Origin of the sequence: Brassicibacter mesophilus (genome assembly GCF_050433385.1) — a bacterium.
GTDB classification, from domain to species: domain Bacteria; phylum Bacillota; class Clostridia; order Tissierellales; family Proteiniboraceae; genus Brassicibacter; species Brassicibacter mesophilus.
Map to the genome: position 1 here is coordinate 1 of NZ_JBNPXI010000013.1, position 57671 is coordinate 57671.

The following is a 57671-nucleotide window of genomic DNA, read 5'->3' on the forward strand; positions in this document are numbered from 1 at the left end:
ATTTTTTTGTATAACTTCTGTCGCGCACCCGCATAGCAGGTGGTTTATTGTTTCGCACGCTTCGCGAGCTCAACAGGCTAAAGCCCATAATAAAAAAACCTTTCGTCCAAAAACAAGGACGAAAGGCTTATCTTCCGCGGTACCACCCTAATTAGCTAATAAATAGCTCACTCAAAACCAGTACAGAGTATATTCTCGATACTGTCCATTTAATAACGGTTTGGCTCCGTCTAAGCCTACTTTCAAAAGATTTCGGTTAGAAACTCATAGATGTTCTTCAAAATAGGCTTTGTATCGGACTCTCACCATCGCCGACTCTCTTGAACAATTACCTAAATCTACTCTTCTAATCACAGTTTTTAATATAAAAAGTTGTAAAATATATTTTTATATATTATACATCGATTGAATAGATCAGTCAACATTTTTATAAATATTTTTTTATTATTATGCAAATTATATTTTATTTGCACAAAGTATGCTTTATTATTTTATAACAAATTAATTAGCAGTAAAATATAATGCGCACTAATACCTGCCACAATTCCTCCAATTACATGACTCCCTATAGCCTTTGAAATTAGTTTTCTATGTCCTAATGAATCTAACATGGCTACATGTGTACTTAAAAAACCGCTCCAGCACATTCCCATAGCCGTAAATACTGCAATCTCATTTCCGCCTATAAGTCCTGTTTGTAAAAATTTAGGTATTAAGCTGAGAGCAGCGCCAACAGCACCTAATGCTGTTATTGGAAATGCAATAGCTTGAGGATTTTGGAATCCAAATAACGGTTTTAGAATAGGAGAAAACCATTGACCAATTTTAGGAAGAAGCTCTACTCCTTCAAATGCCAATCCTTGATATCCAATACTTGGGTCTGCTGGACCAAATGTCAAAAGCATAATTATTGTGCATATTACAAGAACACCAGGGATTATACTAAGACCAATGTCTACTCCCAGCTTTCCACCTTCTAAAAAAGCTGTTAAAAATCTTTCAAAAAAACTACCTTCACTATGCTCTACTAAAGTACTAGCTAGTTCTTGATCTGATTTACTAGAATGACTTTGAATTATTTGTTCTCCAAGTACTTTTTTTGTTCGATAAGCCATAATTCTTACACTAACTATACTTCCTATAAGCGCTCCAATATTTCCTACAACTGCTTCTCGAAAATATCCTAACCCTATCATAAATGTGGTAACTATAAGTCCCATACCAAAAGCAGTGCCCAAATTACATAAACAAGGCACCTCATGTTTTTTAAAATAGCTTATATAGTTTTCATCTTTAGCTAGTGAAATTATTGCTGGATTATCAGATAAATAAGTAGTTATGATACCTAAAAAAGCAACTCCAGGCATGTTATAAAGAGGTTTCATTAGTGGAGAAAATATCTTGTTAAGTAGATTAACAACACCAAACTCCATAGCTAGTTTTCCAAAAGCCCCAGCCAATACTGCGATTGCCATAATATACAATACTGTATCTACTAATAACTTATATGCTGTCTCCATAATTGAAGAAAACATATTTCTGATACCCATCATTGACCCTAGATATCCAAAAAATAAGGATATGAGACCAATAAAGATTATAGTATCAAGGTATGGAATCGTTTTCTTGTTTTTTCTTAAAAGCAGATTTTGCATTTTAACACCCCTTCGAAGGTAGTATTCCAGTCATACATATTATACTAGATTGTAAACAGCATAAGCAACTGAAAAACAAGCTATAAAAAATTAAGATAATTTAATTAATTTTTGTCATTTTTTTAACATTCTCTTTTTTCTAAATTTTTAGGCACTTTCATTAATTATTTCAAAATCTACCTATATAATGTTTCATAATATTTTTTCAAATGACAAAGACTACTAATAAATAGATTTTGCGAGGTGTTATTATATGGATATAAAAAACAAGAAGAAAAATTTAACTAAAGACGAGTTATTAGTAGATTACATTAAAGATCAATTAGAAGAAAAAATGCAAGCTTCTTCAATGGATATTAATGTGAGCTGCAGAGATGGCTCAGTACAGCTTTCTGGCTTTGTTGATGTGCTATCAGAAAAGCAATATGCTGAAAAAGTAGCTAGAAGTGTAGATAGTGTTAGAAAAGTGGAAAATAGTATTACTATAGGTGTCGATAGTAATATTACAGATAAGCATATGGAAAAAGAAATTATCGATAAGTTAAGTGAATCAAAAGATGCTAATAGGATTGTAGGTGTAGGTGTCCAGGTTAATGACGGAGTTGCAAATCTAGTTGGCGAAGTCGATACACTAAAAGATGCGCATATAGCAATGAATCTCTCTGCTCAAACTAGAGGCATAAAAGATGTAGTAAATAACACTAAAGTAGTCACAGCAGATGCAATTGACGACATAACTATTAACAATTCAATACAGCAACAACTCAATGAAAGTGAGCGTATTCGTGCTAAAGACATTGTAACAGATGTTAAGAATGGGATTGTAACTTTAATGGGATATGCTAATAATAGATATGAATCAGAACTAGCAAAAGAAATATCTATGAGTACATTAGGTGTAAAAAAGGTAAGAAACATGATAAGTCTTCGAAAGAATAATGAAAGTAAACAATGAAAAAGAAACTTACTATAAAGCCCATCAAATAATATTGATGGGCTAAAATATTAAAGAACTTTTGCTAAAAAGCTCTTTGTTCTAGGATTTTGAGGATTGATGAAAATCTCTTCTGGCGTTCCTTCTTCGACTATTTTTCCTTCATCCATAAATAAAACCCTGTCTCCTACTTCTTTTGCAAAACCCATTTCATGAGTTACAACTATCATTGTCATTCCTTCTTTTGCCAAGTCTTTCATTACTTCTAAAACTTCACCTACCATTTCTGGGTCTAAAGCTGATGTTGGTTCATCAAAAAGCATTACATCAGGTGACATAGCTAATGCTCTTGCTATAGCTATTCTTTGCTTCTGACCTCCAGACAACTGATTCGGATAAGTTTTTGCTTTATCTTCTAAACCTATCCTTCTTAAAAGTTTGTATGCTATCTTTTCTGCTTCATCTTTTGAAAGTCCTTTAAGCTTAATAGGTGCTAAAGTAATGTTGTCAAGAACTGTCATATGGGGAAATAGGTTAAACTGTTGGAAAACCATGCCCATTTTTTGTCTTAGCTTATCTATATTATTTTCTTTACTTGTTATTGAAGTTCCTTCAAAGATTATTTTCCCACTAGTAGGCTGTTCTAATAAATTTAGACATCTCAAAAAGGTACTTTTCCCCGATCCACTAGGTCCAATTACAACTACAACTTCACCCTTGCTTATATGTGAGTTAACTCCTTTAAGTACATGCAGCTCTCCAAATTTTTTATTTAAATCATATACTTCTATCACTAGCCTTCATCCTCCCTTCAGCATATCCAACTACCTTTGATAAAGTAAATGTAAGAATGAAATACAATACTGCAGCCACAATTAATGGCTCAAATGGTTTAAATGTATTTCCTCGCACTGTATCAGCATTATACATAAGCTCAGGTACACCAATAACTGATACGATTGAAGATTCTTTAATTACAGTAATAAATTCATTCCCAAGTACTGGTAATATATTTTTGAATGCCTGTGGTATTACTATATATCTCATAGCCATCGAGTGACTCATTCCTAATGACCTAGCAGCTTCCATTTGCCCATGATCTACAGCTATTATACCGGCTCTTATTATCTCAGCTACATACGCTGCACTGTTCAATGACAGTGCAATAATCCCTGCAGGAACATCTGGTAGATTAAAAGGTAATCCAAAGTAAATTATATATAACTGAACTAACAATGGTGTTCCCCTCATGAACTCAATATATGCTGTGGCAATAGCCTTTAATATAATACTTATTATGTTTCGGTTCTTTGATATTTTCATAAGAGCTAAAATTACTCCTAATGCAACGCCAAAAAAAACAGAAAAAAATGCAATCATTACTGTATTCCTTGCTCCGATTAAAAAAAACATATAATATCTACTCAAAAAAGTAAAATCCAATAACATAACCTCCTAGCTGTAAATAATTGCATAAGATAGTGGAAGTTATTCCACTATCTTATCATTTATTCTTGCTCATTTTCAACCATTTCATTAGCTTCTATAACAAATTTTTCAATTAAATTATCTTTTTGTAATCTTTCAATTGTTTTATTGATCACATTAAGCAGTTCTTCATTTCCTTTGTTTACTGCAACAGCAGAGCCACCCTCTTCGTCTGTAAATCTGATGTCTGTTAAAAATAACTCTTTATTGCTTTCTACATAAGCCTTACCTACTGCATCTTCTACAACAACAGCGTCAACCTTGCTATTCTTAAGCTGAAGCATAAGGTCAGATACTTTTCCTAAAGCTTTTATTTGTGGGGACTCTATCTGGTTTTTTGCTATATCTTCTTGTATAGCTCCTTTTTGAACTCCGATAGTTTTACCTTCTAGATCACTCACAGTTATATATTTATCCTTATCTTCAACTCTAACAGCTGCAGCATGTTCAGCTCTATAATATATATCTGAAAAATCAACTTCCTTCATTCTTTCGGCATCTGGTGTCATTCCTGCAATAACAAAATCAACTTTATCAGTCTTTAGTGCAGCTAATAGGCCTCTAAACTCCATGTCTTTAATTTCAAGCTCTACTCCTAAATCCTCAGCAATTTCTTTAGCTACAGATATATCAAATCCAACGATCTCATCTTTTCCATTTACTTCTTTATGGAATTCATATGGTGGATAATCAGCACTTGTTCCAAGAATAATTTTCCCTGATTTTTTTATTTTTTCTAGTTTTGTCTCAGCAGCATTTTCTTCTGAGCTATTTGAACATCCAGTAAATGCAATAGACATTGTAAGTACTAATATTATTGCAACAACACTAATAAATCTTTTTTTCATCATAATTAATATCCCCCTTCAAGGTTGTCTTTTGTCAACTTAAATAATGATACATCTTTTTGCATATTTTTTCAATACTTTTTTAAAAAATTTTTTTGGATTATATTAGTAATTATGTGATCTGCCTTACATTTACTGAATAAATATTATGCCCATAATTTTCTGATAACTATGCAATTTATGAGTAATTAATGCCTTTATCTTAATACTTCAGTTATTTTATCTAATAGAAGTATGCATATTTATGTTTTTGTGTATAATTATACGGTATAATCATATGTTTTTTTGATACACATTTTACTGAAGTACATATTTCAACTTTATATGTATTATAAAAGAGGCTATATCATAGCATGTTGTATGATATAGCCTCTTAAAAAGCACTTACTTAAATATATCGTTTATCAGTTCATCTGCTTTCTTTTTTCTTTCTTCTGTCTCATATTCGTCAATTAGAATACTATCTTCATTAATTATTAAAACAGTTCCTTCATAAGCGTCTTTTGGTAGCTTAGATTTCTCAATATTTATCATATCATTGTTCTCTAACTCAACTACAGCAAAATCTCCTTCAAACCTATCTATTATTCCTCTCATATTTTCACCTCTATTATTTTACACATCTGCTATCTGGCCTATATCCAGCTTTTTCAGCATCTTCTTTAGAATTGAAAATTATTTGATTCTCGGCCTTTGGTAGGCTATTACATGATTTTACATGATATACCTTTGTATTCTTATTTCCAATAATTATTTCTTTATCCTCTTCATTGTTCTGTTCATCTAATTGAACATTATCAGGAACGACTACACCTTGATTATTAATATTTTGCCCATCAGTTGATATTACTATAGTGCCTGATTCGCTTGTCTTCATTATTGATATATTTCTTTCTTCTAATCTATTTATTGTCTCTTGGTGTGGGTGCCCATAATCATTTTCTGCTGCTACAGATATGACTGCAAGTTTAGGGTCTACACAATCTAGAAATTCTTCTGTTGAAGATGTCCTCCCACCATGATGACCTACTTTCAATACATCTGCTGATAGATCAAGTCCTTTGCCAATCATTTCTTTTTCGGATACGCCTTCTGCATCTCCAGTAAAGATAAAAGATCTATCCTTATACACTAGTTTACACACTATTGAATATTCATTTGTCTCAGAATACTTCTCTGAATTTGGAGCCAAGATAGTAAACTTAAGGTCATTGCTATCTATTATATCTAATCCACCCTTTGCCATTGTAGCTTTTAAACCTTTGGCTTTAAGCTCAGTTATAAATGATTCAAATATTTTAGTAGTAGCAGACTTGTTTGGCATATATACATTGTCAATTTGAAAGCTCTTTACAACTTCAGGTAACCCTCCAATATGATCCTCATGAGGATGAGTAGCTAGCAGATAATTGATTCTACTTACATTATGTTTCTCCAAATACTCGATTATTAATTCACTATCATCACGATTGCCACCATCTATCAAAGCTATTTCTCCACTTGGAAGCTGTATTAAAATACTATCCGCCTGCCCTACATCTATAAAGTGTACTATTAACTCTCCATCGTTATTTATATTATTATCTTGAGTACTACCTTGCGTAACCGTTCCTGCTGAACATCCAGCTATCAATGAGATACTAATAATTAATATAATCAGCAATGTTATGCTATGTCCATTTTTGCGTATCATAAATATACACTCCTTACGTTCAAATATTATGTTCTATAGAATATATATCTATATAATTTATACCCTATGCCAATAATGATAAATTATTTTCTCTAGCTTTCTTAGCATTCTCCCATTTTTCGTCATCTATAGGTTTGTCAAAGCTTCTGAAATCAGCCAATTTAAACCCATGCTTTTCACCCAATTTCTTAGTATAGAGAATACTGTCAATAGATATACCCGAAGCACCTACACTAGTATGCTCATAATGTTCTTCTAATGCTAACATAATTGTCTCAGACATGCATGCATATGCTAGTCCTTTATCAAACCCTAGATTAATCCCAAGTTCAGGTCTACCAGGTACTTCTACGATTCCACCGTCAATTACTAATACATCCGGTCTAAGTAACTCTACATCCTCACTTACATTTCTTGGTCTTGACATGTCACAAACTATCGCACCAGGCTTTAACCCATTAGCGTCAATAAACTTTCCAACACTGCTCGTAGCACTTATTACTACATCAGCATGAACTAGCATTTCATCAATATCTGTTGTAGCCTGTATTGGCCCATTATTTTTATCAAGCTCTATTGCAAAATCCACAAACTCTTCAAGTGAAGCATCAAAATGAGGAAGGTCATAAGATTCTGATAATAAATACCCTATGCTACCAGGTTCAAATATAACATTATTCTTTAATAAAATAGCTAAATGCTTGTATATATTCGCAGCTACCTTATGTAATCTTCTAATACTAGACTCTTTATTATTTGGGTTACCTATAAGTATTAGTCTAGACACTTTTTCTGATAAAAGTACAGAAGCACCAAATCCTATAGAACCTGTAGCTCCTACAATAGCAGCTGTCGATTGCTGTGGCTTTTCACCTAGCTTTATTAATGCTTGTGTAACAGCATCTACAGCGGAAACAACGGTATAGCTATTTCCTGTGGTGAGGGGAATTCCCTCGTCTTTTAGATGTAGTCCTCCACCAGACACAACTGAAGTATATGCGCCTAATCCAACTATTTTTGCGCCCCTATCCTTTGCAATTTTCAAGGCTTTTTTTAGCTGAATTATTGCTTCTTCTCTTGGCATTCTAACAAGTTCATCTGCAGTACGAGGTACAACTATAAACTCTCCGTAAGTCTTGTTTCCGCACTCAGAAGTTACAATGGTGTCTGATACTACAAACGGTTCAACCATTTCACTCCACTTTTCAGTAAGTTCTTTAAGTTGTTCCACTGAGAAGCAGGATAAACTTTGATCATAGTCAGAATAATTCTTTAAATCCAATGGATGAATCAGAAAAGCAAATCTACTATCACTATTCTCTATGCAAGCAGTATCTTGAGCTTTTTCTTTTGTAGTAATATCATGATTATTATCAATAGGTACATCTATTAAATACGATAGTAGCTTAGCAGTATTTCCTTTACTTAATACCTTTAGCATATTGTCAATACTTTCTAAAGCTATATTACATTCATTCTCAGATATATTTAAAGCCGGTTCAATCCTAATAACTGTGTTGCCATTGAGTGTAGGTGCAACTCGTACTTTTTCCACATTTAGAAGATAGCTTGATATGATTGGAGTCAGTAATTCTTGCTCTGCCATAACACCCAACAAGCTCCCTGGAAATGTATTTTTGTTTATCCCAAAGTCTATGCCGAGCATTAATCCTCTTCCTCTAACTTCTCTTATAACATTTGGATACGATTCTTTAAGATTTAAAAGTCCACTCTTTAGTATATCTCCACATTTATTAATGTTGTCTAGTATTTTTGAGTCTCTAGTTAGTATGTCTAGAATCTTGATTCCTACACGGCAGGCCAGTGTATTTCCTGCAAAGGTTGAAGAATGTTTTTGAGCAAATTCTTCATTATATACATCTTCAGTACATATACACGCACCTATTGGAATAATACCTCCACCTAATGCTTTAGCCAATAATAGCACGTCAGGAACCATTTCTTCTTCTTCAAAAGCAAATAATCTTCCTGTTCTTCCTAGTCCAGTCTGTATTTCATCTAATACAAGCTTTACTCCATACTCTTCACATATTTGTTTTATTTCTTTTAAATACCCTTTAGGTGGTGCTACTATTCCACCTTCTCCTTGAATAGGCTCAATTATTAATGCTGCATAATAAGTTGGATTTTCTTTAAGCTCTTTCAGTAGTGATTCTGTATCGCCATATGGTATGTAATTAAATCCAGTTGCAGGTGCACCAAAAATAGACTGATAATAGCTTTTCCCTGTTGCTGATAAGGCTCCAAGGGTTTTACCATGAAAGCTATTATATGCTGACAGTATTCCCATTCTTTTTGTGGATGATCGGCATAGCTTAATTGCTGCTTCAACAGTTTCAGCTCCACTATTTGTAAAAGTCACATACCTTAATTCTTCAGGAGTGACTTTAATCAGTTTCTCAGCTAATTCACCTGCTGCATCAAGTGTAGATGGTTGTATAAAGCTAGGCTCCCCATCCTTTTGAACATCTAAAATTGCTTCCCATATCTCATCTGGGTTATATCCTAAAGGCAAAGCTCCATATGCTGCTATTAAATCTAAATATTTATCTCCGTCAACATCATAAAGAAAACTGCCTTTCCCTTTTACAAAGCTTTTATCCATTCTAATACTTTCTAACATATTGCCAAGGTATGGATTAACATACTGCTTAAATGTATTCATAAAACACCCTCCTTTATTACTATTTTAAGGATAGCCAAAAATAGTAGTTTATTATAAGTACAAGTTAAATATTTTATTAATTCTATGACTAATGTCAAAAACACAAAAGCCCTAGATTGGCTAGGGCTGATTGTATAGTCAATTAATTCATATTTATTTACTTAACTCTTATTTTATTTTTAAGTTTAGTATTATAATACTGAATTGCTAAGCTAAAGCAATAATCATACAAAATGAAAATTATCTCCATAATTATAAAAACAACCCATATCGGAAGCTTAATAGTTATGCTATCAAAAAACATTTTGCTAGTCAATAAGTATACAATGTACATTGCCAAATTATAGGCTAAAAGTTTCATTATCCATTCAAAAAATATTTTATTACTTTTTTCAATTAGGCTTTTTAGAATAGCATAATATCCAAAGAAAGCTATGTATGGTAATACAATAAGCTTATTTGGTACAATAATAAAACTCAATATGGAAGATGATAAGTAAACAAGTAAGGCATGTTTACTTCCATGCTCTATCACGACCACAGACACAAAAAATGAGCTTAGCGCAAGAAAAAACAATCTATTAGTTGGTACTATAGATGATAGATACAAAGACGCAACTGAAAATAATGTCACTATTCCACCTAATGCAATTTTCTTTGATTTTTTGTTTACTTTATCCATCTTAATTTCCTCCTGCTAACAACAACTAATTAAATCTCCTCCCATGCATTCACAGCAGCAATCACTACATATTAAGCACTGACAGACTTCACAGAACGATGTATCGTTTCTATATCCTCTATTAGCTCCAACATCCCTATATGCTCTATTTCTAAATGACAGATTATTTAAAGCTGAACGATATTCTGCATTAGCTGGATTTAGATTAACAGCCACTTGTATATATTGATATGCTTGGTCATACCAGCCTTTTCTTAGAAATATTATTCCTTTTAAGAAATTCCACTCAGCGTTCCTATTTGAAATTGATTCAAGCATTTGATCAGCTTGACTGATGTTGCCACGTTCAATCATACTTCTGATTTGCATAAATACATTTGAGCTATTATCATTATATTGCTGATTAGCCTGATTATTACTGCTTTGACCTCTATAATTATTATTTCCTTTATTTTTCGTCAAATAGTCATATGCCTCGTTGATTTCCTTAAGCTTTTCTTCAGCTAAATCTGAAAGAGGATTATTAGCATATTGGTCTGGATGATATTTCTTTACCAGATTCTTATAAGCAACTCTAATTTCTTCTTCATTTGCACCTTCTCTGATCCCTAAGACCTCATATGGATTTCTCAAGTTTCTTTACCTCCTTTTCATAAAGTATCTGTTCCATTTTAAACCTAGTTCCCATATAAATAATATTATCTAGTATTCCTTTATTGTGTTTTATATCAAGCAATTCGTAACTTTTTGCCATATTATCGAGTGTATAAGTAAGTGAAAATTCTATAGGTTCTTTTATTCTTTGCTTAAAATCTTCTATTCTTTCATTATCATTATAATCATATTGCAATAATATGGGATTATAGTTGTTCTTCTTGATATCTTGTTCTATATCATTAAATGCATCTAAAATATATATCCATCTGCCTAAATTATATCCTAGCCATCTCAATACTCTATCAGTTGTTTCATCAATAATAAATGGTGCAGAAGCAACCTCCTCCATAAGCTTTGCAAACATATCTGCGCTTTCATCTATTTTATTACATTTTGCTTTTTCAAGCTCTGTAAGTTTTTGGAGGTATGCCTTTATAGTATCATACTTCTTAGGATACAATCGTTTTGCTTTTTTGATCGGAGACAGAAACGCTGTAGTTGATAATATTGACAGTAGTGACTTTTCATCTCGCCAATCATCTATTAACTTAAAATAAATAAGTATAATACTGATATTCGATGTATATAGCAGTCCATTGTTTTTATCCATAATCATCTTTTTCTTAAATGGATTAGCTATACAGCCCTCTCTTTTAAATGTATCTCTATTACTATCTAAAGAAGATAAAAGTACTGTTAGAAAAGTAAGATCATAGTTTAAGCCAAATCTAACAGCTTGGTTAAATTCTTTTCCTAATGTTTTACAAAGTCCACAATAATATGATTTAAAAACATCATATTCTCTGACCTTTAACTCATTCTTATATGGTATTACATATCCAAACAAATAATTCACTCATTTCCAGTAGTATTATGAAAAAGTACATATATTAATTTTAAATTAAAAAACTAAATATAGCAACAAACTATTGTATCTTAATAAAATCTTAATAAATTAAGCCTATATGAAATACTCTTTTCACATAGGCTTAATCATTTATTCTTATAAATACGAATTACCATCAAGTGGTATTAATACTTGTAGAGGTGGTCTTCCTCCTGCCAATCCCACTGCATAGACTGTATAGAACCTGTTCCCTTTTAATGTTACATTTGGAACATATAAAACTCTTCTGTTAGTACCTGCAGGGAATACTTCAAGCGTGTATGTTCCTGGATCTACAGGTATATATCTAGTTACCTCCTTGAACCCTACATTTCTAAATAACGTTGTACCATCAGATAATCTTACATCTACTTTTGGTGCATTCGGTGATAAATGACCGAATCTAATATACACCTTGCCGGATGGTATAGGCATACGCGGATCTAGAATCGGTAAAAGACTAATTTCGTTTAGCTTGCCTACTGCTGCCAAAGTATAGATACTTCCTGGAGGAACATTTACCTCTGTATCAATAACTGCATTAGTTCTGTTACCTGCTGGAAATACTTTTATACTATACCTTCCAGGATAAAATGGCAAATAATTTGTGAATTCTTTGTATTTTAAGTCTGTAGCTACTGGTCTGTTATTCACTAGAACATCTACTGCAGGTGCATCTGGACTGGCATGAAAAACACGAACATATGATACCTGCTGTTGTGGGTCAGGAATATATGGATAGTAGCTGTAAGGGTTATAAGAAGTCCAATAGTAGCTCATTAAATCAACACCTTTCATTTAATAAATACTTCGACCTACTACATTATATGCAGTAGGTCTGAAAGGGTTAATTGTTTTTTGTTAATTAGTAGTTTTTTCTGTATCTGGCTTGATTTCTGGTCTTATAACCTTCCATACGCCATGTTCCTTAGTTAATTTCCAAGAATCCTGCTCTTTTGCGGCATTTAACTCTGTTTCTCCGTTCTTAATTTTATATTCATAAGATAATATAACTTCAGCATTATTTTCATCTATAGTTTTGTATTCTTTTATTTCATACTTCATAAGTTTGCTATTAAGTTTCTCTATCTCTGACTTAAAAACCTCGTAGTCATTACTTCTGTTCTTAATAGGAGTTAATAAAAACATCTTAGAATAAATTTTATTTCTCTCAGCATTCATAAAATCTTTCAACACTTCATCTGGAGTCCTACCTAACACATCTCTCTCCTTGTCAGCTCTTTCACTAGGAGGGACAATGCTCTTTTCTTCCTCTGAAGGGAAGAATGCTAAAGGATCATACACGTTACCTGGGTTCCATACTAAATATTCATTTACACCTAACTCTTTTCCAGCTCTTATCTGATCTCTCATTTCCTTTACGCCATATTTTATATGTCCTTTAACCCAAGTTGCATTGAAGCCTTGTATCCATGGCCTAATTACAGGTGGATTTTCTAGTGCTGCATTTCTTTCGATTGCTTCTTTAAGTGCACCACTTAGCACTCCATAAGGATGTGCATCAGGTACAGCATAACCATACCAGTTTGCGCCATAATGGCTAGGGTAAACCATTGGACACATATACTCTATACTTTTAGCCATCTTTCTCCATGTTTGTCCAATATCTTCTGGCTTATCATCCCATGACTTAGTTATTACTCCAAAAACATCTGCTGCAATATTTACTTTATATGATTCAAGCTCTTTTTTAACAAATTCTAAGTACTGCTCTACAGCCTGGTCTTTATTTCTACCATCTCTTCCTGGAAATTCTGTTATTGGATTGTATGACTTAGCACTATCAGGAAATCTGATGTAGTCAAACTGTATCTCCTTAAATCCAAGCAATGCAGCTTCTTTTGCTATTGCTAAATTATAATTCCACACGTACTCATCAAATGGATTAACCCACGCTACACCTTTATAATCCTTCCAAACCCCACCTGATTTTAATTGAATAGAGTGGTCAGGACTATGATTTGCAAAGTTTCTATCCTTAAAAGTAACTATTCTCGCTATTGGATATATATCATATTCTTCTAGCATTTGTAACAATGCATTGATATCCTTTATCCTAACTGCTCTGTTAGCATTTGCTTTATCAACTATCTCAATATCACTTTTATACGTCATCAATCCATCATCATCTTTTACATCTATAACAAGTGAATTAATCTCTGTTCCTATAGCAGTACCTAATATCTTTTCAAATCTATTTGCCTCATTTGCCTTAGCTTGAAGCTCGTTTATCTTTGCTTTGTCGCTTGCTCCAAGAGCTTTTACATACTGTGCATATAAATCAACTTTTGCTTTATCAACAGGAAATCCTGCAATATTTCCGGTTACATAAAGACCTTTTGCTTCTACTTTCTCGACTTCTCTTTGATTATCTAGTGGTAATAGTGGCACATAAAATTCTCCAAGTTCTGCTTTCCTCTTTTCCTCCAAAGCATTGTGCTCTTCAATTTTCTTTTGCATTTCAGCCTTTTTTTCTTCTTCAGTCATTTCCTTTTCTTCTAGATCATTATTACTTGTCCCATTATTGTCTGCACTTACAGTATTGTCATCTGTTGATGAAGGTGCTGTTGTTGAAATCTGACAGCCTGTTAAAACCATTGAAAGTGATAATACCATGATAATAGCTAGTAAAAAAACTTGAGATTTTTTCATATATTACTATGACCTCCATTTATAATATTTGGCAATACAACCTTTATTCTGTTTTCTGCATAAAATATCTTTCCTTATCTTTATTCTACAGTTTTTTTCGACATTATATATTACAAATTAATTACATTTAAGTTTAGTTTCCTATATCTTTCATACCTTTATTAGCTAAAGCATCTGCTAGTTCATTATACTCAACTCCAGAGTGTCCTTTAACTTTTATAAACTTAATATTTCTAAATCTCTCAACTAAATCTAATAGTTCAACCCACAATTCTTTGTTTTCTACAGGCTCTTTCTTCGAATTTTTCCATCCATTGCTTCTCCACTTTTTATACCATTCTTGATTAATACAATTGCACAAATAAGCTGAATCTGTATGAACATCTATTGGAATATCATTTCTCTTAAGCATCTTTAATGCTTCAATGCAAGCCTTTAGCTCCATTCTATTATTTGTAGTATTTATTTCCCCACCATATATTTCTTTTTTGTTGTCTTTATACATTAGGACAGCACCATATCCACCTATATTCTCACTATTTTGATTCCCTGAACAAGCTCCATCTGTATATATTATTATTTTTTCCATTAACATACTCCATTCTAATATATATTTTTTAGATACAACGCGTTGTACCTAAAGATCAAGCTCGTTTAATGCATCTCTTAGTCTTTTAGTTTCTTCTTTTGATAATGTTATACCTTTTCCCATCTTTTCTTTATTTGGAGACCAGTCTCTTATATCTAGCTTAGCTTCTCTACCATTCCAACTAATCATATTAAGCTCTTTTGTCCAGCCCTTATTTGATTCTGAAAGAACTACTATTTCTTTTACTACATCAAACTTAATCTCAGCCATTAAAGTCCCTCCCATTAACTATTATTATTCTAGTTATTATGCTATACTATTTACTTACTATACACTATTATACTATAATATGGTACTATAAAGTAGATTAAATAATTGTTATAGTTCATCAATATGAATTTTTGATATAAAAAAATTCATATTTAAATATAATTTTTATAGTATAATAACATAGCTAAGTTGAAAGGATGGTCGTATGAAAACCAATAAAAAGATAAATACTAAAAAAGCTATACTCATAATCCCTATAGTAATTGCTTTAATTATTACTTCATTCGGAATGTATAGTATATTTCCAGACACTAAAAATTACAATGATAATAACAGTAGCGGAGAGCAGATAAATATAGAAAACATGGTTGACGACGAGACTGCTCTAAAAATAATTGATATGCATAAAAATATAAATAAATATGATGGAAAATCAGAAACGCTAAAGCTACAGTTTTTTCAATTTGAGGATGGCTACTCGGTAGGTATAGATTATGAATTTGAAAATGGCGAAAGACTTCTATTTGATATCCCAGCAGACTTTACTAATACCAGTATTCCTGAAGGAATATCAGATTTTGATTGGGTGGAAGTTACTGGAGAAATAAAAGCAACAGAGGAAATTCATGAAGGGCATATGCATAATATACCAGTTATCCTAGTAAAATCTATAAATAAAGTTAAATAGATAGAGTGGTGCCAAATTAGCATAAAAGCTATTTGACACCTTTTTTATTTACCATATCCATCTACAATTTGAATTAGCCTTTTTTGAGCCTTTTCAGATAGTCCTAATCTTTTTATTTCACTTGTAAGCTGAGTCATTGATCCATAACCTTTGATATATCCATTGATATGTGCTGTAGCCGTTGAATTTATAAAGTCATTTGCCTTGGGATATATGTCTTTTAATTCAGTCGCCAATTCTCTTGCTAATTGTAAGTAGTATTTTTGATGATATGTTTCAGCTAAATGAAAATTGGTTAAAGGCAATATTTCAGTATATAATTTTTTCCCTATTTTCTTTTCATGTTCATTTTTAGATTTAATTGCCAAACCTTTTTGAATATCATTTTGGTAGAATATTACTGACATATACTGTCTGCCCCATGGTTCATTTGCTGGGGTATGACTGTTCCAAAAAATATTCAGCAATTCGCCGTATGTGATCTCACTTGGATCATATTCTATTTGAACTGTTTCACTATGGTCGCCTAAATCATGATAATTTGGATTTTTCTTGGTTCCGCCTGCGTATCCAACGCGGGTCTTATACACCCCTTTAGTTAGCCCGAACCGGGCATCAGGTCCCCAAAATCAACCAAGTGCAAATGTAGCTTCTTCTAGTCTTTTAGGTATATTTAAATCTATAGCTGGATATATGTTTTCCATGTGTATGCTACTCATAAACTTCTATCCTTTCTTAAGAAAAATTATGACTATCAATAATATACCCATTAAAATAATTTTATAGCATAAATAATAATTATATTCATTTTTAGCCATAATTATATTTATGATAAGTTTTTTCTATATATATTTTTTTTGTATTTAAAATTCCAATTTGACTTAAGATTTTGTAAATAATATAATAAATTTATAATTTATTCAGAAAATTTAAAATGTAATTATCAATGAGAGCGGGCTGCGTATTGGAGATGTAATCTCCTCATAGATATTTTCAATATTCCACTTATTGATCTTATATAGAGTTATTTCCGCTTTCATTGACTAATAAAATCTTAATAACCCCATAAACAGAAATGCGATTTATTAAAGTCGCATTTCTGTTTATAAGATTTTTTTTAATTTCTCTCCCATGGCTGATTCAATATATGGCTTCTCTATATTCCAAAACTCGATAAACTTCTTATATTGATCTATTGCTTCTTCATTAATTTTATCAGTCTTAATAGCTCTAATAAGTATGTTTTTAGGTGTATGCTCCATATCAATAAACTCAAGCATTTGTGTTGAATACCCAAGTATTTCAAGTACATTTGCTCTCAAACTATCAGTAATTAAAGCTGATAGTCTCTCCTTTATTATTCCATGCTTCTCCATAGGCTCCATAACAGCATTATGTATTTTATTAAATAGCTCATGCTGGCAACATGGCACTGATAATATAACCTTGGCATCCCAGTTTACTGCTTTAGCTAAAGCGGCATCCGTTGCTGTATCACAAGCATGTAAAGTAACCATCATATCCACTCTATCAAATTCTTCAAAATTTCTAATATCACCATGAACAAATTTTAATCCATCATATCTTAAGTCGGATGCTACTTCGTTACAAAACTTAATTACGTCTTCTTTTAAATCAAGTCCCACAATGTTTACTTTCATCTTCTCAATATTTACTAGATAATAATAAAGAGCAAATGTTAAATATGATTTTCCACATCCAAAATCAATAATGTTTAATGTATCTTCAGCCTTAATCTTAGGCACTGTATCAGAAACCATCTCCAAGAACCTATTTATCTGCCTAAATTTATCATATTTTTTTGAAAATACTTTGCCGCTTTCATTCATGACTCCTAATCTTATTAAGAAATCACATGGCCTATTCTCTTCAATAATATAGATTTTCTTTCTATTATGGCTTAAATCAACACTACTTCTAGTAGGTTTTTTCTTAAGAATAGTTACCTTTCCCTTTTTGCTTATTAATATTTGATAATCAGCTTCTGTGGTAAATAATACACACTGCTTGAAATAGCTGTTTAAAAGCTCAGTGGTTTCGTCTATTCCTTCTTCAAAACTTAAGTTTTTATGCAAAACTTTATTACTATATTCATAAGTAAACTGAATATGTTTCTGATTTTTAATTAATACAGGTTTAAGTGTTACTTTTGTATATTCTATTGCGTTTTTTGATCTAAGATTACTTATTACTCCATAAATTAGTTTTTCACCTATAACTGTATCTTCTAAAAGCTCTTTTAAATTATCCATCGAATCTCTCCTTATCAAAAGCAAATGTCAAATTATTACTAATTAATTGTATCAAAGTTTCTTTTTTGTTTAATTCAGGATTCTCAAGTACTAGCTCTAGTAAATAGTTAAGTATTTTTCCAATTTCTTTACCTGGTTTATAGCCTAAACGTATAATGTCATTTCCGTCTATCTCCAAGTCTCTGACTGATAAAGGTTGTTTTTCTGCTATTACTCTTTCACATTCTTCTCTAAGATTTATTATATTATTAAAATCATGCGGAGGTTTAGAACCTTTAATATCAGCTATTTGAAGTTTAAATAAATTATCTAAATTGCTTGTTCCTATCTTTCTTATAAACTTTCTAATATTATTATTTCTCAGGAAATCATATCTAGACATGTGTTCTTTAACAAGTATTTTAACACCTTCTATTGTTCTATTATCAAATCTAAGCCTTTTTAAAATTATCTCAGCGATTTCCATACTTATAATATGATGTCTATAGAAATGTCCTATGCCATTTTCATCTATTGAAAAGCACTCAGGCTTACCGATATCATGAAATAAAGCCGCGAGGCGTAAAACTAAGTTGCTTTCAGTATTATCCATTACAGCCATAATATGTTTAAAAACATCTTTACTATGATTAGGATTTTTTTGATTTAACCCGATACATGCTTTTAATTCTGGAAGTATTATATCAATAATATCTAGTTTTTCCAGCAACTTTATACCATATGACGGAGTATCAGCTAAAATGATTTTAATAAACTCATCTCTAATCCGCTCTTGACTTATATTTTGTATCATAGCTCTACATTGTTTCATGGAATTAAATGTATCTTCATGTATTTCGAAACCCAGCTGTGATGCAAATCTTACCCCCCTTAGTATTCTTAAAGAGTCCTCTTCGAATCTCATTTTAGGATTTCCAACACTCACAACTAGCTTGTTTTCCAAATCGTTAATACCATTAAACGGATCAATTAACCCGTTGCTTGAATTATGAGCCATAGCATTTATGGTAAAATCCCTGCGACTTAAATCTTCTATTAAATCATCCGTAAACTCTACTTTATCAGGTCTTCTATTATCTGAATATCCTTTTTCTATTCTATATGTTGTCACTTCAAAATTTTGACCGTTTATTGCTATAGTAACTGTTCCGTGTTCTAAGCCTGTAAGTATTGTTTTGAAGCTTTCAAATATTTCAAGTAATTCTTCTGGTTGCGCACTAGTACAAATATCCCAATCATAGGGTTTTTTACCTAGTATTACATCACGTACACATCCTCCAACAATATATCCCGAATGACCATAAAACTCAAGTCTGTCTAAAATCTGTTGTACTTCAGCAGGGTAGGTTATGAGCATACATATTCCTCCTATAGAAACAAACTACTTACAATTTTACATTTCTATTTCAATTTAATCTAATTTTATAATATATATCTTTTTTGTCAATTTAGAAAATAATGCATTAGCTTAAAGTATTAATATATCAATTTTCTTTATTCTAAAAAAGGATTAGCCTATACAGACTAATCCTTCTTCTTTGTTATAATTCTTCAATTTCAAGCTTCCCAAAGTAAGTTCTTCCGGTATCTAATTTACTAAATCCAAGCATACCGTATTTAAATGTTTCATCATCATATTCAAGTACTTTATTTCCATCTATAGAGAAATCTATATGACTTCCTTTAACTTTTATCTCAAATACATAATCCCTATTGAGCTCCCATAAATAAGGTACTTTTAATACTTCATTAAATCCAAAATTATTTATGAATAGTGATACTTCATTATTGCCACTAAATCCTACATGATATCCTCTCATAGCTCCCTGTGCTCTAAATGCTATATTGTGACTAAAACCATTTTGAGGGTTTACTATTGCTTTCACATTTACATCCTTTGAAAAATAATTCCCGGTATATGCTTCACAGCTATCTATACAAATACAATGCATCCTATCATCTTCTATATTCCATGCCCCATGATTGTGGGAAAATGGAGTTACACACATAAATTCCTCTGATTGCTTAGAAAAATCAATCGTATATTTTGACTTCCCATTTATTCTAAACTCATCGATGAAAAGTCTTCCTAATGCTCTATCTTGTAAACTTGCAAAGCTTTCTAGTTTAATTCCAACCTCGTCAATCATCGCCCCATCAGTATATGGCACAGTAAATTGAATGTGATTCCATTGACCAATTTTTAATATTTGATATGGTAGTACGATATCTTCTTTTGTGTAAGTATTTCTAATATAAGGTGCTATAGAAAGCTGTCCACCCTGCCACTGATCTAAATATACTTTCATGCTAACAGTCTGACCAGAATATACTTTTGGCGCAAAGGTTGGTTTGTATCTTTCATCGTCAAAATCAAACCGCCTATAGAATGGCTTATAATAAATCTTTGTTGACTGTCCATATGTTATACGGTCAAATAATATTTCTAAGGAGCCTTTTCCTTTATATGAAATTTCTTCACTGTGTTGCATCCTAAACTTATTTGTATCAGATAGTCTGAAATTATGAGTTGAACCTGGTAGTTCAAAGTCAAAATAGAGTTCCCCCTCTACAAAAGAATCTACTAAATTCTTTGGAGGCTCCTCTTTTGCTAACCTATAGCCAAGTAAAGCAAGTTCTTTAACATATGAAGGAATATCTAGAATATTAAGATATCCAGAAATACTAGATGTAATAATTAAGTCATTGATTGGTTGTCTATAATGATCTTTAATTCCTTTTAATCCTTGTGCGACACCAACAATAGTTCCTACATTTCCAGCATTGCAGTCAGTATCCCATCCGCACATTGTTGCTATTTCAACGGTACGAGACAAATCACCATGGCCGTATAGTAATGCTAATATACACACTCCTGCATTAGGAATTATATGACATACTCCAGGATATTTATCATATCCCCAGTTTTCTTCAAGATATTTCTGGCAAGCTCTAAAATCTTCAGGATACTCTTTAAAGAAATCAATTACTGCTCTTACAACCTTTGAATATGTGCAATCTAGAGGTATCATAGATAAACCTGCCTCAACTATCTCAATCACATCATCTGTAGAAAAAGCTTTAGAAATACACGCAGTCATAAACCTAGCACCATAGATTCCATTTTTATCATGAGAAACACTTGCAGCTTTCTCTCCATATTCAGCAGCTTTTTCAACATTATTTGGCCATACTAACCCCCATGTGTCTATAAATATTTGCCCTCCTATCTGTTCAGCTAATATAATACCATTTTGGATAGCTGACCCGGACTTTGGAGCATGCATTCCATTCTTCAAATTTAAGTATGCAGTATGCTCTGTACTTATACCATAGCCGCCCCACCAGAACATCCCTATACCTTCTCTAGCATAATTTAACCATGCTCTTCCTACATCTTCAGCTTCTAGTTCTCTATCTCTCGCATCATCATATAATGCTCTTAGAAAAAATACCGGCCCATTTACATCATCATCTGCCGCAAAATTTTTATAATTTTTAACATATCCTGTTATATCGCCATAAGTAGCTTTTATTTTCTCATAAGTCCATACTGTTGGTTCAACTGGAGCACCTAAGCGAATACCTATATTCATTCCTAAAAACCCTGCATATACTTTTTCTAAATAATCATTTTGTATTACTTTCATAAAGTCCTCCTATAGAATCATTGTATTCAATAGTCTTTCTCTGCTTTTCCACTGAATCATATCATTCTCTATTATTGCTTCTGCTACTTCAGCAAACCTATCAGCATTTTCTAACAGGTTCATCTTATTGACGTTCTCTAGAGTGTTAATGCTTTCATTACAGATAACCTTGTATCCACACATTGCACCAAGTATGGCCCCTATCATCACTCCAATTGAATCTGTGTCTCTTCCTGAATTGATTCCATCAATAATTGCATCATGAAAATTTCCATCATGCAATATAATATAGGCTAAAGCCATTGGTAATTCTTCAATACTAAATAATCTACTTGGAGTATAGTGATTAGATGGAATGCCTACCTTCTCAATTTTGCGATTAATGTCATCTCCCATTGGTGAATATTTAAGCAATATATTGTGAAATTCACTAACTACCATATCTTTATTTTCTCTTTCTCCCTTTAATTTTAATGCTACACTACAAATATCTTCTATCGCTCTTTTAGTTCCATCTTTGGCATACTCTAATGCAGTTTCAATTATTTCTTCTACTTTAACCCCAGGCTCAAATGCTTTAGCAATACAAGCAGACAATACTCCTGCAGCTTCTAATCCATAACTACATTGATGACCTGAAGCAAAAGCTATGGCTTCATCATACGCAGCTTTAGGATTACATGCATTCACTACCCCAACTGGTGCGATATACATAGCAGCACCACAGTTGACCATATTTCCAATTCCACCCTCTCTAGGTTCACAATTCGCTAGTGTATGACGAACAAAAGGATATTTATCAGGGTAAAAAAGTCGTTCTATTATTAAAGCTTCTTTACCGAATTCAGGTATGTACCTCGATCTAAAAGCAATCTCTTTTAAAAATTCATCTGCAAAATCATAAGCATCTATATGTCTTCTTTTTAGGGAATATACATTCATTAATGCTATAGTCATCAATGTATCATCAGTTACAATCCCATATCCTCTCATTCTATGAAGCCTTTTTTCTGCAGGCCAATCTGCTTTATACCATTTAGTATCAATAGACTCTACTCTGTCATATTTTTCTTTTATTTCGTTGTAGCTTAGCTTTTCTATTGGAGCTCCCAGAGCATCTCCATAAGCTGTCCCAAAAACAACACCTCTTACTCGCTCCTGAAATGATATCATTTGTTTTCCCCCTACATTATTTTAATGTTTCGTTGGCATACTTAGAAATCTCTTTACCTCCAGCCTTATACCATTCTTCAACAAACTTATCAAATTCATCTAATTGCCGTTTTCCTGTAATGATATCAGCAGAATATTCTTTGTAAAGATTTTCCATAGCATCCCACTTAGCGGTATATTCTTCCGGTATTAAAAAATTTATATCTTCTGTATAGTACTGATTTGCTAACTTTAACGACTCCGCAGCAGGATATCCTAATAAAGGAGTAGCTAATTCAATGTCAATATTAAAGTTAGTCGGCTCCCAAAATCTTGCATACCATTCTTGTGATTTTTCAGTTAAAACTGCCTTATTTTCCTTTACTTCATAATGTTCATTTTCAAATCCTAAACGATCTAACTTCTGTCCTTTTGGACTAGCTAAGAATTCTAGAACCTTGAAAGCTTCTTCTTTATGCTCTGAAAGTGCTGATATTGCAATACCTCTTGTTTCTTTGCTAACATCAACTGGAAGATATCCTTGTCCTTTTCCTTTTGCAGGTGGCAGTGCAATCAAGCCTGATTCTTCTCCATTTGCTTTCTTCATCTTCCCATCATATATATCTATTACTTTACCAGCTGTACCTATGATAACGCCAACCTGATTATCGTAAAATGCCTGTTCTTTTGTGTCCCATTTCTTAGTAAGATATTCTGAATCTAAAATACCTTCTTCGTATAATTTATTGTAAAAAGCTAGTTTTTCTTTTTCACCATTTGATACACGATTGTAAATATACTTACCATTTTCATCTTTTACCCAAGTTGAAGTATTTCCAAATGCTTGGTCAAATATTTGGTCTAGTTCTGATATATTTCCTGCTACTGTAACGCCATAAGTTGGATTTCCATTCCCACTAAAATCTTTTTCTTTAAGTTCTTTGAACAAGTTAAAATAGTTATCTATAGATGGATTTTCAAGTAATGCATTTGAAGTCTCTAATTTTGAAAACCAATCACCTCTTACTACTGGTATCTTTGAATTTATTGGCTTTATCCATAGAAGATATGGATAGTTTTCTAATCTCTTTATATTGTGAGTCTCAAGACTTTCCTTAATATATTTTGATTTTTCTATATATGGGGTTAAATCTTCTAATAATCCCTGTTGGGATACTTGCTGATCGCCACCTTGAAAATAAATAATGTCAGGCACAGTTCCACCTAGAAGCATTAGGTTAAGTTTTTCAGCATAATTACCTGCTGGCATTTCTATTAGCTCGATATCAACATTAATCCCTTCTTCTGCTAGTCCTTGCTCTATTGCTTCAAAATACTTTATTACTATTGGATCTGAAGGAATTTCATCTTTCATAACTAAACTTAATTTCACTTTCTCATTTGATACCTTGTCATTTTCTTTTGCATCAGCTCCTTCATTAGTGTTTGTTTCGTTTGACTTAGCTCCACAAGCAGATAAAGAAAATACTAATACTACAATTAATAATATTGATAATATTTTTTTCATGTAAATCCTCCTTTTTATATTAATCTTTAACTCCTCCATCCATAGTTCCTTTAGTGTAGTACTTTAATATTAATGGATAAAGTAATAAAACTGGTATCATAGCAATAATAATGGTACCTGATTGTAAAGCATCATAGCTTAGTCGTGCAGTCTGATCATAAGATAATAAACTGTTTGCACCAAGCATTGTTGCTGTATCGTCTAGCACAACAAACTGCCTTAAAATTACTTGGAGAGGCCATTTAGCCGACTCAGTCAAATATATAGACGCTCTAAAATATTCATTCCAGTGGAAAACAGCATAAAATAGCCCAATAGTCGCCATAGCCGGCTTTGCTAATGGAAGTAATATCTTAAAAAGTATTGTCATATGTCCAGCACCATCAACTTTTGCAGCTTCGATTATTGTTTGCGGTATTTCTTCAAAGAATCTCATCATAATAATGAGATAATACACATTTACTGCTTTATATAAGATTACTGACCAATAACTATTAATTAAATTCAATTTCTTTATTACTAAATATTCTGGAATCAACCCTGGTTCAAAAACCATTACAGTTATCAGAATTGCCATAAAGAATTTCTTGCCTACAAGATTTGGTCTAGTCAACGTATATGCAGCCATAGCTGTCAAAATAAGATTTATCGTTGTACCAACAATAGTAACAAATAGAGAATTAAATATACTTCTCACAATCTTAGGATTTGAAAAAAGCACCTTATAATTTATAAGTGAGAAGCCTTTAGGTATAATAGTTAATCCACTAACCTCTGAAACTCTGCTTGGTTCAGATAATGATAATGCAAGAATATTTAATATAGGGATCACCATTGTCAAAGTAATAATAAATAGCACAATACAGATAGTTAGATGGAATATTTTTTCCTTATTCATGTTATTACCACCTTTACCATAAACCTTTTCCAGATATTTTTTTTGTTAGAAAATGAGTAGAGAAAATCAATACAATCCCTATTGCACCTTTAAATAAACTTGCTGCAGTAGCATAGGCGTATTGTCCATTCACTAAACCTATTCTGTAAACATATGTATCAAGTATATCTACAACACTAATAACTGAATCATTCATAAAGTTATATACTTGGTCAAATCCAGCATTCATGAAAAAGCCTAGATTTAAAATAAAAACAGTCACAATAGTATTTTTAAGCTCGGGCAATGTAATATAAAACACTTGCTGTAATCTTGAAGCCCCATCAATGTGAGCTGCTTCATATAAAGATAGATTAATTCTCATAATTGCTGCAAGATATATAATTGAGTCCCATCCAGCACTTCTCCACATTTCCGAAAATACAAATATCCACCTTATATGGCTTTTACTAGTCATAAAATCAATCGAAGGCACTCCGAAAAGATTAATCGCTCGATTAACAAAGCCCCCACTAGGCGATAGTAAGCTTATCCAGATTCCCGCAATAACTACCCATGATAAAAAGTGAGGTAGATAAATTACTGATTGAACATATTTCCTAAATTTAGTGCTTCTTATTTCATTAACAAGTAGTGATAATATAATAGGAATCGGAAAGAAAAATATCATTTTCATAGTACTAATTATAATCGTATTTTTTAAAACATTAACAAAGGCTGGAGAGCTGAATAATACTCTGAAGTGCTTTAATCCAACCCAAACATTATCTCCAACTATCTTGTAATCTTGAAAAGCCAGTACCATTCCTGCTATAGGCCAAAGATGAAAGATAATAAAGTATATTAAAGCAGGTAATAGTATTAGATATAGTCCTTTATCCTCTTTAATCTTCTGACTTAATTTCCTTTTCTTTGTACTTACTTGATTTCTTTTTGAATTTACTTTTAGTTCAACCACCTAACCCCCTCCCACTATCTCAAAATTTTATCTAACTCCCGCCTAGTAATCATACCTCCTTGGGCACCAACTTTTGTTATTGATATTCCTGCCGCAACATTGGCAAATTTTATAGATTCTTCTAGCGATTTTCCCTCTGCCAATGCTACTGCAATAGCTCCATTAAAAGTATCGCCTGCCCCAGTAGTATCTACTACATTAACATCAATACTTGGTATGTGGATAATATCAGTTCCATCACAAAATCTTACGCCTCTTTTCCCTTCTGTTACAATAAGCTTATTAGAAAATTCTCTCATAAGCTCCTCGGTACTCTTTTGTGAGTCAAATATAATAGCGCATTCATGTTCATTTGGTATGATATATGTTGATTTTTCCAATACTTCTACCGACAATTTTGATGCAGGAGCTGGATTTAAGATAATAGTTTTATTGTTTTGGTGTAAGAAATCGATTGCCCATTCTACAGTATATATCGGGATCTCAAGCTGAATTAATATTATATCAGCTTGTAATAAAATTTCTTGATATGATTTCAAATATTCTATAGAAGTGTTTTCATTTGCACCTGGCACAACTACAATACTGTTATCGTTTTCAGCCAAATGAATAATAGCTACTCCACTCTCTTTTTCAATATTTTTTTGTATATATTCAGTTCTAACATTTTGCTTATCTAAAATATCTAACATATATTTGCCATGTTGGTCATTGCCCAATGTACCAAACATAATAGTTTCTGCCCCAAGTTTTGATGCAGCAACTGCTTGATTTGCACCTTTGCCGCCCGGGGATATAGAAAAAGAATCTCCAATAATAGTTTCACCTTTATTTGGTCTTCTTTTCGATTGAACAACTAAATCAATATTTATGCTTCCAATAACAGCTATTTTTGCCATGTTTACACCACCTATGGTATCTGTATTTTCATCAAAGGAGCATGTTGTTGAGCTCCATAAACATCACGGTCTCCTACAGTCCCTGACGATATATCTCTGTCAAAAGTAATCTTAAATCCCAGCGCTTGATCAAAAAAAACAATGTGAGATATGTGTTCTTCAGAGATTCTGTAAATATCCGAAATTTTACGTTTATTTATCTGGCCTGATTTCTTAACTCTAATATAATTTTCTTCATTATCAAATAACACATCTAGCGTTATTTCAAAAGGCCCAGAATTTTTGCTCCTTAGGATTTTTGCTAAATCAAATAATTCTGCCATAACTACCTCCATAGATATTCAATTTTAAATGGTTTTAATCCGTCTTCAACTTCCATTAAATGGTATATAGAAAATTCATATACTGCTCCAAACTCTATATCACTAGGTGCAAAAGGAAAGGCTAGATTACCTGCTGTAGACTTTCTTCCCTCATATCCATAGTGTAAAAAAGTAGAACGTATTGATGAACAGATAGTACTAGCCAATTCTTGTGTTTTAGCTATTACTTCAAATACTACTCCAATCTCATGTCCTTCAAAATGTTCAGTTTCTTTTAAGCCCATCACTGCATTCTTACCATAATTATAAAAGTTTATTTTATAATCATTAGTAGATATTTCCGAATAGTATTCTCTAACCTGTTCTTCTACTAAAGTTTCTATCTCTTCTATCCTTTGAATCAATAAAGGATCTCTAATTCCAGCTATAACAAAAGTACGATATGCTACTTTTCTTGCTCCTTCAAGTTTTATGTAATAAGTATCATTTTTTCTATATCTACTATTGCTCACTTCTACTATTCCTTCTTCTACTTGAGTGAATTTGCATTTTTCTAGGTCTAAAACCATTCCTGGTCCCTCAAGTAAAAAAGGATGATTTTTTTCATAAAACGTGTGCGCTGCTACACTTGTTGTAAAACATTTTCTTATTGGATTTAAGGATTTAACTATAAAAGAATCTCTTTTGATAATGCCTAACATACAATCTTTGGTAGTCCCTGGTTCTGCACATAAGGCACCGCATTCTAAAATTTTGCCTAAATGATAAGATAATCCTTCATCAAAACCATAGTAAATACCCATTGCTGCGAAAGGAGAAGGATCATAAGCTCTACCACAAATAATAATATCAGCTTTATTTTTAAGTGCTTCTATTATGGGTTCATGACCCATCTGCGCTACTACATCGCCAGTGTCTTCCAAAACTTGTGGCTCTAATGATTTCACACTATTTCCTAAAGGAATAGTTTTCCCAAGTAACATAGCTTTTTTTATATCTTGCTTATCAATATCAGCCCATATAATAGCAATTTTAGCTTCCAACTTATGTTCATTTAAAATCTCTTCTACTATAGTCCTTGTCCACTCCACATGAGGCTTGGCTCCAGAGCCACCAGCCGATCCAATAATAACTGGAATGCGTAGATTAAGTCCATGGGTGATCATCAACTCTAAATCCTTCTTCACTGCCATCTTACTCACTATACTTACACCAGCACCTAATTTGTGTGGCCCAGCATCAGTAGAGCCAGCATCAACTATTATTGCGTCTGGATTTTCTCTTATACCTTTCAAAAACGATTCCTTCGGAAATCCATAACCAAGCATACCACAGGGTGCCAAAATTCTTACTGTATCTTTCAAATTACTCATCTCCTTAATCAGTTTGGATATGCTGATCAATTTCATTAGTATCTATAAACTTTTTAACCATTCTTAGATGGTATACAACACTGTGCTTAGCCCTAGTTACATTTCTTTCCTTAATAGCTTGAATTATCTCTATGTGTTCTTTAATTACTTCCTCTTGTCTTTTTACACTCTTGAAATTGTTTTCAGCTATTTCATGAATGAGATCATAATAAAGACTTATGAAATTTATAAGAAGTATATTTCTCGACAGTTCAGCTAATCTTAGATGAAAATTCTGATCTGCTAGTCCAATTTTCTCGTCTGCTAAGCTTATATTACTAAGCATTCTCTCTATTTCTAGTATTTCTTCATCTCTAGCCCTCTCTATAGCTAGCTCAACAACCTTTTGCTCCAAAGACTCTCTCATTTCAATTAAATCCCTATACGAAGCTTTTTTAAACATTGTAATAATAGGTTCGTCTATTGCGTTCTTTTCAGGTAACTCTCGAATATAGGTCCCATCTTTAGGTTTCCTACTTATATACCCCTGCACTTGAAGTATTGTAAGTGCTTCTCGAAGTATACCTCTGCTTACTCCTAACTGTTCCGCAAAATCTGTTTCAGTAGGTAGTTTATCCCCTGGTTTAAGTTTTCCTGCCTCAATCATACTTATTATTTCGTGTACAACCTTATCAGAAAGTCTTTCAGCTTTTAATGTTTTAAATTTCATACTATTACCCCATTATTTATAATCTATTTATGTATTGTATAATAATATAATTGTTTAATTGTTAAACAATTATATTATTATACTACCACGTATATAATTGTAATGCAATAACTATTTTTGCTTCATGTAAAAAGACTAATCATCGTCAGATTAGTCTTTTATTAATTCTTTACTAATACATATTTCATTATTATTTTAGTACTAACTTATCTATTGATTTACCAGGTGGGACAATTGGATACACACCTTCATCTTTATTTATCAGGCATTCTATAAAAATAGGCCTATCAGCATTTACAGCATGATGTAATACATCCTTTAGTATATCGATATTACTTACTCTATACCCCTCTATATTGTAAGCATCGACTAGTTTTAAGTATTCTACTTCATTTCCTATATCAGTTTCAGAATACCTCTCTTTATTAAAAAGCTTTTGCCATTGCCTAACCATCCCTAATGTGTTATTATTGAATAGCATTATAATAATGGGAAGTTTAAACCTTGATACCGTTACTAATTCATTACAATTCATTCTAAAGCTACCGTCTCCAGTTACAAGTAGAACTTTTTTTAATGGATTAGCAAGCTTTGAGCCTATAGCTGCACCTAATCCGAATCCCATTGTACCAAGTCCCCCAGAAGATGAAAAGGTTCTTGGAATTTCAAATTTCCAGTATTGGGCTGTCCACATTTGATGTTGACCAACATCAGTTGTAACAATAGTATCACTACCTAATATTGAATTTGCAGCTTCTAAGATGTTGCGAGGAGTAAAGCTTTCATTCTTATCATTTTCTATAACCTTCCATTCTAAGATCTCTTCAATCCAGTCTTTTCTTTCTTTTTGCTCAATATACTGTTCAAGCTCGTCCAATATACTTTTAACATCACCAATTAAAGAAATCTTAGTTCCTATATTTTTACCAATTTCAGTTTCATCTATATCAATATGAATGATATTTGCTTTAGGAGCAAAATTGTCAGCCTTACCAATAACTCTATCACTGAACCTTGCCCCTATGGCAATAATTAAATCACTTTTATTTACTGCAAGATTAGCTTCTTTAGATCCATGCATTCCTACTAACCCTAATGATAATCGGCTTTTTCTTGATAAGCACCCAAGCCCCATCAATGTATTTACTACTGGTATATCGCCTTTTAATACAATATTGTACAGCTTATCAGAAGCATTAGATGTAATAACTCCTCCACCTGCATATATTATTGGTCTCTTTGAATTATTTATTGCTTCCGAAACTACGCTCAGAAGATTTCCATCAATTTTACATCTGTTTGTTTGATCATTATTTATATTCATTTTTTGGTATTCAGTTTCTTCTAAAAAAATATTCTTAGGTATATCTATAAGTACTGGACCTGGACGACCACTTTTTGCAACATCAAAAGCTTCTCGAATAATGTCAGCCAGATTACTTGCTTCTTTAACTAAATAGTTATGCTTAGTAATAGAAAACGTCATACCAGTTATATCAATTTCTTGAAATGAGTCCTTACCTAATAAATTTGTAGGCACCTGCCCTGTAATCACGACTAAAGGAACCGAATCCATATATGCATTAGCTATACCAGTAACTGTATTAGTTGCACCTGGTCCCGAAGTAGCAAAACATACCCCAACTTTTCCAGTTGTCCTGGCATATCCATCTGCGGCATGAACAGCACCTTGTTCATGAGCTGTTCTTATATGTTTAAAATCGTTTTGCTGTTCAAGAAGTGCATCATATAATGGAATAACAGCTCCACCTGGATATCCAAAAATTGTATCGATATTTTGTTCTTTCAAACATTCTAAAACTACTTGGGCACCTCTTATTTTCAAAGTATCACCCCACTTTTTTATATTCTTATTTTATTTACTAATACATACAGCCCCACTAGACGCAGAAGAAACTAGTTTTGAATATTTTCGAAGATAGCCATTATGAGACTTATTTAATAATTTCATATTATCTTTTCTTTTCTCAAGTTCAACTTTATCAACTAGTAAATCTAGTTTACTAGTTAGTATATCTATGCTAATAATGTCTCCATTCTTTATGAAAGCAATAGGGCCTCCTTCTATTGCTTCTGGAGAAACATGTCCGATTGCTGCTCCCCTGGTTCCGCCTGAAAATCTCCCATCTGTTATCAATGCAACATCTTTATCTAGTCCCATTCCCGCAAGTGCAGATGTAGGTGTAAGCATTTCTCTCATACCAGGCCCACCTTTTGGACCTTCATATCTTATTACAATTATTTCACCTTTCTGAATCCTGCCTGATAATATTGACTCGACAGCATCTTCTTCACTATCAAATACTCTGGCAGTCCCTGTGTTTATTAACATTTTTTCTGCTACAGCAGATCTTTTCACTACCGCTCCTTTTGGTGCTAAGCTACCAAACAATACTGCTATTCCCCCAGTTTTGCTATAAGGTTCATATATCGAAGCAATAACTTCATCCCCTTTTTTTTCATATCTCTTAATTAGCTCTCCAATTTTAATACTAGATACAGTTCTTTCCTCCATGTGAATTAAGTTCTTCTTACTTAATTCATTCATAACTGCTAATACACCTCCAGCTTCATGTAAATCCTCTATATGATAAGGTCCTGCAGGACTTAATCTGCATAAATTAGGTGTTTTTTTACTTATATTATTTATTTTATCTAAATCAATATCGACATTGAGCTCTTTAGCAATTGAAGCAAGGTGCAAAACAGTATTTGTTGAACATCCCATTGCCATATCTACTGCTAAAGCATTCTCAAATGCACCTTCAGTTAAAATGCTACTTGGCAGAACTTGTTCTGTTGCCAATTCCATAATTTTCATTCCTGTAAGCTTTGCAAGTCTCTTCCTCTCTGCATGAACTGCAGGTATAGTACCATTGCCTGGTAAAGCCATACCTAATACCTCAGATATACAGTTCATAGAATTTGCAGTAAACATCCCTGAACACGAGCCACATCCTGGACATGCACTATTCTCTAGCTCTATCAACTCAGCCTCAGTCATTTTTCCGCTCTTAACAGCACCGACGCCTTCAAAAACTGTTACTAAATCTATTTTTTTATCATTTAACTTTCCTGCGAGCATAGGACCACCGCTCACTAAGATACATGGAATATTTAGTCTTGCTGCGGCCATAAGCATAGCTGGAACTGTTTTGTCACAATTAGGAATTAATACCAATCCATCTAAGGCATGTGCTTTAGCCATTACTTCAATGCTGTCAGTAATCAATTCTCTACTAGCTAATGAATATTTCATTCCTTCGTGATTCATTGCTATTCCATCACATACAGCTATCGTAGAAAATTCGAGGGGAGTACCTCCTGCTAGTAGAACTCCTCTCTTAACGCTTTCTACAATATCCCTGAGTCCGACATGTCCAGGTACGAGCTCGTTAAATGTATTTACTATCCCTATAAAAGGTTTTTTTATTTCTTCATCGCTTAACCCTAGAGCTTTTAATAGAGATCTATGTGGTGCTTTTTCAGTTCCTTTTTTAATTGCATCACTTTTCATATCGGCACCTCCTTTATTCATTAATCCACGACATCATACCTCTAAGGTTTTTCCCAACCTTTACAATAGGGTGATTTAACTCTTTTGCTTTAAGTGCATTAAATTGAGGTCTATTTAGAATATTCTCCATTAGCCATTCTTTGGCAAACTTGCCTGACTGAATTTCATTTAGAACACTCTTCATTTCACTCCTAGTTTCTTCGTTTATAATTCTATTACCAACCATATAATCACCATATTCAGCAGTATCACTTACGCTATATCTCATTTTTTCAAATCCACCCTCATAAAGCAGGTCAACAATTAGCTTAAGTTCATGTAAGCATTCAAAGTATGCTATTTCTTTTTGATATCCAGCTTCCACAAGTGTGTCAAACCCAGCCTTGATTAGCTCAGTTACTCCGCCACATAAAACTGCCTGCTCTCCAAACAAGTCTGTTTCAGTTTCTTCCTTAAAGCTTGTCTCTATAACTCCTGCCCTTGTAGCACCTATACCTTTTGCATAAGCCAATGTTATCTCCTTGGCTTTTCCAGTATAATCTTGATACACTGCTATCAATGCAGGTACTCCTTTACCGTCTTCATATACTCTTCTTACTAAATGTCCAGGTCCCTTTGGCGCAATCATGAAAACATCAACATTTTTAGGTGGTTGTATTTGATTAAAATGAATATTAAACCCATGAGCAAATACTAAAGCATCTCCATCATCTAAGTTTGATTCTATATACTCTTTATATACACTTCTTTGTTTTTCATCTGGTATTAGCACCATGGTAACTTGGCTTTGCTTTACTGCTTCAGAAACCTCCATTACTTTCAAACCAGCTTTAACAGCCTGCTCCCACGATCTACTCTGTTTATACAAGCCAACTACAACATCTACTCCACTTTCTTTTAAATTCAATGCATGTGCATGTCCTTGACTTCCATATCCAATTACTGCAACTCTCTTTCCTGTTAATAAGTCTAAATTAGCTTCTGCATCATAATACATTTTTGTCATTATTAAGCCCCCCTATATCTCTTTAATTTCACTAATGTCTGTTAATTTGTTCATTATCTTGATAGCTTGAGCAATTCCTAAATTACTTTTCTCGTCTATCGTAATAAATAGAGCAGAAACACCAGTATTTTGTTTGCTTTCCATTGTAATGTTCCTAACATCGAACTCTTTTCTTCTAAGTATACTAACTACCCTTAAAAGAGAATCTGTACCATTTTTCATACAAGCATATAATGTTTTAGTCATATTATCCCTCCTCAAATTTTACTTGTAATGTAATATATCAATGGAAATAAAATAAAAAAATCCTTCGTCCCTATAGATATAACTATCTATAGGGACGAAGGATTACTTTCGTTGTACCACCCTATTTCACGATTACGAAAATCGCCTCATTTTAAAGTCGAAAGAATATATTATAAAATAATATCTTTGAACCCTAGCTATGTAACGGTAGCAACCGACCTCATTTACTTGAACATACTCTTTCAACTTGGCAATTCAGGAGTGATCATTATATACCTCTATTAACACCAACTCTCAGCAATTGTTGGCTCTCTGTAGCTAATAAACCAGTATTTTTCTCTCCATCACAACTTTTTAAATTTTCTGTTTTTTTGGTGTTAAAGCATATTATACGCTCATTATTTTTTTAAGTCAACACTTTTTTATAATATTTTGATAATTAATTAAGGAATTGAAATTTTATTGTAATTTATTAAATAACTTATACTTTACTTAATGCAACATATCAACTATTTTTCCGATTTATATTCTATATCTCTTTTTCTCTCCCATACCAAAACACTCTTTCACATATATTTGCTTATCATTAACTCTAAAATATCCTTCAAATCTACCCATAGGTGCTTCATAGTCTGTGTATATTAATACGCAATTAAACTTAATACTTATTTTAGTTTCAGGATAAAAATATATGTTTACCATATCGTATTCATCTCTAATGTTCCATACTTCTTTATCTGAATAATTTCTTTTTACTACTATTGGAGGTAAAGGATACATTTTTTCATCAATCCAAATACAATTCTCATTGTACTCTTTTTGCTCATTGACTTGATTATCCGTTAGATTGAATCCAAAGGCACTTCCTTCAATGTTTTCTCCCCATCCAGTAACCCAATCATATTTTAAGCTCCACGGATAATACCCCTTATGATCATCAATTATCATGTATGAATTATCAATATCAAAGTCTATTCTCTCTTCTCCTAAAATCACATAGCCGTCCATTGTCATATAGCTCTTATGAGAATATAGCCCTCTATTTTTATAAAAAGGTTGACAAGTTACTATTGGTTCAGAAGTATGGTATCCCTTTATATCTAAATTAATTTCTGGAGATACTTTCGTTTTCCTGATATCACTAATTATTTTTATCTCATTCTCTTTCAGATTATTGTAAAAATGCATACTTATATTCTTAGTTTCACACTTAGTTTCAGTATCTAGTAAACCTGATGCTACCTTAATTTTCGAAGAATTAATGATCTTATTGATTTTATACATTTTTTTATATTCCCTATCATATACATTCAGACAAATAATACCTGATAATTTGGCATTATAAATAGCACCGAAAATAAATAGTCGTTCATTTCCAGCTTGAAATGCCTCCCATTCTTTTAGTCTGAACTTTTCGAATCTCTTAAATGCCGGATATCCTAATGGTCTTCTGGCTTCAATCATATTTATTTGGGGAATAGCCTTATTATATGTACCAAAGTTTAGCTTGCCGTCTTTATCAGCTAAACAATCAACACTATTATTGACTTTCCTACAGTATACCTCTTTTTTAGAAGTATTCATCATAAACTCCTTTCCAGGTATATATTGGACTAAACAAGTAATAGTATGAAATCTCTTAGACTACTTTATTATCATTTCCTGTACGTTAATTTCTGGATGCCTATACCTCTTTCGTTTTTCCGTTTTCTTTCCATACTGAATCGACTGAGTAGGACACCATTGTATGCACGCCATACATGCTTCACAATTATGCAACCATTTTGGTTTGCCTTTTTCAATATCAATATTGTTTACGGGACATATTTTTTCACAGATACCGCAGTTATTACACTTATCATTAGTCCAAAATTTTTTATCTAATGTTGTAAATTTTTTCATTGCATTAGGATATATTATTCCTGAAAAAAACCAGTTGAAACCTGTATTTTTCTTTTCTAATGGATATTCTTGCTTTTGATTTATTATTTCTGCAATAAATTTTACTTTTTCTAATTCACTTTGAAACATTTTCTTTTGCTCTTCTTCAGAATTTGGGCTAAACATTGGAATATAAGAGTCAGGCATAGCTATCCCAAAACCTGCAGACAGTTTTGTTCCATTTGATTTGAGAATTTCATTGATTTGCTCCATAGTATTACCAGGAGACGAACCGTAAGTTAAAACAGTAAAAACATATCTGTCAGCCTTTAGTTTTTGAGCAAATCTCTGAACAATTCTTGGGACTCCCCAAGCATATACTGGGAAAACCAATCCAATACAGTCATATGAAATTTCAATATCTTGATTAACTACTTTTGCAATAGATACTAGCTCTGTACCCCCCATTTCATTCGCTAAATCTTTCGCTACTTTCAGTGAGTTTCCTGAACCTGAAAAATAATAAATCACATTATTCATCAAAACACCTCTTTGCATTTATTAGTCCATTCATAGCCATAACATATCCATATGCTCCAAATCCACTTATTTGACCTATACAAGCTGAAGCAGTTACAGATTTTCTTCTAAATTCTTCTCTTACGTAAATATTACTGATATGTACTTCTACCGCTGGAATATTAATAGCCTTCAAAGCATCATATATAGCTATGCTATAATGTGTATATGCAGCAGGATTGATAATTATGCCATCATAGCGATCATAAGCTTTTTGGATACATTCTATGATTTCTCCTTCTATATTGCTCTGAAATATATCTATTACTACATTTAACTGCTTCGCAGTTTCATATAAATAACTGCACATATTTTCATAACTCATCGTTCCATAGATATTTTTTTCTCTTATACCAAGCATATTAATGTTTGGTCCATTAATAATTAATATTTTCAAAAATTTCATCTCCCAGCTTAAATGTGTTGAATTGAATTAATAAAATCATAAACTCTATTCACTACCACTTCTAATGAAGAATCATTTACAATTTCAAAGTCACTATACTTTTTATATAAATCTATTCTTTCATCATAAAGTTCATAAATTTTCTCTTTTCCATCCTTTAATAGTGGTCGATTTTTGGTTTGTAAATTTTCAATAATATCTCCAATACCTCTATTGACAAATATTATGATGCCGTTTCTTTTTAAAGCATCCATATTCTTCGAAGTTTTTATAACTCCTCCCCCCGTTGAGACTACACATGAATACTTGCCTGCTATTTTTTCTACTGCTTTGCTCTCAATATCTCGAAAGTAATCTTCTCCATTTTCAAATATCTCAGGTATTGATTTCCCTTCTGTCCTTCTTATATATTCATCCACATCATAGAATTTGGTTTTCATTTTTCTCGCTAATAGTCTTCCAATTGTAGTTTTTCCGCAACCAGGCATTCCAATCAAAACAATATTTTTCTTAAACTTCTTCACAATTTACCTCCAATAACAAATATTTCATCTTCTCTTTGCTTGAATGCTTTTGCTAATATCTAAAATACTGTTAAAGAATAGAGCGAGTTCTTCTTTATAATTTTTATCATTTAAGTAAGAGGAATTCTTTGATATTATTTTTTCTTCTCTTGATTTGTCTAATATAGGAGAGTGGCTTTCCTCTTTTAATTTAGCTATTTCTAGAACAATGTTCATTCTTTTTTCAAATAATGCCGTTAATTCTTTATCTATTTCGTCTATATCACTTCTTAGCTTTTCTAAATGACTCATTACTTAACCTCCAACTAAATTATCATATCGAGTATTGCGATTGCCGTTGCTGCTTCTATTACAGGTATTGCCCTTGGCACGATACATGGGTCATGTCTACCTTGAATTTCAACTTCTGTATTCCTTTTCTCATTAATATTTATTGTTTTCTGAAGCTTACCTATAGATGGAGTAGGCTTAATTGCAGTTCTGAAAATAATAGGCATGCCATTAGTAATTCCTCCTAATATTCCGCCATTGTTATTAGTATATGTTTTAATATCATCGTTTTCTATATAATACTCGTCATTTGCCTCAGAGCCCTTCATATTGACTATATCAAATCCTGCTCCAAATTCTACACCTTTAACCCCAGGTATAGAAAACATAATAGTTGATAATCTACTTTCAACCGAATCAAAAAATGGTGCGCCAATACCAGTAGGTAAGTTTAATATCGCTGTTTCAATTATTCCTCCTAAGGAATCCTCTTCTTCTTTGACTTTAATAATAGCTTGTTCCATATTTAATCCTGCTTCATCATTTATTACAGCAAATTTTTTTTGTCTAATAACGCCTAAAATATCATTAGTCATATTAATCCCATCAAAAGATTCATCATGTATTCTACCAATGCTTTTTATATGACTTCCAATAATTATTTCTTTTTCTTCTAAAATTTGTCTTGCTATAGAACCTGCAAAAACAATTGGCGCTGTAAGTCTTCCAGAGAAATGCCCTCCTCCTCTATAATCATTAAATCCATTATACTTAACATATCCTGTATAATCTGCATGTCCTGGCCGCATTATATTTTTTAAAACTTCATAATCCTTAGAATGTTGGTTTTTATTCCATATCAGTGCACATAATGGAGTACCAGTAGTTTTGCCATTAAAAACTCCACTCATTATTTCATATTGGTCATCCTCTTTTCTAGAAGTAGATATCTTATTTTTACCCGGTGCCCTTCTTTTCATCTCAGTACTAATATAATCAAAATCAAGTTCCATCCCTGATGGAACACCATCTAGAACTACGCCAATAGCTTTACCATGTGACTCTCCAAAAATGGATACTTTAAATTTATTCCCCCAAATTCCACTCATCAAACTTACCTCCAAGCATCTTAAAATCGTCCCAAAATGTAGGATATGATTTCTTTACTGAATCATAATTAGTTAAGTAGACGGGAGATGTGCATCTAGTTGATGCAATTGCTAATGCCATAGCTATACGATGATCGTTCCAACTGTCTACTGTTCCTCCGCTTAGTTGCTCTTTTCCTGTAATAACTAAACCATCCTCTAACTCCATTATATCTGCGCCTAATTTGTTTAATTCTGTGGTTATTGCATTTAGCCTATCAGATTCCTTTATTCGTAATCTCTTTGCATTAGTTATTTTAGTTGTTCCACTGCTTAACGAACCAAGAACTGCTAATATAGGTACAAGATCTGGATATTGTGATGCATCTATTGTCGTACCTTTTGTAAATGACTTACTTATTTCAATGTTATCATCATATAACTTTAGTTTTCCACCCATAGCTTTTGCGACATCTAAAATAGCTTTATCACCCTGTAACGAATCTATATTTATGTTAGAACATTTTATTCCTCCATTTAAAAGACCTGCTACAACCCAAAATGCTGCCTGAGAAAAGTCTCCTTCAACAACATAAGCTATGTTTTTATACTTTTGATTTCCCTTTATATAAAAATCTTTATAAGCATTATTCTCAATAAGAATAGAAAATTTCTTTAAGACATCTATTGTCAAATCTACATAACCCTTAGATTCAAGCTCGGAAGTAACTACTATTCGAGAGTCACCGTTTAAAAGTGGAAGAACAAACATAAGTCCAGTAATGAACTGTGAACTAATATCCCCTTCTACTTCAAAGATATCTGGTTTAAGTAAACCTTCGACAGTAAGTGGAAGCTTACCATTTGTATTATTATATTTGATATTCTGCTCATCAAATATCTTATAATAAGCATCCAGTGGACGCTCAACAAGCTTACCTTTACCTGTAAATGTAACTGTTTTACCAGAAAAACCTGAAATAGGAATCAAAAATCTCAGCGTTGAACCAGATTCTTTGCAGTTAATTGTTCTACTAAAAATATTTAATTTTTCACTTCCGTTAATAGTAATTTTGCTATTCCCATGTATATAATCTTCGGATATGTTTACTATTTCTATACCAAAAGCTTCCATTCCTTTTAATGTAGCTGTAATATCATCAGAAAATACTATATTTCCTATATTACTTATGCCTTCCGCCAATCCTGCACAAATTATTGCTCTATGACTAATACTTTTAGATGGCGGTATTGATACTTCCCCATTTAATGGCGAAGGCATTATTCTTATGCCTTTCATTTATATATCACCTCAGTAGCTGTTATTATTTATATTAAATATATTTTATCATTTCCTCTTTATGTACTCTCTTTATGATACTGTCGCCAATATTCTTGAGTAATATTAAATTTATGTAATCCGCATCACTTTTCTTATCTAAAAAAATAGTATTAAGAATTTGTTGTTTATCTACGTCAGGAAGCTTATATGGTAATCTCCAGTTCTTTAAAAGTTTTTCAATTGAGTCTGTTATCCCTTTGCTTGTAATCCCTAGTTCTTCACTTCTTTTTGTAATATTGTACATACCTATAGCAATAGCTTCCCCGTGAGTAAACTTTTCATAATTATAATATTTTTCTATACCATGTCCTAAAGTATGCCCAAAGTTCAACAACATTCTCATACCTATATCTCTTTCATCACTTTCTACAACATATTTTTTTATACTACAGCAAGTAAATATAATTTTCTCAATATCTCTAAATAATTCATCTGCAGAGTTATATTCTAATAGATTGTTAAATAAGTTTTTATCTTTAATGCAACCATACTTAATTACCTCAGCCATTCCATCATATAAAAATTTATCATCTAATGTTTTTAATAGCTCTGGATCAATAAGTACAATTTCTGGATGATAAAAGCTTCCTATCAGATTTTTCCCTTTTGAATGATTAACTGCTACTTTACCTCCAATACTACTATCTATTTGCGCTAACAATGTTGTTGGAATCTGAATAAACTTTACCCCTCTTAGATATGTAGCGGCAGCAAAACCACATAGATCCCCTATTACTCCTCCACCAAAAGCAATAATCATATCTCCTCTAGTAACATTTGCATCTATTAATCTAGTGTATACCTGTTGTAATACTTCTAGTGATTTACTGCTTTCTCCGGCAGCAACTACTATTGTCTCAACTTTAAAACCTTCTGCTTCTAGACTATCTCTTAAAGCGTCACCATATATATCCTCAACATTATGATCCGTCATTACTACTATCTTTTTATTATTATATATTTTTTTTATATTTTTACCAATATTTTTAAATAGTCCTTTTTGGATTACAATATCGTATTGTTTATATTTAACATCTATATTTAGCTTATACATTAAGCTACCTCCCGTTTTTTGACATTATTTCAAAAAAGCATCTCATTCTTATGTGAAAGAACGAAATGCTTAATAGTCTATATCTTCGAAAGTAATTTCATCAACCAAGGTCTATGTATCACAACTGCTTTTTTAGGACATAGCTCTTGGCAACAAAAACATCTTATGCATCCGTCAAGATCGACTTTAGGTTTTCTATCTATCATTTTAATAACCTTAGGGGGGCAATTTTCCGCACAATCACCACACCCTATGCAGTCCTTATGAACAAATACTGGTCTAGGCTTTAAAATAGCATTTGAAATATCTCTTATAAGTCCGGGTTTTTTATCATCTATAAAATGAACACTTCTTATCTCTGGAACCTCAAAATCGAGAATTTTAAAGTGATCTATTTCATGTCCAAGTAATTCTATATCATCTAGACTACCTGAGCATATTCCTCTTTCAATACATCTCTGGATTGTAGGAACTTTTGATGGTTCAATACTTACTATTGATGTCGCAGCTACATCTAGATGATATGGACTAGTAGATGCAAGTACAACGCCTATTTCTCTCGGAGTGCCTGCTGAAGGTCCAGCACCCTCCATACCTACTATTCCATCCATAAATGATAAAATCGGGGCTGCACATAAGCAAATGTCTACCAATGCATCTGAAAAATCCTTTATATCAGGCATCTTAAAGTGATATTCTGCTTTTAATACACCAGGAATAATGCCAAACATGTTCTTTACTGCTCCCGTAAACATTGCCATACCATGAGTTTTAAGCTTAGAAACTGATATAATTTTATCTACATCATTAAGCATATCTACTACAGTTAAGTGCTTTAATATTTTACCCTGTTCATTACTTACTTCCGCAGACTTAGTATTGTAATTTAACTTAGCGCCCACCTCATTAGCAGCATCTTCTATCCCACAAATTTTATATATTCCTCTTAGCATTCTTTCATTGAAAGGGCCTCCAGGACTGTCTCCAATCAATACATTCGCACCATATTCAATTAGCACTTCTGCAAGTGCTTTTGTAAAAACAGGGTGAGTAGTTGTTGCCTCTTCTGGTTTCTTTTTCATTAGCAGGTTAAGCTTTAATAATACTGTTTCGCCTTTATTTATGTATTTTTCAATTCCACCAAGGTTTTCAAAACTCTCTATAATTGATTGCTTTACTAAGCTATAATCATAATTCCTGCATTCTACTAGGGATACTTTTTGTTTCTTCATTAAAGTTTCACCGTCCTCTTGATATGAGGATATCATAAAATTAAAGCAATTTCTACATATAGTATTACTATCAATGTAGGATATTATTATGGCTTAAAATAATTGACTTAACAAAAAAGCTTAGATCAAGTTATAACTTAATCTAAGCTGAATGTCAAATGTTCTATTTTACCAACTTGAACAAATACCTATTGCATTAGGACCAATGTGTGAACCAATAACTGGTCCAATTTCATCAACTGTTACTACTGCATCTTTAAATCTCTCTTCAAGTAGTTCTTTAAGCTTATTTGCTTCATTGTCATTTTGAACATGCCCTATGCTTATTTTCTTTACATAATCTGGCACCATATCTATCATTGTTTCAATAGCTTTCTTCTTTCCTCTTACTTTATCTACTGGTATAAGTTCCCCATCAACTAATCCAATAATTGGCTTTATATTTAATATTGTTCCTATTAATGCTTTTGAGTTTGATAGTCTTCCTCCTCTTTTTAAATACTCTAGGGTTTCAACAGTCAAATTTATACTTGTATTTTTTCTATCAGTATTGACCATATCAACTATCTCTTGTCTAGATGCTCCGGTTTTTGACAGTTTTACAGCCTTCTCTATTAAGAACTTTAAATTTCCTACTGCTGACTCAGTGTCTATAACAGTGATCTTATCTGGAGCTTCAATTTCTGCTGCTACACATGCACTGTTATATGTACCACTAAGCTTAGATGAAAACAAAATTGCTACTATTTCATCGCCCCTCTGAAAGGCTCTCTTATATGCTTCAACAAAGTCACCTGCGGATGGCTGTGATGTTTTGGGAAAGCCTTTTGAATCTACTAATTTATTAAAAAAATCCTCAAAGTCTCCTGGATAACCTTCTTTTCGTACTTCTCCACATAATTCAACAGAAAGTGGTACTATTTCTATATTGTTATATTGAGCATATTCTTTAGAAATATACGCAGTACTATCAGTTATAATTTGCACTGGTTTCATACTATTCCCCCTTTATATTTAAGAATATAGTACCAGATACTAATACCAAGTGCAAGTTATTTTGAAATATGAATGACAATTGTTTAAAAATTTAGCACGATATGCATAGTAAGTCCTTTTCAGAAAAATATTTTTGAGATAATCATAAAAATGATTAATAACCATATTAAAACAATTATAATTGCAGCAATATGATTTTGTGGTTTGCGATCTTTAAAAAGATCTTTAGCTTGAATTCTACATTCATCTATAACTTTATCAGGAATTAACTTTATTGCTATCGAAATACCTAAAGGTATTAGTATTAAATCATCTAGATAACCCAATATAGGTATAAAGTCTGGAATCAAATCTATAGGGCTCAGTGCATATCCAACAACAATAACTGTAAACAACTTTGCATACCAAGGTACATCTGATCTTCTATATGCAAGAAACAAGGCGAATATTTCTTTTTTTAGCCCCTCAGCCTCAATTTTCATCTTTTCATAGGTCTCTTTAAAGCTTATCAATTATATACCTCTTCCATTAATAATATCTTGTTTATATTACAGTCGCAATCTATGACTATATTTTATTGACACTTCTAAGTATTAACAAATCTATTTTTTAAAAGGATTCAGCATCTTTTTTTTGAACTTATTAACAAGAGTCTTAGTAAATGATTCTTTGAGGTCTTCTGGCTCAATGTTTGTTATCTGCCATCCATTACTTACACACGTGTTCATGAGTTCATGCACTATACTTCTATTTTCACTATCTTCGGCTCCCCAACTGTGCATAAGTACTCCATTCTTTCCTCCGCTTACAACCAGTTCTATTTCTACTTTATTATCGTTCATAAACTTAAGAATAATTACAGACACAAGTGTTGATGAAATTCTGAAATAAAATCCTTCTCTCATGATCACTGTTATGTCTCCTGAACTATAAACATATGGATTGTCTACATTATATTCATCTCGATGATTAGATAAAATATGAGCTATTCTTTTAATATTTTCTCCTTCTACAGCTAAATGAGCTATTTTCATGAATACCTCCTAATCTTTGTTCATATCATAAATGCTTTCTTACTCTGTTTCTTCTTTTTTCAAAATATAAAATATTATTTAACTTTGATTATTCTAATGCTTGACTTATACAAAAAAACAGTCTAAGCATGTGCATAGCCAATATGACACTCCTTCTAACTCTAGCAATATAGCCTGTTTATATGAAATATAAGAGAATAAAATAGCAACAATTAAGAAGTATGTTATCAAAGTAATGTTAGATAAGGAATTAATTATAATAGAATCTAATCTTCTTAGCTAGTTTATTGATACAGATATATCTCACCTTTTAATACTACTACTGCTTGACCAATTAATTCTAGACGGTTGTTGTCTTTTAATCTGAGTAGTATCTCTCCACTTCTATAAGAAGCCTGATATGCTCTTAAGATTTTCTTATCTAATATGTGCGCCCAATATGTGGCCAATAAGGTATGTACTGAACCAGTAACGGAGTCTTCGTTTACCCCAGCCCATGGATTAAAGTATCTAGAAATAAAATCATACTTTCCATTCATTTGTGCAGTGATTCCTACTCCTTTGATGTTTTTTAAATCTAATTTTTTCATATATTGAAAATCAGGTGCTATTCTCCTTACTTCCTCTTCGTTATCCAAATGTATAACTAATTTCTTTGTTCTGTTCCCGAAAATAATATTAGCATGCTTAGATATTCCCATGGCATTTAGTAAGTCATCTGTATCTAAACTATTATATTCCATAGGCTCGTCACTAGGGAAATTCAAGGATATCCCATATGGCTCCTTAATTGCCTTAAGTATACCACTCTTTGTCTCATAGATAATCTCATCATATCCTATATTAATTTCATTAAATAGCACTTCTGAGGCGGCAAGAGTAGCATGACCGCACAACGAGACTTCACTTTTAGGAGTAAACCATCTTAATTTAAATATATTGTTTTCTTTAGGTAATACAAACGCAGTTTCAGAAAGATTCATTTCTTGAGCGATCGATTGCATATCTGTATCTCCAATTGATTCATTTAACATGCATACTGCTGCTGAGTTACCTTGAAATATTTTATTTGTAAAAGCATCAACTTGATATATCTTTATAGATTTCCTTTTCATTTTTCCTCCTTGCATCAAGTGTAAAAGCTACTAACTAAAATATATTCTGATTCTCTACATGACTTTTAGATGTCTAAAAGTCAATTCTCTTACAATACTCGATTCCATATTATTAATCACTTAATATCTTACTTATCCAGTTATAACAATTCTCAAGCTGTTCATCTGATATTAAATCTGATCTGTGTTCAAATAATATTTTACATGATTTGTTTTCTTCTTTATGATTTTAAGATATTTCTAAATATCTGCCCACCCTTCTTCTACCAATTAAACTTTTTATTGTTGACTCTAAATAATATTTTCCCAACTATCTCAAAAATATTATAGTGAAAACTCTAATTGATAGTCTCTTGGGTCACTTTCATATAACTCTTTGTTTATTTCTACTGCTTCTTTACAACCTATTGCACAATAAAAGGCAATTGTTTCTTCAGCAGAACCAGCACAGATATAAATTTTATCTGCTTTCCACTCTCTTGCTACATCGACAGAAAGCATGAATAATTTTTTTCCTATTCCTTTGCCTCTGCATTCCAATGTAATGAAAAGTTGGTCTAGTAAAACATAATTATATTTTTCACCAAAAAATTCGCGATTGATGGTTGCAAAGCCTAGTAGTCTATTATTATCAAAAGCACCAATTGCACTACCCTCATTTATAATGGTCTCTTTCAAATTGTTGTAATGATATTCATATCCATTTGGCCAATCTAAATCATGGTAATTGATTTCAACTAATTGATGTTTACCATTCACTTTTCTCCATGCTTTTCCAATATATTGAGATGGATTCATTTCATTTATGCACTGGCAATCTTCTACTGCTAGTTTTCTATATATAACATTCTCCATATAGTCGTTCCCTCCATGTCACTATGATAAAAATCATTCTATAATTGCACAACATATTGTTCCTTGCTAAATTTCTATAACTGTAGCCTTCACATTTTTATTGTAACTAACATTTAAAAGATAGTCTCTAAGGCATACAATAATTAATTTATTAATACCTCGTTTGTCTAGTTCCTCTTTTACTGTAGTTTCATGAAAAGAAGCTGGTGTGGTTTTATTAATCTAAAATATCCATAATACTAAGTTATCATTGATTATTCTGTCATATTTAACTCTTCATATGAAGTTAACCCTCTTGCTATAGCATCTTGTCTGAGAATTAAATATAATTCAGCATTTGTAGCATCATCATATGGCTGCACAAATAATACCCCTACTAAGAAAGCTAATGCTCCAAGTAAATACCACCCTATAAATGATAAATCAAGTACAAATATGTTCCATTTTTCTCCTTTCGTCATCTCATTACTTAACTCTATTGCTCTGTTATATCCTATTGAAGGATTATCTGCTAAAATATATGGCACCATGCGATATGCATATGATTTCACTATTCCTGGTATTATTAATAATAAGGTCCATAAAAATACATAAATACTTCTAAGTAGCATTGTTATAAATACACTGAAATATCTTCCTTCATGAAAGCAATAACCAAGATAACCCATATATGACTCACCTTCTGCTGCTCTAATGAAAAACTTTCTTCCACCTACTTCAAGCATGTATCCTATAAAAACTCTCAAAATGATCAAAAAAAACACAATAGATACTAGAAATAATGTAAAACTTCCAAACATCATTTCCACATGTCCTATAAATGTATTTTCAAAGTTACTATACTCTCTCGTTATACTGATATCCCCTCCTCCATTGCTATTTCCACCTGCAATTACTATAACTAAACTCACAACAAATGCCTTCCAATAATTAAATTTTAATACTCCTTTAGCTCTTTCTTTAATTAATCCTCTCGTCCACATATTATCTCCTCCCAAGACAAAACATGCAGATATCCTGTATTCAATATAATAAATGGTATAGTTATAACTTCCATAATATTCGTTATTAAATGTTGAACGCAATATATAACTCTCTTTCATATTTTTCTTCTTTACAAATATTTATGAAAGACTTGTTGAATATTCAGTTCCTATAAATTCTCTTGATACAGTCAGCCACATCGTGCTATTACTTCTATATTGAAAAGAGGTTCAGATATCAACATTTCACTCCTTTTCTTACTTCTTTGTAATATTTTAGGATAATATCTGTTGGAAATAAACGCTGTTTAAACAAAATGATTATTGATAAAACGGCTTCAATTAATCCAATGACAAAATATAAAATATGCAGAAAAACAACTGAATTAAGCATTATACATTGAACTACAATCCAAATGACTAAAGCCCAACTAAAGACACTGCTAATATATCCTTGATATCTTGACTTTAAATAAATCATTAGCGCACTAAATATATTTCCAATACCAATCATTGCAAACAGAATAATTCCAGGTATTAGAAAATCATTAAAAGGTGAATATTTTAGTATTTCAACTGGTACTCCAAGTGGTTCTTGGGGATTTGTAATAGCAGCTAATCCTCCAGCCATAGCTCCTATTCCTACAAAGCTATGTAAAATAAATAGTAAGCGAAATATTATCTTCATTCAAATTCCTCTCCCATTCCATTATATAGACTAAAATAAGTGTTAAAAAAATTGAACCTTCTCATAATATAAAATCTGTCAGCTAGTTGAACTAAGAGTTATGATATAGCATTATTTAATCTATTATCGTTCTATAATATCTTCTTTCATTTATAGAAACTCTTTTTTAAATTTTACATACTTGAACTGATTGATGGCTCATGAGTTATTTTATGTCCTTTCTCATATACCCTGTATTTTAGGTGTGGTTCTATACTAGTTCTAATTTCACTTATAAGACAACCATATTTAATTCTTTAATTTGATATGGTTCATTAGTTTCATTTAAGATTTATAGATCTCTATAATTAAACACATGGTGCCCTCTTCCAAATGGCTGCATTCTGATCATTATTCTCTTCTAATAAATGTCTGGGCCATTTTCTAACAAAAATATAGATAAATCTTCTAGTGATTTGATTATTGGATACTTACTTTTCAAATCCTTTCTCTCATACCTATCAATTAATATAGGCACCATTCCAAATTCGTCTGCAGCTATAAGATTTGTTTCATTATCATCAATAAATATAGCTTCATAAGATTCAATCTTCAATTCTTCAAGGGCTTTTTCAAACAATATTTTCTCAGATTTATTTGAGCCATAAATTGAAGACATTATAAAAGTTGAGAAATATTCTTTTAAACCTTTATTAATGAATACTCTCTCTAAAGAAGGCCATGTATCTGAAACTACTCCTAATATATATTCCTGACTTAGCTTTTTTATTGAAATCTCTACGTCATCAAAAAACAAAAATTTATCATCGTTAAAAACATTATCTTCTGCTAAAGCATTTAAAGTAAATTCATCTATATTGGCGTATTTAGCTTCTTCCAAAACAATCCTATAAAATTCCTTGAACATCTGAAACTCTTCTTCTTCAGTTTTTACAAATTTTATCTTGTTTATATAGTTGCAAGCTTTTTCCATTGCACTATCAAACGAGTCTTGTTTACTTTCAACTTTTGAGGTATCAATTATTCTATAAAAATTAGGCGTTATAAACCAATGACCAGTCCTAGGAATGTTCAAAGTTCTTCCTGAATCAAATAAAATAGCTTTAATATTTTTAGTTTTTTTCATTTCAACCTCCATAAAAGATATAGAATTGTCTTTAGATTATCTAGATTTAGATGACCACCTGTAGCTCTATTATATTTCGATTTATAAGTACTATTGCTGCTCATACTTAATGTCAATTTTTAACCTTCTATCCATTTCTTCTTTCTTATATTAAGTGTATTTTCTTAACTATCAATAAACACTTATTACATTCATAATTTCCGTTATATTTCTTATAGTCAAAAAGTCTCTGATTCCGCACATGTGTAGTTAAACTTGCCTTTATTGCTTTTGGTATGTTAAATTGACTGTGTCTGACTTACTACTGGACTTAATATTTATTTTATATTTGTCCTGAAAATATGTTTTACGATTTACTGTCCCTACTAAAAATAATATTTCTTGAAACCCTTCTTCATTAATTCTTTCTTTAACATCCATATCTCCAACATTACCTGTAATAATACTACCTTTAGATGTAATTGTAATATCAATATCTTTTAATTTTACGATTTCTCCTTTTTTCTTATAAGTTATCTTGAAGTAATTAACATGCTTATCCTCATATCTTTCTTTATCAAAAATATATACTACATCCCACCATTTCCCTTTTCCTGCATATTCAACTACTCCATCTACCTCTTGCTTTTTACTTATCTTTATTCCTACAAAAAAAACTGATACTAATAATATTACTATTAAAATAATATAAATGATATATTTTTTCATATTCGCCACCATTCCGATACATTCTCAATTTTTAATGAACTAAATAAAATTCTATTTTTTTCTTATACGCTTAATCTTTCAAAAAACTCGTACAAGAATTTTTATCTATCATCAGATATCTTTTTAGATACATAATAATTAAACTTACTCAACTACAAAATTATTTCCAAGTATCCAGTTACTTGATTTTGATCATACTCTTTCATTATCCCTTTACCTGGATCATAATATTTTCCATCATAAAAAAGCATTAAATGTCCTCTTGTGTTTATAATACAGCATTTTGGAAGTTTCTTATTTTTTTTGCAGTTGTAAACCATTTTATCCGAGTGTGCAATTCCATAATAGTCTAATGCTTCAATAACCTTACTTAAAGATGCCTGCCATTTTTTTGATTTCATTAAAGAAATTACTTCCTCTATTGGTACTCCTGCAAGCATTGCAATACATGCTTGTCCACACAATCCATCTTCAGGTTGAATAATCTCAATATTATCTATTTTTCTTATAGGATTTTTCAAACTGTATGGACTATTATTATTAATACGTGTTAATGAATCTATCACTTCAAAAGATACATTGAATTCTTCTAAAATTAAGTTTTTCAAAACAGCCTTAGTAATAGGTATATAATAGTTTCCATTTCCTTTAGGCACTAGTTTGCATTCAAAAGTTAATTCATCTATTGACACTTTAACAGGTATAAGTCCTTTTTGCCCAGATACTTCCCATACATTAAAAGGAATACTGACAAATGTTCTTACTCCTTCTTTAAATACTTTTCCTTTAAATTGGTATTTCATTATAAGCCTCCCATTATCCATCAAATGACTTCATGATTTCTGTATTTCATCCTGTAAATTGCTTACAATTAACTAAAACTGTCTTTCTGACTTTCACAATGAAGCAGTATTATAAAGTCAATTTATGTATTAATTTTTCTAACCTTCTTTTCTTTGTTTCTTCTTTCTTTGCTTCTTCAATCTTGTTTATCTCTTCTCTCTTAATATAATATGGTAATTCATTGAACTTTAAATTTGCAATTGGATTATTTCTTATAGCTTCTTGGATATACTCTGGTATAGTTAATTCCCTCTTTTGAACATCAGGTGTTAGAATTACATGAATGCTGTCTCCTATTTCTTTTTTACATATCGATTTTACTTCTTTATTATAAACCATATAGTGTCCATTTTTACTAGGTAACAATGTCCCTGGAAAAAAGTGACCGTCAATTATAGCCTTTACATTAAATCTGCCCTTAGTTCCATACTCTTCTTCTACAGAAAATGGAATAAAGAATACTGTCCATTCCATTTTGCCTTCAAGTTTTCGTAAAGTTGTATTAAATTCTTTACTCATATCTATTCTCATAGCCTCTCTCTTATTTGATCTAGTGTTTCTTTATTTTGGGGAGAATTTTTAAAAGGAATATCAAGCTTTGTACATGGGTATTCATTACAATAAGCACAGTTGTTTTTTCCCTTTCCAATTCCACATATACGTATTTCGCATTCCCTGCAAAACTTAAAAACAACATTAGAATCTGAGTGACATCCAGTACAATTTATATCTTCTGGGCTAACCTTATATTGGGGACTTGACCATTCCTCAGAAAGCTTTTCTTTTTGCGCTAAGTCGTTATTTTTAGTAGCAATAAACGCAGGACAATCATCACAAACTAAACCACAATATGCGACTATCTTATTCATTTCACTTTCCTCGCCTTCCTATTATATTAACCTTTCAAAAAATATATCAACCCTCATCTCTCACATAACGTCTAACGCTTGTGATATACCTGAAATACACCTCAAACAAATGCTTTTAGATTGAGCTTTATTTTAGATCAAGTAATTCGTTCAAATAGTTATATGCGTCAGCTAACCAAGGATGTACAACTTTTAGACTAGATTGATTGTCATACAAATACTTTATAAAAGCAAACACTCCATTTTCCAATGACTGCTTTAATCCATCATGTACATTTTCTAAGTATGGAGGTGTTCCTTCTTGGTCCCATTTCAGCTTATCTGCAATAAATAAAATCATTTCTAATTGAGTTGGATTACTCTTTAGTGTTGTGTGACAACAAATAGCACTTAAAACTCTTTCATTTGTTATCCCAAATATAACTCTTGCAATTTCTTTAGATAATTTTTGATGAATGATTGGTGGAAATTCTCTCTCTTCAGACAATATATCTATATATAACGATTCAGAAACTTCTATCTTCTTCTCATTTGGAACAACAGCGCTAATATCATGCAAAATACCTGCTATTTTTGCCTCTTTATGGTTTACTCCAAATATACTGGCAAGCCGCTCTGCCTCGGCTGCTACACATTTTGAGTGCTCAGCGACAGTAACTTTGTTGTATTTATTAAGTAGATTAATACTTTCTCCAAATGTATCATCTATAGACTCTAGTTGCTCCTTTAATTCTAATAAAATAGGATGCATATAAACCCCTCCCTATAATGCTGAAGAAATCGACCTAACTTGTCCAGTCGCCAGCCCATTTTCTTTTGATGAATTTTTAAGACAATTCTTTGCCTCTGATACAATATTAATCATATGTATACCTTCTTTCTATCATAAAGATATTATTGAAATTTTCAAGCTAAAGTAAATTAAACAAAGCTAAGATATATATAAATCCTATGATTAAACTTCCAAGCTCTTTATCTAGCTTCTCTTTTATATGATAAATTTTTTAATTTTAGTTTTTTTCTCATCACGCGTGGGATAAAACTGGAAACATTATTTTAATATTATTAAAAATTTTCAATTTGTCTTTCATGACAAAAAGGGTTGTATCCTCTTCTTGTAATAAGTTATTATCAAATGAAGATGTGTTTTTAGGTGTAAACCCCAAAACTATTTTTTTAGTCTCTTTGTTTGCTATTGCTTCAATGATATTATCTAATGACACATTCCATTTACAGTAAATATCGTTTAAAAACAATATGTCATCTTTAAATTCTGCTATTATAATAGCATCAAGATGCTTGATATAATAAACATTTTCTTTCATAAGTGATGTGCAATAGAACATAATTAGTGACGCATTATCATGTATAGCCAACTGAGCAAACTTTAATGAGCCATTGATTGTATCAAAAAGAAAATTTCTATCTTTTTTATTTGACATGTCTAATTTTATGATATCTGATGCTAAGCTTCTTGCGAATATTTCTTTAGAGTATTGATATTCGGGCACAGAGCTAAAGCCAAATTTAGGGTAAAAATCAAGAACACTATTATTGGCAAAAAGATATATTAAATCACATCTATCTTTCCATTCCTCTAATACTTTTTCCATAAGATATCTGCTCAAGCCTTGGTTTCTATATTCTTTATCTGTCATAACCGTACCAATTTGTATAAATCTCTTTTTTTCTCCCATTAAGAAGAAATCCATGATACTGACAGATACATTAGAAATAATTGTATTACCGTCTATAAGTGCATATGGAATATATTTATCTTTCCAATACCCATTTTGGTACCATTGTTCAAAATCGAATCCATACGTTTTTCTTGTTAAATTATTATAGCTATTTCTTAGTACATCATTATCCTTGAAATTAACAGCATATCCATAAGTTTTTTCATTTATTTTTATATAATCCATACCATGCCCCCTTCCTAATTTTATAGGAAACTCAATAATATATTGAAATAAATAATTGAATAAATACTTCAGACACGAAAGAACTGCACTATCATGACTGGTCCAGTATTTTTAATGTCTGTACAATATGTCATTTCTGCTCTAACTCTAATAAAAATACTTACTACATGTAGTAAGTTATGCAAATTAACTCCAGTTTTTAAATATATCAAAATTGTAATTTATTATTTTATTACCAATATTATTATTCTATTTTTATACTTGATCTCCTTTTACTATTTTAACTGAACTCGACATTATACGCTAAATAGAGTTTTTAGGTTTTCTCTATTTGAATAAATACAGATAATTTTGGAGTAAAGCTATTTAGTATTTGTGATTTTTTCTTAGAGAAAAATACTTGTGGATATAATAGATATGGAAATAAGATCATTATTTTGAAAAAAGTTAAGGTAGGTTTGATAACACACATTTACTTAACATTATCTAAATATTCTTTAATTGTTTTTAATGTAGATTCTATTTCTGGTGCCTGTAGGAACATTTTCTTTTGTTTACATGAAATTCTTAATAATTTAGATAACTGCTTAAAACACATTCTATTGAATATTAATCTCCTAGAATTAGTTATGGTTACATCAAGCTGCTTTATTTCTTGCTCATTAAAATCAAATGCTTGATCCTGAATGTTTTCTCTTAAAGGTGTAAAGCTTAGCTTTTTCGGAGTAATCTTTAAAATTCCAAATGTAGGTCCATCAAACTTTACTAGATTGCATACGATAGATATGGTCTCTTTATTATTGTCACAACTATCTTGTGTTCTTTTATAGAACTCATCTATTAATTTCTGATTTTCTTTATAAAGATTATCTGGCATAAAAAAATATATTAATATCCCAATTAAGGGAACAGATAATGAATTAATTGTAAATAATGCTGTGTCAAAAAAGAAAAACATAAGTATAGTATATGTAAAGCTCCAGGCAATGAGATTCCTTGCCCTAAAGCTTCTAAAGTACATCCTATTAAATACATCTACTGATTCTTTACTATTAATAGTCATTATTGCTCCCCCAAATCTTAGTAATAACATGTATGCTCATATTAAAATCCTAACTCGTTATTTACGATAAAAAGTTTCATTCTGTCTTTTACGAATTGACCTTCTATAATAGCTAAGTTAAAACAAACTCTTTCGTCTGTTTTACAGTCCACACATTTCTCTAGCTTTAAACAAGGCGGATTATATCCAGCCCTCTTTGCATTCAGTGGAGCTGATATGTTTCTAGCTCTGTTTATGGCATCGTCTAGTGTATTACATATCTTATTCTTTCCAACAACAACTATTACATTGTCTGGACCATACATCATTGCTGCTACTCTGTTTCCACTATGGTCTATATTTACTAAATGTCCTTCTTTTGAGACAGCATTTGTTCCTGTTATATACCAATCAGCTAATAGCGACTTTTTTTTCATCTGCTTACTTTCTTCTTTACTTGCAGCCAGTGTTTTATCAAATACAATATTTCCTCTTTCCTTTAGTATCTTTGATACATTGATTTCCTTTAAAGTTTTTGAGTTTCCAATGCCTACTGAACAATCTAAATGTATTAATTCAATTATTTTATTCTTAACATCTTCTAATGTTTCAAAAAAAGAAACATCTATGTTTCTAGCCTTAAAATTTCTTATTATTTCTAATCTCATGCTCTTATCCATCTTGTTCAACCTCCCTAGTATTTTTACAAGAAACGCCCACCAAATAATAAAGATTTATTATAAGCTCTCCCTATATTCATGTTCAAGAATCGAATACAGGAATGAGTCCCTCCAACTTCCCTTTTGCCATTTATGTTCTCTTAAATGGCCTTCTTTTTTCATCCCTATCTTCTCTAACACTTTCGCTGACCCAATATTATTGGGATCGCATGTAGCAAAGATCCTATGTAATTTTAAATCTTCGAATCCAAACTTAATAATGTATTTAGCTGTCTCTGAACCATATCCATTTTCCCAATACTGCTTATTATAACAGTATCCAATCCAACCTTCTTTATTGTACGAGTTTGATACATGTATTGAACAAGCACCGATTAAATTATCATCTTCTTTTGTTACGACTCCGATTTCATAATCATATCTTGGATTATCATATTGGTATTTTATAACTCTATCTAAAAAAACTTTTGTATCTGCTTCATTATTTGGTCCCCAAGGTAGATATTTTGATACTTCAGGGTCTGAAGCATAACTATGAATAGATAAAAAATCACCTTCATTTAGTTCCCTTAAAATAAGTCTTTCTGTCTCTATAGTATAAAAGAACATATTAAATCACTTCCTTATAAATACAAAATAGATATCCTAACACTATAAACATTAGAATACTTCAAACAATTATGAATAAAAAGACTTCATATCCTTGTCCTTAAATTAACCTCATATAGTCACGGTATATGTGTTAGTTAGCTGTTAGCAATAAACGTTAAAATACTATACACATTTATCTCTATTTTTTCCTAGCTAAGTACAGTGCAACTAAGTGTTGCTTTTGAATTTTACCTCCATATCCATGAATTATATCTGTAATTCCTTCAAATAATAGTTCTCTATTCTCTTCAGGTAATAACCTATGTTTTGAATGAGTATCTAATAAAGCTATATATTCTTCAGCCGTATAAGTTTCATTCCATTCATATTCTTTGATAGTCAAATCTTCAAACAAGTCGAAACTCAGTATTAATTGCTTTGTGGTATTTATAGCATCTTTAGGTAAAGGTATTTTAGAATCATCTAGTTGTGGTGCATATTTATGATAAACTTTTCTTATATCAGAGTAGATATCATTATATGATTGAACATGAACAGTCCAAAAGAAGCCTATTGACCCTTTTTTATTCAATAAGTTCGCTACCTTAGGATACCCTAACGCAGGATCTATAAAGTGAAATGAAGTAGCTGCTATTGCCAGGTCAAAGTTATCATGATCACTAGACCATTCTTCAAAAGGCATATTAAACACTTTTACAGTGGTTGCTTCTTTAAATTTTTCTTTCGTTAATTTCGCTAATTCGCTACCCAACTCAATACAAGTAAAATTCTTATACCCCAGATCCACAAACCCCTGAGTAGCTTTTCCAGTGCCACACCCTATTTCTAATATTTTGCTACCTTTTTTAATATCAGAATATTTTACTATGTCATCAAATAATTCTATAGGATAAGTCGGTCTTATCCTCTCATATTTCTTTGATACCTCATTAAATGTTTCTTTTCTCTCTTTCGTCATCTCTTATCCCCCTTTTAGCTATATATCCTAAATATTCTGAACTAATTATTTCTATTATACGATTTTTCTAATCTATTATTTAAAATAAACTTTCAGCACAAGTGCCCAATCTGATTTCTTCACTGTATCTTCAATGGTTGGTTCAGGTGAATATCCTTCATCTTGTTTATTATCTATTCCAATTAAAGCCCATGCTGCAACTTCTTCTGTATCCTTCCCTACTACTGGCTCTAATAGGTTATATACACTTGATCCATAGTCTAAATCATACCTATCTATTATTGTTCTAAAACTTGATCTATCAATTGCAGTTGTCATAATCATTTTAGGTGCCGTTTTAAAGTCATCAAGTAGAAAGTTATCTTTTATACTTATACTTATTAATCCATTGTATTCACTTTTATTTTCATTAGGATATGCTACTCGAATACCAAAATCACCATAAGAATCCTTTAATTTTCCTTCCTCCCAGATCTCGTATTTAGTTTGAATCCACTCTTTATCACCTTTATATTGTATTTTTACACAACCGGTTTTCATATCTAGATGAGGTTCTAGT

At 31.7% G+C, this 57671-nt stretch carries 59 protein-coding genes, 1 pseudogene and 2 other annotated features (1 of these 62 running past the window's edge); of the genes and pseudogenes, 2 read left to right on the plus strand and 58 right to left on the minus strand.

The window, feature by feature from the left end:
• Window positions 1-111: 111 nt before the first annotated feature.
• Window positions 112-363 (minus strand) — a binding site (T-box leader).
• A 128-nt stretch (window positions 364-491) separates the two neighbouring features.
• Window positions 492-1655, minus strand: coding sequence for a CD0519/CD1768 family membrane protein (locus HNR33_RS13465; protein ID WP_429084216.1), 1164 nt, complete (start codon window positions 1653-1655; stop codon window positions 492-494).
• Window positions 1656-1908: 253 nt separating this feature from the next.
• On the opposite strand from HNR33_RS13465, the gene HNR33_RS13470 reads away from it, so the two are divergent.
• Window positions 1909-2610 carry a BON domain-containing protein gene (locus HNR33_RS13470; RefSeq protein WP_429084218.1) on the plus strand — a complete coding sequence of 234 codons (702 nt, stop codon included), beginning with the start codon at window positions 1909-1911 and terminating at the stop codon, window positions 2608-2610.
• Between the two features lie 50 nt (window positions 2611-2660).
• Here HNR33_RS13470 and HNR33_RS13475 read toward each other — a convergent pair whose 3' ends face one another.
• From HNR33_RS13475 to HNR33_RS13535, 13 genes are all read right to left on the minus strand, one after another.
• Window positions 2661-3383, minus strand: coding sequence for an amino acid ABC transporter ATP-binding protein (locus HNR33_RS13475; protein WP_429084220.1), 723 nt, complete (start codon window positions 3381-3383; stop codon window positions 2661-2663).
• Window positions 3367-4032 (minus strand): amino acid ABC transporter permease, encoded by a 666-nt coding sequence (locus tag HNR33_RS13480; RefSeq protein ID WP_429084222.1) that lies wholly within the window; start codon window positions 4030-4032, stop codon window positions 3367-3369. The genes HNR33_RS13475 and HNR33_RS13480 overlap by 17 nt, the downstream gene beginning before the upstream one ends.
• 65 nt (window positions 4033-4097) lie before the next feature.
• A complete protein-coding gene (locus tag HNR33_RS13485; protein ID WP_429084225.1) occupies window positions 4098-4928 on the minus strand; it encodes a transporter substrate-binding domain-containing protein in 831 nt (276 codons plus the stop codon).
• 381 nt (window positions 4929-5309) lie between these two features.
• The gene (locus HNR33_RS13490; protein WP_429084227.1) at window positions 5310-5522 is read right to left on the minus strand and encodes a DUF3006 domain-containing protein; all 213 of its coding nucleotides are present in this window, start codon (window positions 5520-5522) and stop codon (window positions 5310-5312) included.
• Between the two features lie 13 nt (window positions 5523-5535).
• Window positions 5536-6618 (minus strand): ComEC/Rec2 family competence protein, encoded by a 1083-nt coding sequence (locus HNR33_RS13495; protein ID WP_429084229.1) that lies wholly within the window; start codon window positions 6616-6618, stop codon window positions 5536-5538.
• A 64-nt stretch (window positions 6619-6682) separates the two neighbouring features.
• Window positions 6683-9304: an aminotransferase class III-fold pyridoxal phosphate-dependent enzyme gene (locus tag HNR33_RS13500; protein WP_429084232.1), complete on the minus strand. Its 2622-nt coding sequence runs from the start codon at window positions 9302-9304 to the stop codon at window positions 6683-6685.
• 157 nt (window positions 9305-9461) lie between these two features.
• Complete coding sequence (locus HNR33_RS13505) at window positions 9462-9986, minus strand: hypothetical protein (protein WP_429084234.1); 525 nt, start codon at window positions 9984-9986, stop codon at window positions 9462-9464.
• A gap of 15 nt (window positions 9987-10001) precedes the next feature.
• Window positions 10002-10619: a J domain-containing protein gene (locus tag HNR33_RS13510; protein ID WP_429084237.1), complete on the minus strand. Its 618-nt coding sequence runs from the start codon at window positions 10617-10619 to the stop codon at window positions 10002-10004.
• A complete protein-coding gene (locus tag HNR33_RS13515) occupies window positions 10603-11490 on the minus strand; it encodes a DUF5685 family protein (RefSeq protein ID WP_429084240.1) in 888 nt (295 codons plus the stop codon). Before HNR33_RS13515 ends, HNR33_RS13510 begins: the two co-directional genes overlap by 17 nt.
• A gap of 156 nt (window positions 11491-11646) precedes the next feature.
• Window positions 11647-12309, minus strand: a complete 663-nt coding sequence (locus HNR33_RS13520) for a DUF4397 domain-containing protein (RefSeq protein WP_429084242.1) — start codon at window positions 12307-12309, stop codon at window positions 11647-11649.
• Between the two features lie 81 nt (window positions 12310-12390).
• Complete coding sequence (locus HNR33_RS13525) at window positions 12391-14202, minus strand: putative glycoside hydrolase (RefSeq protein WP_429084244.1); 1812 nt, start codon at window positions 14200-14202, stop codon at window positions 12391-12393.
• A 133-nt stretch (window positions 14203-14335) separates the two neighbouring features.
• Complete coding sequence (gene rnhA / locus HNR33_RS13530) at window positions 14336-14791, minus strand: ribonuclease HI (RefSeq protein WP_429084247.1); 456 nt, start codon at window positions 14789-14791, stop codon at window positions 14336-14338.
• Between the two features lie 48 nt (window positions 14792-14839).
• The gene (locus HNR33_RS13535; protein ID WP_429084250.1) at window positions 14840-15061 is read right to left on the minus strand and encodes a YdbC family protein; all 222 of its coding nucleotides are present in this window, start codon (window positions 15059-15061) and stop codon (window positions 14840-14842) included.
• 205 nt (window positions 15062-15266) lie between these two features.
• Between HNR33_RS13535 and HNR33_RS13540 the strand changes: the two genes are divergently transcribed.
• On the plus strand, window positions 15267-15749 hold the full coding sequence (locus HNR33_RS13540) for a hypothetical protein (RefSeq protein ID WP_429084252.1): 483 nt from the start codon (window positions 15267-15269) through the stop codon (window positions 15747-15749).
• Window positions 15750-15793: 44 nt separating this feature from the next.
• Here HNR33_RS13540 and HNR33_RS13545 read toward each other — a convergent pair.
• From HNR33_RS13545 to HNR33_RS13760, 44 genes and pseudogenes are all read right to left on the minus strand, one after another.
• A pseudogene (locus HNR33_RS13545) lies at window positions 15794-16366 on the minus strand (peptide-methionine (S)-S-oxide reductase MsrA); the annotation flags it as partial.
• 486 nt (window positions 16367-16852) lie between these two features.
• Complete coding sequence (locus tag HNR33_RS13550; RefSeq protein ID WP_429084254.1) at window positions 16853-18022, minus strand: class I SAM-dependent methyltransferase; 1170 nt, start codon at window positions 18020-18022, stop codon at window positions 16853-16855.
• The gene (locus HNR33_RS13555; RefSeq protein WP_429084257.1) at window positions 18015-19379 is read right to left on the minus strand and encodes a CCA tRNA nucleotidyltransferase; all 1365 of its coding nucleotides are present in this window, start codon (window positions 19377-19379) and stop codon (window positions 18015-18017) included. Before HNR33_RS13555 ends, HNR33_RS13550 begins: the two co-directional genes overlap by 8 nt.
• A gap of 184 nt (window positions 19380-19563) precedes the next feature.
• The gene (locus HNR33_RS13560; protein ID WP_429084260.1) at window positions 19564-21672 is read right to left on the minus strand and encodes an ADP-ribosylglycohydrolase family protein; all 2109 of its coding nucleotides are present in this window, start codon (window positions 21670-21672) and stop codon (window positions 19564-19566) included.
• A gap of 9 nt (window positions 21673-21681) precedes the next feature.
• Window positions 21682-22845, minus strand: a complete 1164-nt coding sequence (locus tag HNR33_RS13565) for an ADP-ribosylglycohydrolase family protein (RefSeq protein WP_429084263.1) — start codon at window positions 22843-22845, stop codon at window positions 21682-21684.
• Between the two features lie 16 nt (window positions 22846-22861).
• Window positions 22862-24352, minus strand: coding sequence for an extracellular solute-binding protein (locus tag HNR33_RS13570; RefSeq protein ID WP_429084266.1), 1491 nt, complete (start codon window positions 24350-24352; stop codon window positions 22862-22864).
• A gap of 19 nt (window positions 24353-24371) precedes the next feature.
• Entirely contained in the window at window positions 24372-25250 is an 879-nt protein-coding gene (locus tag HNR33_RS13575; RefSeq protein WP_429084269.1) for a carbohydrate ABC transporter permease, read from the minus strand.
• A 13-nt stretch (window positions 25251-25263) separates the two neighbouring features.
• Window positions 25264-26208 (minus strand): ABC transporter permease, encoded by a 945-nt coding sequence (locus HNR33_RS13580; RefSeq protein WP_429084272.1) that lies wholly within the window; start codon window positions 26206-26208, stop codon window positions 25264-25266.
• A 14-nt stretch (window positions 26209-26222) separates the two neighbouring features.
• Window positions 26223-27107, minus strand: a complete 885-nt coding sequence (rbsK, locus tag HNR33_RS13585) for a ribokinase (RefSeq protein ID WP_429084275.1) — start codon at window positions 27105-27107, stop codon at window positions 26223-26225.
• Window positions 27108-27118: 11 nt separating this feature from the next.
• Entirely contained in the window at window positions 27119-27430 is a 312-nt protein-coding gene (locus HNR33_RS13590) for a DUF4387 domain-containing protein (RefSeq protein ID WP_429084278.1), read from the minus strand.
• 2 nt (window positions 27431-27432) lie between these two features.
• Window positions 27433-28794, minus strand: coding sequence for an acyclic terpene utilization AtuA family protein (locus HNR33_RS13595; RefSeq protein ID WP_429084281.1), 1362 nt, complete (start codon window positions 28792-28794; stop codon window positions 27433-27435).
• Between the two features lie 13 nt (window positions 28795-28807).
• Window positions 28808-29512: a FadR/GntR family transcriptional regulator gene (locus HNR33_RS13600; protein ID WP_429084284.1), complete on the minus strand. Its 705-nt coding sequence runs from the start codon at window positions 29510-29512 to the stop codon at window positions 28808-28810.
• 190 nt (window positions 29513-29702) lie between these two features.
• Window positions 29703-31358, minus strand: a complete 1656-nt coding sequence (gene ilvB / locus HNR33_RS13605; protein ID WP_429084287.1) for a biosynthetic-type acetolactate synthase large subunit — start codon at window positions 31356-31358, stop codon at window positions 29703-29705.
• Window positions 31359-31388: 30 nt separating this feature from the next.
• Window positions 31389-33050, minus strand: coding sequence for a dihydroxy-acid dehydratase (gene ilvD, locus HNR33_RS13610; RefSeq protein WP_429084290.1), 1662 nt, complete (start codon window positions 33048-33050; stop codon window positions 31389-31391).
• 13 nt (window positions 33051-33063) lie between these two features.
• The gene (gene ilvC, locus HNR33_RS13615; RefSeq protein ID WP_429084292.1) at window positions 33064-34056 is read right to left on the minus strand and encodes a ketol-acid reductoisomerase; all 993 of its coding nucleotides are present in this window, start codon (window positions 34054-34056) and stop codon (window positions 33064-33066) included.
• A gap of 12 nt (window positions 34057-34068) precedes the next feature.
• Window positions 34069-34302: an ACT domain-containing protein gene (locus HNR33_RS13620; RefSeq protein WP_429084294.1), complete on the minus strand. Its 234-nt coding sequence runs from the start codon at window positions 34300-34302 to the stop codon at window positions 34069-34071.
• Between the two features lie 87 nt (window positions 34303-34389).
• Window positions 34390-34659, minus strand: a binding site (T-box leader).
• Window positions 34660-34824: 165 nt separating this feature from the next.
• Entirely contained in the window at window positions 34825-35886 is a 1062-nt protein-coding gene (locus HNR33_RS13625; protein WP_429084296.1) for a DUF2804 family protein, read from the minus strand.
• 60 nt (window positions 35887-35946) lie between these two features.
• Window positions 35947-36723 (minus strand): EFR1 family ferrodoxin, encoded by a 777-nt coding sequence (locus tag HNR33_RS13630; RefSeq protein ID WP_429084298.1) that lies wholly within the window; start codon window positions 36721-36723, stop codon window positions 35947-35949.
• Window positions 36716-37159 (minus strand): type II 3-dehydroquinate dehydratase, encoded by a 444-nt coding sequence (gene aroQ, locus HNR33_RS13635; RefSeq protein ID WP_429084300.1) that lies wholly within the window; start codon window positions 37157-37159, stop codon window positions 36716-36718. Before aroQ ends, HNR33_RS13630 begins: the two co-directional genes overlap by 8 nt.
• Window positions 37160-37176: 17 nt before the next feature.
• Window positions 37177-37692: a shikimate kinase gene (locus HNR33_RS13640; RefSeq protein WP_429084302.1), complete on the minus strand. Its 516-nt coding sequence runs from the start codon at window positions 37690-37692 to the stop codon at window positions 37177-37179.
• Between the two features lie 24 nt (window positions 37693-37716).
• Window positions 37717-37983 (minus strand): chorismate mutase, encoded by a 267-nt coding sequence (locus tag HNR33_RS13645; RefSeq protein WP_429084303.1) that lies wholly within the window; start codon window positions 37981-37983, stop codon window positions 37717-37719.
• Between the two features lie 14 nt (window positions 37984-37997).
• Window positions 37998-39071 (minus strand): chorismate synthase, encoded by a 1074-nt coding sequence (gene aroC, locus HNR33_RS13650; protein ID WP_429084305.1) that lies wholly within the window; start codon window positions 39069-39071, stop codon window positions 37998-38000.
• Window positions 39049-40350, minus strand: a complete 1302-nt coding sequence (gene aroA / locus HNR33_RS13655; RefSeq protein WP_429084307.1) for a 3-phosphoshikimate 1-carboxyvinyltransferase — start codon at window positions 40348-40350, stop codon at window positions 39049-39051. Before aroA ends, aroC begins: the two co-directional genes overlap by 23 nt.
• 34 nt (window positions 40351-40384) lie before the next feature.
• Entirely contained in the window at window positions 40385-41446 is a 1062-nt protein-coding gene (aroB, locus tag HNR33_RS13660; RefSeq protein ID WP_429084309.1) for a 3-dehydroquinate synthase, read from the minus strand.
• Window positions 41447-41523: 77 nt separating this feature from the next.
• Window positions 41524-42678 carry a DUF362 domain-containing protein gene (locus tag HNR33_RS13665; protein WP_429084311.1) on the minus strand — a complete coding sequence of 385 codons (1155 nt, stop codon included), beginning with the start codon at window positions 42676-42678 and terminating at the stop codon, window positions 41524-41526.
• A 168-nt stretch (window positions 42679-42846) separates the two neighbouring features.
• Window positions 42847-43674, minus strand: coding sequence for a DegV family protein (locus tag HNR33_RS13670; RefSeq protein WP_429084313.1), 828 nt, complete (start codon window positions 43672-43674; stop codon window positions 42847-42849).
• Window positions 43675-43793: 119 nt separating this feature from the next.
• Complete coding sequence (locus HNR33_RS13675) at window positions 43794-44186, minus strand: YkvA family protein (protein ID WP_429084315.1); 393 nt, start codon at window positions 44184-44186, stop codon at window positions 43794-43796.
• Between the two features lie 90 nt (window positions 44187-44276).
• A complete protein-coding gene (locus tag HNR33_RS13680; RefSeq protein ID WP_429084317.1) occupies window positions 44277-44708 on the minus strand; it encodes a hypothetical protein in 432 nt (143 codons plus the stop codon).
• A 284-nt stretch (window positions 44709-44992) separates the two neighbouring features.
• The gene (locus HNR33_RS13685; RefSeq protein ID WP_429084319.1) at window positions 44993-45823 is read right to left on the minus strand and encodes a PhzF family phenazine biosynthesis protein; all 831 of its coding nucleotides are present in this window, start codon (window positions 45821-45823) and stop codon (window positions 44993-44995) included.
• 324 nt (window positions 45824-46147) lie between these two features.
• Window positions 46148-46678, minus strand: coding sequence for a GNAT family N-acetyltransferase (locus tag HNR33_RS13690; RefSeq protein ID WP_429084321.1), 531 nt, complete (start codon window positions 46676-46678; stop codon window positions 46148-46150).
• 254 nt (window positions 46679-46932) lie between these two features.
• Window positions 46933-47661, minus strand: coding sequence for a DUF975 family protein (locus HNR33_RS13695; protein WP_429084323.1), 729 nt, complete (start codon window positions 47659-47661; stop codon window positions 46933-46935).
• Between the two features lie 238 nt (window positions 47662-47899).
• Complete coding sequence (locus HNR33_RS13700) at window positions 47900-48349, minus strand: hypothetical protein (RefSeq protein ID WP_429084325.1); 450 nt, start codon at window positions 48347-48349, stop codon at window positions 47900-47902.
• Between the two features lie 400 nt (window positions 48350-48749).
• Window positions 48750-49475, minus strand: coding sequence for an HAD family hydrolase (locus HNR33_RS13705; protein ID WP_429084326.1), 726 nt, complete (start codon window positions 49473-49475; stop codon window positions 48750-48752).
• A gap of 261 nt (window positions 49476-49736) precedes the next feature.
• A complete protein-coding gene (locus HNR33_RS13710) occupies window positions 49737-50183 on the minus strand; it encodes a hypothetical protein (RefSeq protein ID WP_429084328.1) in 447 nt (148 codons plus the stop codon).
• Between the two features lie 152 nt (window positions 50184-50335).
• Complete coding sequence (locus HNR33_RS13715) at window positions 50336-50986, minus strand: DUF1905 domain-containing protein (RefSeq protein ID WP_429084330.1); 651 nt, start codon at window positions 50984-50986, stop codon at window positions 50336-50338.
• 109 nt (window positions 50987-51095) lie between these two features.
• On the minus strand, window positions 51096-51557 hold the full coding sequence (locus HNR33_RS13720) for a DUF1905 domain-containing protein (protein WP_429084332.1): 462 nt from the start codon (window positions 51555-51557) through the stop codon (window positions 51096-51098).
• Window positions 51554-51895, minus strand: coding sequence for a DUF3795 domain-containing protein (locus HNR33_RS13725; protein WP_429084334.1), 342 nt, complete (start codon window positions 51893-51895; stop codon window positions 51554-51556). The genes HNR33_RS13720 and HNR33_RS13725 overlap by 4 nt, the downstream gene beginning before the upstream one ends.
• 127 nt (window positions 51896-52022) lie before the next feature.
• The gene (gene yqeK, locus HNR33_RS13730) at window positions 52023-52646 is read right to left on the minus strand and encodes a bis(5'-nucleosyl)-tetraphosphatase (symmetrical) YqeK (protein WP_429084336.1); all 624 of its coding nucleotides are present in this window, start codon (window positions 52644-52646) and stop codon (window positions 52023-52025) included.
• A gap of 274 nt (window positions 52647-52920) precedes the next feature.
• On the minus strand, window positions 52921-53820 hold the full coding sequence (locus tag HNR33_RS13735) for a GNAT family N-acetyltransferase (protein WP_429084338.1): 900 nt from the start codon (window positions 53818-53820) through the stop codon (window positions 52921-52923).
• Between the two features lie 472 nt (window positions 53821-54292).
• Window positions 54293-54883 carry a hypothetical protein gene (locus tag HNR33_RS13740; protein ID WP_429084340.1) on the minus strand — a complete coding sequence of 197 codons (591 nt, stop codon included), beginning with the start codon at window positions 54881-54883 and terminating at the stop codon, window positions 54293-54295.
• Between the two features lie 41 nt (window positions 54884-54924).
• Complete coding sequence (locus HNR33_RS13745; protein ID WP_429084342.1) at window positions 54925-55542, minus strand: lactate utilization protein; 618 nt, start codon at window positions 55540-55542, stop codon at window positions 54925-54927.
• A 57-nt stretch (window positions 55543-55599) separates the two neighbouring features.
• A complete protein-coding gene (locus HNR33_RS13750; RefSeq protein ID WP_429084344.1) occupies window positions 55600-56151 on the minus strand; it encodes a GNAT family N-acetyltransferase in 552 nt (183 codons plus the stop codon).
• A 181-nt stretch (window positions 56152-56332) separates the two neighbouring features.
• Window positions 56333-57112: a class I SAM-dependent methyltransferase gene (locus tag HNR33_RS13755; RefSeq protein WP_429084346.1), complete on the minus strand. Its 780-nt coding sequence runs from the start codon at window positions 57110-57112 to the stop codon at window positions 56333-56335.
• Window positions 57113-57187: 75 nt separating this feature from the next.
• Window positions 57188-57671 carry the 3' portion of a hypothetical protein gene (locus HNR33_RS13760; RefSeq protein WP_429084348.1) on the minus strand. 146 nt of this gene lie beyond the right edge of the window, so only the last 484 of its 630 coding nucleotides appear in the window; the start codon falls outside the window, past its right edge; the stop codon is at window positions 57188-57190.

What these genes read in the sequence shown, in the direction of transcription:
- HNR33_RS13465 (WP_429084216.1), bottom strand. Translation starts at nt 1,655, where the DNA reads ATGCAAAATCTGCTTTTAAGAAAAAACAAGAAAACGATTCCATACCTT.
- HNR33_RS13470 (WP_429084218.1), top strand. Translation starts at nt 1,909, where the DNA reads ATGGATATAAAAAACAAGAAGAAAAATTTAACTAAAGACGAGTTATTA.
- HNR33_RS13485 (WP_429084225.1), bottom strand. Translation starts at nt 4,928, where the DNA reads ATGATGAAAAAAAGATTTATTAGTGTTGTTGCAATAATATTAGTACTT.
- HNR33_RS13490 (WP_429084227.1), bottom strand. Translation starts at nt 5,522, where the DNA reads ATGAGAGGAATAATAGATAGGTTTGAAGGAGATTTTGCTGTAGTTGAG.
- HNR33_RS13495 (WP_429084229.1), bottom strand. Translation starts at nt 6,618, where the DNA reads ATGATACGCAAAAATGGACATAGCATAACATTGCTGATTATATTAATT.
- HNR33_RS13500 (WP_429084232.1), bottom strand. Translation starts at nt 9,304, where the DNA reads ATGAATACATTTAAGCAGTATGTTAATCCATACCTTGGCAATATGTTA.
- HNR33_RS13505 (WP_429084234.1), bottom strand. Translation starts at nt 9,986, where the DNA reads ATGGATAAAGTAAACAAAAAATCAAAGAAAATTGCATTAGGTGGAATA.
- HNR33_RS13520 (WP_429084242.1), bottom strand. Translation starts at nt 12,309, where the DNA reads ATGAGCTACTATTGGACTTCTTATAACCCTTACAGCTACTATCCATAT.
- HNR33_RS13525 (WP_429084244.1), bottom strand. Translation starts at nt 14,202, where the DNA reads ATGAAAAAATCTCAAGTTTTTTTACTAGCTATTATCATGGTATTATCA.
- rnhA (WP_429084247.1), bottom strand. Translation starts at nt 14,791, where the DNA reads ATGGAAAAAATAATAATATATACAGATGGAGCTTGTTCAGGGAATCAA.
- HNR33_RS13535 (WP_429084250.1), bottom strand. Translation starts at nt 15,061, where the DNA reads ATGGCTGAGATTAAGTTTGATGTAGTAAAAGAAATAGTAGTTCTTTCA.
- HNR33_RS13540 (WP_429084252.1), top strand. Translation starts at nt 15,267, where the DNA reads ATGAAAACCAATAAAAAGATAAATACTAAAAAAGCTATACTCATAATC.
- HNR33_RS13550 (WP_429084254.1), bottom strand. Translation starts at nt 18,022, where the DNA reads ATGGATAATTTAAAAGAGCTTTTAGAAGATACAGTTATAGGTGAAAAA.
- HNR33_RS13555 (WP_429084257.1), bottom strand. Translation starts at nt 19,379, where the DNA reads ATGCTCATAACCTACCCTGCTGAAGTACAACAGATTTTAGACAGACTT.
- HNR33_RS13560 (WP_429084260.1), bottom strand. Translation starts at nt 21,672, where the DNA reads ATGAAAGTAATACAAAATGATTATTTAGAAAAAGTATATGCAGGGTTT.
- HNR33_RS13565 (WP_429084263.1), bottom strand. Translation starts at nt 22,845, where the DNA reads ATGATATCATTTCAGGAGCGAGTAAGAGGTGTTGTTTTTGGGACAGCT.
- HNR33_RS13570 (WP_429084266.1), bottom strand. Translation starts at nt 24,352, where the DNA reads ATGAAAAAAATATTATCAATATTATTAATTGTAGTATTAGTATTTTCT.
- HNR33_RS13575 (WP_429084269.1), bottom strand. Translation starts at nt 25,250, where the DNA reads ATGAATAAGGAAAAAATATTCCATCTAACTATCTGTATTGTGCTATTT.
- rbsK (WP_429084275.1), bottom strand. Translation starts at nt 27,107, where the DNA reads ATGGCAAAAATAGCTGTTATTGGAAGCATAAATATTGATTTAGTTGTT.
- HNR33_RS13590 (WP_429084278.1), bottom strand. Translation starts at nt 27,430, where the DNA reads ATGGCAGAATTATTTGATTTAGCAAAAATCCTAAGGAGCAAAAATTCT.
- HNR33_RS13600 (WP_429084284.1), bottom strand. Translation starts at nt 29,512, where the DNA reads ATGAAATTTAAAACATTAAAAGCTGAAAGACTTTCTGATAAGGTTGTA.
- ilvD (WP_429084290.1), bottom strand. Translation starts at nt 33,050, where the DNA reads ATGAAAAGTGATGCAATTAAAAAAGGAACTGAAAAAGCACCACATAGA.
- ilvC (WP_429084292.1), bottom strand. Translation starts at nt 34,056, where the DNA reads ATGACAAAAATGTATTATGATGCAGAAGCTAATTTAGACTTATTAACA.
- HNR33_RS13620 (WP_429084294.1), bottom strand. Translation starts at nt 34,302, where the DNA reads ATGACTAAAACATTATATGCTTGTATGAAAAATGGTACAGATTCTCTT.
- HNR33_RS13625 (WP_429084296.1), bottom strand. Translation starts at nt 35,886, where the DNA reads ATGAATACTTCTAAAAAAGAGGTATACTGTAGGAAAGTCAATAATAGT.
- HNR33_RS13630 (WP_429084298.1), bottom strand. Translation starts at nt 36,723, where the DNA reads ATGAATAATGTGATTTATTATTTTTCAGGTTCAGGAAACTCACTGAAA.
- HNR33_RS13645 (WP_429084303.1), bottom strand. Translation starts at nt 37,983, where the DNA reads ATGAGTCATTTAGAAAAGCTAAGAAGTGATATAGACGAAATAGATAAA.
- aroC (WP_429084305.1), bottom strand. Translation starts at nt 39,071, where the DNA reads ATGAGTGGAATTTGGGGGAATAAATTTAAAGTATCCATTTTTGGAGAG.
- aroA (WP_429084307.1), bottom strand. Translation starts at nt 40,350, where the DNA reads ATGAAAGGCATAAGAATAATGCCTTCGCCATTAAATGGGGAAGTATCA.
- aroB (WP_429084309.1), bottom strand. Translation starts at nt 41,446, where the DNA reads ATGTATAAGCTAAATATAGATGTTAAATATAAACAATACGATATTGTA.
- HNR33_RS13665 (WP_429084311.1), bottom strand. Translation starts at nt 42,678, where the DNA reads ATGAAGAAACAAAAAGTATCCCTAGTAGAATGCAGGAATTATGATTAT.
- HNR33_RS13670 (WP_429084313.1), bottom strand. Translation starts at nt 43,674, where the DNA reads ATGAAACCAGTGCAAATTATAACTGATAGTACTGCGTATATTTCTAAA.
- HNR33_RS13680 (WP_429084317.1), bottom strand. Translation starts at nt 44,708, where the DNA reads ATGAAAATAGCTCATTTAGCTGTAGAAGGAGAAAATATTAAAAGAATA.
- HNR33_RS13685 (WP_429084319.1), bottom strand. Translation starts at nt 45,823, where the DNA reads ATGAAAAGGAAATCTATAAAGATATATCAAGTTGATGCTTTTACAAAT.
- HNR33_RS13690 (WP_429084321.1), bottom strand. Translation starts at nt 46,678, where the DNA reads ATGGAGAATGTTATATATAGAAAACTAGCAGTAGAAGATTGCCAGTGC.
- HNR33_RS13695 (WP_429084323.1), bottom strand. Translation starts at nt 47,661, where the DNA reads ATGTGGACGAGAGGATTAATTAAAGAAAGAGCTAAAGGAGTATTAAAA.
- HNR33_RS13700 (WP_429084325.1), bottom strand. Translation starts at nt 48,349, where the DNA reads ATGAAGATAATATTTCGCTTACTATTTATTTTACATAGCTTTGTAGGA.
- HNR33_RS13705 (WP_429084326.1), bottom strand. Translation starts at nt 49,475, where the DNA reads ATGAAAAAAACTAAAAATATTAAAGCTATTTTATTTGATTCAGGAAGA.
- HNR33_RS13710 (WP_429084328.1), bottom strand. Translation starts at nt 50,183, where the DNA reads ATGAAAAAATATATCATTTATATTATTTTAATAGTAATATTATTAGTA.
- HNR33_RS13715 (WP_429084330.1), bottom strand. Translation starts at nt 50,986, where the DNA reads ATGAAATACCAATTTAAAGGAAAAGTATTTAAAGAAGGAGTAAGAACA.
- HNR33_RS13720 (WP_429084332.1), bottom strand. Translation starts at nt 51,557, where the DNA reads ATGAGAATAGATATGAGTAAAGAATTTAATACAACTTTACGAAAACTT.
- HNR33_RS13725 (WP_429084334.1), bottom strand. Translation starts at nt 51,895, where the DNA reads ATGAATAAGATAGTCGCATATTGTGGTTTAGTTTGTGATGATTGTCCT.
- yqeK (WP_429084336.1), bottom strand. Translation starts at nt 52,646, where the DNA reads ATGCATCCTATTTTATTAGAATTAAAGGAGCAACTAGAGTCTATAGAT.
- HNR33_RS13735 (WP_429084338.1), bottom strand. Translation starts at nt 53,820, where the DNA reads ATGGATTATATAAAAATAAATGAAAAAACTTATGGATATGCTGTTAAT.
- HNR33_RS13740 (WP_429084340.1), bottom strand. Translation starts at nt 54,883, where the DNA reads ATGACTATTAATAGTAAAGAATCAGTAGATGTATTTAATAGGATGTAC.
- HNR33_RS13745 (WP_429084342.1), bottom strand. Translation starts at nt 55,542, where the DNA reads ATGGATAAGAGCATGAGATTAGAAATAATAAGAAATTTTAAGGCTAGA.
- HNR33_RS13750 (WP_429084344.1), bottom strand. Translation starts at nt 56,151, where the DNA reads ATGTTCTTTTATACTATAGAGACAGAAAGACTTATTTTAAGGGAACTA.
- HNR33_RS13755 (WP_429084346.1), bottom strand. Translation starts at nt 57,112, where the DNA reads ATGACGAAAGAGAGAAAAGAAACATTTAATGAGGTATCAAAGAAATAT.